Origin of the sequence: Luteibacter sp. ME-Dv--P-043b, from assembly GCF_030209605.1 — a bacterium.
Taxonomy (GTDB): domain Bacteria; phylum Pseudomonadota; class Gammaproteobacteria; order Xanthomonadales; family Rhodanobacteraceae; genus Luteibacter.
This window is the reverse complement of sequence record NZ_JARVRT010000035.1, coordinates 1-45386: the sequence shown is the minus strand read 5'-3', so window position 1 is coordinate 45386 and position 45386 is coordinate 1. Positions and strand designations below refer to the sequence as shown.

Genomic DNA, 45386 nt, shown 5'->3' with positions numbered 1-45386 from the left:
TTTCCGCTGAGCCACGGAGGGCGAATCGGAAACCCCCGTTCGAAGCCCGACCCGGGCCCGTAGGGCAATCAACAACCGGCCGCGGAGCGGCCCTTCCTTCGCGGGTCGCCGCAGGCGTGGCCCCGAGGGTGGCACCCGCCGGCTCTTGCTCCAAGACGCCAAGGCTCTCGCTCCAAGCCCCCCCCCGCCCACACAGGCTCAAGCAAACCGCCCCGCCGCCGATACGCTCCGCGACACCCCCTTTCGCAAGCCCAGGCACGACATGGCCCGCCCGCTGCTCGACACCGTCGAAACCTTTACCCGCCTGGCCGGACACAACCGCGTGGCCATGCTGCTGTTCCGCCTGGGCGACCGCCAGGCGTTCGGCATCAACGTGTTCAAGGTGCGCGAGGTACTGCGCCGCCCGCGGCTGGAGCGCATGCCCAGCATGCACGAGCTGGTCTCGGGCAGCTTCGACTACCGCGGCCAGACCATTCCGGTGGTCGACCTGGCCGCGGCCATGGGCTACCCGCCGCTGGCCGACGTCGCCAGCGCGCACCTGATCGTCACGGAGTTCAACCGTTCCGTGCAGGGCTTCCTCGTCTCCGACGTGGATCGCATCGTTCATATCGACGGCTCGAACATGGCCGCGCCGCCGCCGGCCCTGGGCTATGGGGCGCGGGTGAACGCGGTGACCCGCCTCGACGGCGACCTGCTTGCCGTGGTCGATGTGGAGCAAGTGCTGGCCAGCGTGGACCCTCGCGCCGTGGAGCTCTCGGAACGCGTCCAGCAGGCCGCCCACGTACAGCAGGTCGGCAGCCGCCGCGTGCTGGTGGTGGACGATTCCCTGGTCGCCCGCACCCAGATCGTCGACCTGTTCCGCAAGATGGACCTGGAATGCGTGGTGGCGAAGGACGGCAAGGAAGGCCTGGAGAAACTGCGCGAGCTGGCGGCCGGCCCGGCGGCCGATCGTGTCGCGCTGGTCGTGTCGGACATCGAGATGCCGCTCATGGACGGTTACGCGCTCACCCGCGCCATCCGCGAGGAGCCGGGCCTGCGCCATTACAAGGTCCTGCTGCACAGCTCGCTCAGCGGCGTATTCAACGAGGCGATGGTCGAGCGCGTGGGTGCCGACCGCTTCATCGCCAAGTTCCAGCCGGACGTGCTGGCCACGGCCGTGCTGGAACTGCTCCCGGCCTGACGTTGACCTGACACGGAGGCCATCGCGCCGCGTCGGAATTCCGACGCAGCCTAGGGTCGCTTCCCTGTACCACCCCGAAAACGGCGCTACGGCGCCGTTTTTCGTGAAGCCTGCCGCGTGGCACGCGTCTTGCTCAACCCCTCGGGCCAGGATCACCGAGGGGAAAGCCCATGATCGATTCATCCGACAAGCTGTTCGGCGTACACGCCCAGGCCCTTGGCCTGTGGCAGCGCCGTGCCGAGGTCATTTCCTCCAACCTCGCCAACGCCGATACGCCGGGCTTCCTCGCTCGCGACCTCGACTTCAAGAAGGCCATGAGCGCCGCCACGGGTGCCACCGACGGCACCACGCTGCCGATGACGGCGACCGAGTCCGGCCACATCGGCGGCAACCCGGCCGTGGCGCTGGGCGAAGCCAACAAGATGGCCTATCGCGCCGAGACGCAGCCGTCCATGGACGGCAACACCGTCGACACCCAGGTCGAGCAGGCGCAGTTCGCCGCCAACGCCATCCATTACCAGGCGTCGCTCAGCTTCATCAACGCGCAGATCCACACCATGCGCCTCGCCATCACCGGGACCGCCTCATGAGCCTGCTGAAGATCTTCGATGTGGCCGGTTCGGGCATGGCCGCCCAGTCCGCCCGGCTCAATACCACCGCCAGCAACATGGCCAACGCCGACAGCCTGTCGGGCAGCGAGGCCACCGCGTACCGCGCGAAGCAGCCCACGTTTGCCGCTGTGCAGCAGCAGGTGGACGGGCAGACGGAAAACGGCGGTGTGCGCACGCTCGGCGTCACCGAAAGCCAGGCCCCCGTGCAGTCGCGCTACGAGCCGGCCAATCCGCTCGCGGATACCAATGGCTATGTCTATTCAAGCAACGTCAACCCGGTCGACGAGCTGGTCAACATGATCTCCGCGTCGCGCTCCTACCAGAACAACGTCGAAGTCATGAACAGCGCCAAGCAGCTCATGCAGAAGACGCTGGACCTCGGCAAATAAGGCCCCCTTCCCATGGTCGATTCCGTTACCGGTACCGCCTCCACGTCGTCGTCCACGACCGCGTCCACCTCCGCCGCGTCCTCGTCCAGCCAGTTGAAGGAGCAGACCCTCAACCAGTCCGACTTCCTGAAGCTGATGGTCACCCAGATGACCAACCAGGACCCGACCAAGCCGATGGACTCCACGCAGATGGTCGCGCAGATGGCGCAGTTCTCGCAGGTGGCGGCCACGCAGCAGTTGCAGGGCTCGTTCGATTCGCTGTCCACCAACCTCACCGGCGACCAGTTCGTCCGTGCGGCGTCGCTGGTCGGCAAGGATGCGCTGGTGCCCTCCACGGCGGCCAAGCTCGAGGGAAGCGCCATGAGCGGCGCGGTCAACGTGGGCAGCTCCGGCACCTACGTGAACGTCCAGATCAAGGACGCCTCCGGCAACGTGGTGCGCAACATCCCGATGGGGCAGCCGGATGCCGGCCTGCAGACCTTCGCCTGGGACGGCAAATCCGACGACGGCACGCAGCTGGCCGACGGCGTGTACCAGATGTCCGCCACTTCCGGCGGCACCGCGATCAATACCTTCGTTCGCGGAAAGGTGGAAGGCGTCGGCGCTTCGGGCACCGACGGTACTTACGTGCAGGTGGCCGGCTACGGCGGTGCCCTGCTCAGCCAGATCGCACAAATCCTGTAACTCCAGCAAGGAATACCCACCATGCCTTTCGATATCGCCCTCAGCGGCATCAACGCGGCGTCTTCCGACCTGGAAGTCACGGCCAACAACATCGCCAACGTCAACACCGTCGGCTACAAGGGCTCGCGCGCCGAGTTCTCGCAGGTCTACTCGGTGGCCGGTGAAAACCTCTCCGCCACCGCCGCCGGCAGCGGCGTGCGCCTGACCAACATCGCCCAGCAGTTCGGCGACGGCAACGTCACCCAGACCGGCAACTCGTACGATTTCGCCCTGAGCGGCGCGGGCTTCTTCACGCTGCGCGACGCCTCCGGCTACTCGTACTCGCGCGCGGGCAACTTCCATCCGGACGACAACGGCAACATCGTCAACGCCACCGGTCAGAACCTGCAGGTCTACCCGCCCACCGCCACCGGTGGCTTCGACATCAGTGCCCTGAAGGACCTGAAGATCACCACGGGTACCAGCGCGGCCAAGGCATCCGGCACCGTGGGCCTGACCGCCAACCTGTCCTCGTCGGACACGGTCAAGACCGCTGCCTTCGATCCCACGAACGACCAGAGCTACAACTACGTGTCGACCTTCCAGTCGTACGACTCGCTGGGCGCGACGCACACCACCAACGTCTATTACGTCAAGGATGCGGCCACGCCCAACTCGTGGAACGCCTACATGACCCTGGACGGCGCCCAGGTCGGTACAGCGCAGCCGCTGACCTTCAGCTCGGGCGGTTCGCTGACCACCCCGGCCAACGGCAAGCTGAACTTCGGTGCGGCCTCGCCCAACGCCGGCGCGGCGCCGATCAACCTGTCGGTCGACATGACCAAGGTCACCCAGTTCGGCAGTTCGTATTCCACCTCGGCGATCACGAATGACGGCTTCGCCGCCGGCAAGTTCTCCAAGATCGACGTCTCCAAGGACGGTACGGTCTCGGCGGTCTACACCAACGGCGTATCCACGCCGATGGGCCAGCTGGCCATCGCCACGTTCGCCAACAACCAGGGCCTGCGCCAGCAGAACGACACCAACTGGGTGGCCTCGGTCGATTCCGGCCAGCCGATCCGCGGCGTAGCGGGTTCCGGTGACGTGGGCTCGGTGCAGGCCGGCTCGCTCGAGGCATCCAACACGGCCGACCTCACCGCCCAGCTGGTCAACATGATCAAGGCGCAGCGCAACTACCAGGCCAACGCCCAGGTCATCTCGACCGACAACACGTTGACCCAGACCATCATCAACATCCGCAACTAAGCGGGGGCCTAAGCCATGGATCGTTCCGTCTATGTCGCCATGACCGGGGCCTCGCAGATCATGCGGGCCCAGGCCGAAGTGGCGCACAACCTGGCCAATGCCAACACGGCCGGCTTCAAGGCCGAGCTGTCGGCGTTCCAGAGCATGCCCGTGAAGGGCGACGGCCTGCAGACGCGGATCAACGGCGTCGCCCAGGGCACGGGCTGGGACACCACGGCCGGCCAGCAGATGCACACCGGCAACGACCTCGACATCTCGGTGCAGGGCGATGGCTGGATCGCCGTGCAGACCCCGGACGGCACCGAAGGCTACACGCGGGCGGGCAACCTCCGCGTGGACGCCGACGGATTGTTGACGGACATGCGCGGCAATGCCGTCCTCGGCGGCGGCGGCCCGATCACCATCCCGCAGTCCACCAGCGTGAAGATCGGCTCGGATGGCACGATTTCCGTCGTGCCGCTGGGTGAAAGCCCGGCCACGGTGGCCACCACGGACCGGATCAAGCTGGTCAACCCGGGCAACGACCAGCTGACCTATGCCAGCGACGGCCTGATGCACATGAAAGACGGCTCCCAGGCGCCGGCCGACGCCAACGTCAAGGTGGTCAACGGCACCCTGGAATCCAGCAACGTCAACCCCTCCGACGTGCTGGTGAAGATGATTTCCCTGTCCCGCGAATTCGAAATGCAGGTCCGATCGATCAAGACGGCGGACGAAAACGCCCAGTCGGCATCGAAATTGCTACAGGTGGGTTAACCCCCACCAGGCGACGCAAAACCGTCGCCGGTATGTAGAGCGCCAACGCGCAGGAGTCAACGATGTTCACGTCCCTCTGGATCGCCAAGACCGGCCTCGACGCTCAGCAGACGAAGATGGACGTCGTCTCCAACAACCTGGCCAACACCAACACCACGGGCTTCAAGCGCGCCCGCGCCGAGTTCGAAGACCTGTCCTACCAGAACCGTGGACAGGCCGGCGCCCAGACCACCGAGCAGACGCAGTCGCCCACGGGCTTCATGATCGGCACTGGTGTGCGCGTGGTGGGCACCCAGAAGATGTTCGAGCAGGGCGGCGTGCAGCAGACCGACAACCCGCTGGACGTGCGCATCGACGGCCGCGGCTTCCTCCAGGTGACCTTGCCCGACGGCACGGTCGGCTACACCCGTGATGGCTCGCTCAAGCGCGACCAGGACGGCCAGATGGTCACCAACGACGGTTACCCGCTGGAGCCGTCCATCACCATTCCGGCCAACGCCTCCACCGTGACCATCGGCACCGACGGCACCGTGAGCGTCACCGTGCAGGGCTCCGCCGCCGCGCAGAACATCGGCACGATCCAGCTGGCCGACTTCGTCAACCCCGCCGGCCTCCAGCCCAAGGGCGACAACCTCTACGTGGAAACCGCGTCCAGCGGTGCGCCGCAGACCGGCACCGCCGGCCTCAATGGGCTGGGCACGCTCAACCAGAACAGTCTCGAAACCTCGAACGTCAACGTCGTCGAGGAGATGGTGAACATGATCGAGACACAGCGCGCCTACGAGATGAATTCGAAGGCGATCACCGCATCCGATCAGATGCTCCAGACCATCACGAACAAGACCTGAGACACGTCATGAATCGCACCTTCGCCCGTGTTTTCTCCGCCGCGCTGCCGCTGGCCCTCCTGGGTGGCTGCGCCATCGTGCCGCCCACGCCGCGGCCGATGTACGCCGCCACGCTGCCGGAAGACCCGACCGCGCAGCCGCGCGCCACGGGCTCGATCTATGCCGACCAGCAGTCGATGGAACTGTTCGCCGACCCGCGTGCGCATCGCATCGGCGACATCCTGACCATCACGCTGGTGGAATCCACCCAGGCCAGCAAGAAGGCCAAGACCAACACCAGCAAGAAGAACGGCAACACCATCACCTCGCCCACCCTGCTGGGCCAGGGCCTGCGCATCGGTGGCAACACGGCCGACAGTTCGCTGGCCAGCAACAACGCCTTCACCGGCGACGGCTCCAGCGAGCAGAGCAACCAGCTCACCGGCGAGATCACGGTCACCGTGGCGCAGCGCCTGTCCAACGGCGCGCTGGTGGTGCGCGGTGAGAAATGGCTGACGATCAACCAGGGCGAGGAACTGGTGCGCATCTCCGGCATCGTGCGTCCGCAGGACATCGGCAACGACAACATCGTCGCTTCCAGTCGCGTGGCCGACGCCCGCATCGAATACGTGGGCAAGGGCACGCTGGCCGACTCGAACACGCGCGGCTGGCTGTCGCGGTTCTTCGATTCCAAGTGGATGCCGTTCTGATGAAGGCCCTGCCGCGCTTCCTCACCCTCGTACGCAGCGCTGCCATCGTGCTCGCGCTGGGCGCCGTGCTGCCCGCCCACGCCGATCGCATCCGCGACCTGGTGCAGGTCGGCGGCGTGCGCAGCAACCAGCTGATCGGCTACGGCCTGGTGGTGGGCCTGGACGGCAGCGGCGACCAGACCAGCCAGGCGCCCTTTACCACGCAAAGCCTGGAAAACATGCTGCAGCAGTTCGGCGTCAACGTGCCAGCCAACGTGCGTCCGCAGCTGAAGAACGCCGCGGCGGTCACCATCACGGCCGACCTGCCGCCGTTCGCCAAGCCGGGCCAGCGCATCGACGTTACCGTGGCCTCCATCGCCAACGCCAAGAGCATCCGTGGCGGCCAGCTGCTGATGTCGCCGCTCAAGGGCGCCGACGGCCAGGTCTATGCCATCGCGCAGGGCAGTGTCATCGTTGGTGGTGTCAGCGCCCAGGGCAAGAGCGGCTCCAGCGTCCAGGTCAACATTTCCTCCAGCGGTCGCATCCCGGGCGGCGCCAGCATCGAGCGCAGCGTGGCCTCGTCGTTCGACAAGGGCGGCGACCTCATGCTCAACCTCAACACGGCCGACTTCACCACCGCGGCGCGCATCGCCCAGGCGGTCAACCAGAACTTCGGCGCCGGCACGGCCAACGCCATGGATTCCGGCTCCGTCGCCGTGCGCGCGCCGATCGATCCCTCGCAGCGCGTGGCCTGGTTGTCCACCATCCAGTCCCTGGAAGTGACCCCGGGCGACGCGCCGGCGCGGATCATCATCAACTCGCGCACCGGTACGGTGGTGATCGGTTCCGACGTGAAGGTGGGCGCCGCAGCCGTGGCCCATGGCTCCATCCAGGTGACCATCAGCGAGCAGCCGCAGGTCAGTCAGCCGGGCGCGTTCAGCCGCGGCCAGACGGCCGTGGTGCCGAGCAGCCAGGTGGCCGTCAGCGAAGACGGCGGGCACATGTTCAAGTTCGGTCCGGGCACCAGCCTCGACGCCATCGTGCGGGCCGTCAACCAGGTCGGCGCATCGCCGAGCGACCTCATTTCCATCCTGCAGGCGCTGAAAGAATCCGGCGCCCTGCACGCTGAATTGGTGGTGATCTGACATGGTAAACGCGGCCGACAACCTGAAGCTTGGCACCTACACGGATATGTCCGGGTTCGCGGGCCTGCGTTCGGCCGCGCAGAAGGACCAGGCGTCGGCGTTGCCGGTCGTCGCCAAGCAGTTCGAATCGATCTTCACCCAGATGATGCTGAAGTCCATGCGCGACGCCAGTTCGGCGATGGGCGACGACATCATGGGCTCGCAGGCGGGCAGCGCCTACCGCGACATGTTCGACAAGCAGCTGTCGGTCACCCTGTCCCAGGGCAAGGGCATCGGCATCGCCGACATGCTGATCCGTCAGCTCGGCGGCGCGCAGTCGGCCCAGGGCGGCTCCAGCGACAACACGCTTTTCGCGGGTGTCACGGGCGTGGCCAGCACGGCTGACGCCGTGTCGTCCAAGTCCGATCAGGACAGCGGGTTGATGAACTCCCTGGAGCGCATCCTGGGCAGCGCCGGCAAGGCGGTGGGTGACGGCGCCAGCGCCGTGGCCAGCGCGGTCGGCAAGCTGACCATCGGCTCGCCGGAGGAATTCGTGCAGAAGCTGGCGCCGCATGCCATCGAGGCGGCGAAGAAGCTCGGGGTGTCGGTACGCGCGCTGCTGGCCCAGGCGGCGCTGGAAACCGGCTGGGGCAAGCACATGCCCGCGCAGGGCAGCACCACCAGCTTCAACATGTTCGGTATCAAGGCCGGCAGCAGCTGGGACGGCAAGCGCGTCAACGTGCCCACCCTCGAATACGAAAACGGTGTGGCCGTGCGCAAGAAGGACAGCTTCCGCGCCTATGACTCACCGTCGGATTCGTTCAAGGACTACGCCGATATGGTCGCGAACAGCCCACGCTATGCGGACGCGGTGGGCCGGGGTGACGACGTCAAAGGGTTCGCCAAGGCGCTGGTCGACGGCGGTTACGCCACCGATCCCAGCTACGCCCAGAAGCTTGCCGCCATCGCCAACGGGCCGGTGATGAAGCAGGCACTGGCCGCCCTCGAACATATCGCCGCCGAACTGTAAGGAAGGAACGCAACGATGGCCGATCTGCTTTCCACAGGTGTTTCAGGACTGCTTGCCTCGCAAGTGGGCCTTTCCACCGTCGGACACAACATCAGCAACGTCAACACCGCGGGGTACACGCGGCAGACGACGTCGTTCAATGCGCGCACGCCGGAATACAACGGCGGCTTCTACGTCGGCCAGGGCGCCGATGCGGTCAGCGTGCAGCGCGCCTATAGCCAGTTCCTCACCCAGTCCATGTGGTCGGCCAACTCGGGCCAGTCGCGCGCGTCGCAGTACGCCACGCTCACGGCGTCGGTCAATAACGTGGTCAGCGGCTCGGCCAACCTGCAGACGGCGCTGGACGGCTTCTTCGGCGCGGTCAGTGACGTCGCCAACGCGCCGGTGGATACCGCCAGCCGGCAGGCGCTGCTGGGCAAGGCCAGCACGCTGGTGTCGACCTTCCGTTCGCTGTCCTCGCAGTTCCAGCAGCTCGATCAGCAAAGCAACACGCAGATAAGCAATGCGGTGGATTCGATCAACGCGCTGACCAAGAGCATCGCCGGCCTCAACGGGCAGATCCAGCAGGGCTATGCGGGCGGCGCGGTGCCGAACGACCTGCTCGACGCGCGTGACCAGGCGGTTTCCCAGCTGTCGCAGCTGGTCGGCGTCAGCGTCACCCAAAACGACAACCACATGGTCACCGTAACGGTGGGTAACGGGCTGTCGCTGGTCAACGGCACCGATTCCGCCCAGCTGTCCACGGCGGCCAACGTCTACGATTCTTCCCGGCTGGAAGTGACCGGCCCCGGCGGCGCGGTGATCAGCAGCCAGCTCGGCTCGGGCTCCCTGGGTGCCACGTTCGACTTCCGCACCAATGTTCTCGACCCGGCGCGCAACCAGCTCGGTCGCTCCGCCATCGCCATGACCGCCGCCTTCAACCAGCAGCACGCGCAAGGCATCGACCTCAACGGCGCAGCCGGCGGCAACTTCTTCACGATCGCCAATCCGGCTGTCTACAACAGCACGGCGAACAAGGGCACCGGTTCGATCACCGCTACCGTCGCCGATCCGTCCAAACTCGATGCCTCCGACTACGTGCTGCGCTTCGATGGCGCCCAGTGGACGGCATCGACGACGGCCGGTGCCACGGTGCCGATGACCGGCACAGGATCGGCCACCGATCCGTTCAAGATCGGTGGCCTGTCGATGGTGGTCGGCGCGGGCGCGGTGGCCGGCGATTCCTTCCAGATCCAGCCGACCCGCAATGCCGCGTCGTCCATGAGCGTGGCGATCAGCGATACCAGCAAGATCGCCGCCTCCGGCCCGCTCGCCGCCCTCAAGGGCGCGTCCAACACGGGCAAGGCGACGCTGGGCAACCTCACCGTTACCGATGTCGCCAATCCGGCGTTCAACACGCCGGCCAGCATCGTGTTCACGTCGCCCACCACCTATACCGTCAACGGCGGCGCCGCGCAGACCTACGCCTCCGGTGACACCATCACCGGCAATGGCTGGACGCTAAAGCTTTCCGGCGTGCCGGCCGCTAACGATACGTTTACCGTGAAGCCCGCCGGCACGGCCAGCGGCGACAACGGCAACGCGCTGGCGTTGGCGAACGTCGCCAACAAGGGCATCCTCGACAACGGCGTGACCACGGTGGGCAAGTCGTATAGCCAGTTGATCGCGCAGGTGGGTACGGCCGGTTCGCAGGCCAACACGGCGCTGTCCGCGCAGCAGAGCATCCTCGACCAGGCCACGGCGTCGCAACAGAGCCTGTCCGGCGTCAACATGGACGAGGAAGCCGCCAATCTCCTGCGTTTCCAGCAGGCCTACTCCGCGTCCGCCCAGGTGATCACCACGGCGAACACCATTTTCCAGTCCCTCCTGAGCGCGGTGAGAAACTGATGCGTATTTCGACGTCATGGGGTGCCCAGCAGTCCGTCAACAGCATGCTGGACCGGCAGTACCAGCTGTCGCAGACGCAGCTCGCGCTGGGCAACGGCAAGGCCATCCAGTCGCCGGCCGACAACCCGGCCGCCGCCGCGCGCTCCGTGGACATCAGTGCGGCCAGCGCGCAGAACGACCAGTACACGCGCAACATCAACTCGGCCACGACGCGACTGTCGACGGAAGAAACCGCGCTGTCGTCCGCCGGCAACATCCTCGATCGCGTGCGCACCCTCACCTTGCAGGGCGTCAACGGCACACAGACCGACCAGTCCCGGCAGTCGATCGCTACTGAACTGCGGCAGACGCTCAACCAGCTCGTGGCACTGGGCAATACCAAGGACGGGCAGGGCGAATACGTCTTCGCCGGCAGCCGCACCACCACACAGCCTTTTACGATCGACGGCTTGTCGGTCAGCTACGGCGGCGACCAGACCCAGCGCATGGTGGCCGCGGCCGCCGGCCTGCAGGTCGCCACCGGCGACAGCGGCGACGACGTCTTCATGGCGATCCGCGGCGGTAACGGCACCTTCGTGACCTCGGCCGCGGCCGCCAACACGGGCACGGCGGTGGTCGGCTCCACCTCGGTCACCGACGCCACGCAGTGGGATGGCGGCCAGTACTCGGTCAACTTCACGTCGGCCACCACGTATGAAGTGCATGACGCCACCAATCCGACCGGGCCGGCGCTGTCCACGGGCACGTATACGGGCGATGTCGGCACGATCAACTTCAAGGGCGCGCAGCTCAATGTCACGGGTACGCCCGCGACGGGCGACTCCTTCAGCGTAGGGCCGTCCTCCTCGCAGGACGTCTTTTCAACCATCGCGGGCATCATCCAGGCGTTCGAAGCGCCAGGCGGCAGCGCGGCGATGAACAACCAGGTCAACGGGCAGCTGCAGAACCTCGACCAGGCCTCCACGAATTTCATGAACACGCGTACCCGCATCGGCGCACGCATGAACACGCTGGATCAGCAGTCGGACATCGGCTCGGACGTGAAGTTGTCCTACGACAGCACGCTTTCGGACCTGAACGACCTGGACTATGCCAGCGCCGCCAGTAAGTACACGCAGCAGCAGACGGCATTGGATGCCGCCCAGCAGTCCTACGTGAAGATGCAGAACCTCTCGCTGTTCAATTACCTGAAGTAGTCGATCGCTCCATCCGTAAAACCGTGCGTATGCGTCGAGGCAGGGTGGCCTGCCGATGCCACTTACAAGGTTTCAGTCGATCAGTCCTAAACCCTTTCGGGGTGCTGCCGATAAATTGACTGAAGGGGCCTGGGCGTCACCATCCGAGCCCCTCGAAGCAAGAAAGTAGTTGACAGTTAGAAAAAGCTCTCAAGTTTCCTCCCGGCGTGCCGTAAACCTCTCTGAGGCGGAAGGCTTCCTTCACGGAACCCCGCCGGACTACGCCGCACAACCTCCGGCATTTCGGTTCCGCTTAAAAAGGATCAATCCCATGGCACTGACCATCAACACCAATATCATGTCGATGAACGCTCAGCGTAACCTGAGCATGACGCAGACCAAGCTGTCTTCGGCCATCGAGCGTCTCTCGTCGGGTAGCAAGATCAACAGCGCGAAGGACGACGCCGCCGGCCTCGCCATCTCCACCCGCATGACCACTCAGATCAACGGTCTGAACCGCGCGGTGCAGAATGCCAACGACGGTATCTCGCTGTCGCAGACGACCGAGTCGGCTCTGGACGAAGTCACGAACAACCTGCAGCGCATCCGCGAGCTGGCCGTGCAGTCCACCAACGCGTCCAACTCCTCGTCGGATCGCGCCGCGCTCGACGCCGAAGTGCAGCAGCGCCTCTCGGAAGTCACGCGTATCGCCACGCAGACCAACTTCAACGGCATGAAGGTCCTGGACGGTTCCGCCCAGAACCTCAGCTTCCAGGTCGGCGCGAACGTCGGTGAAGTCATCAACGTCAGCCTCAACCAGGGCATGAAGTCCAACCAGGTCGGCCAGCTGGCCGCCGGTTCCGCCACCCCGCCGCTCGTCGCCACGGCCGCCGTCGCCGGTACCAAGGGCACGACCGTCGCTGGCTCGGCCACGACCAACTTCGACTTCTCGACCACCGCGTCGTCGTTCTCGGTCAATGGGCAGACGGTCACGCTGAACCAGAACTATACCAACGCCGCTGGCCTCGCCACCGCGATCAACACCCAGCTTTCGGCCAACGGTTCCGGCGCGTCGGCTACCCAGACGGGTGGTACGTTCACCTTCACCAACACGGCCAACGGTGCGACGTCGCCGACCGTCGCTGGTGCAGGCGCCGCCGCGCTGTTCGGTACCACGACCTCGACGGCCGGTACGGCCGACGTCGCCGTCGGCGATGCCACGCCGATCACGCTGGCTGCGGGCGACTTGACCCTGAAGGTCGGCAGCAACGCTGCATTCAGTGTCACCGGTACCTTCAAGTCCACGCAGGACATGGCCGACGCGATCAACTCGAAGTCCGGCGAAGGTATCAATGCCTATGTCGCCACCGATGGCTCGCTGAAGTTCGCGTCCTCCTCGGCCATCACCGTCGGCGGCACCAAGGCAGCGGCCTCGGGCTTCACCGCTGGTGCTGTCGCCGTCTCGACCACCTCCACCCTGGCCGATTCCAGCGTGAAGACGGTCGATGGCGCCAACGACACGATCAACCGCATCGATGCCGCGCTGCAGTCGGTCTCCGACCTGCGCTCCACCCTCGGCGCGGTGCAGAACCGCTTCGAGTCGACCATCTCCAACCTGCAGAACATCTCGCAGAACCTGAGCTCGTCGAAGTCGGCCATCACCGACACCGACTTCGCCCAGGAAACGGCGAACATGTCCTCGGCTCAGATCCTGCAGCAGGCCGGTGTCTCCGTCCTCGCCCAGGCCAACCAGAGCCAGCAGATCGTCACCAAGCTGCTCCAGTAACAGCGGTGACACCGCCACCCCGGGTCATCCCGGGGTTGGCAGGGTAATTGCTTAGTTGTCCATGGCTGGCTCCAAAAAGGGGCCAGCCGTCGGCAAATTGGCGCCCAGGCAGTGAGGCGTCTTCACGGAGAGTCTCATGGCCACCGGTTCAACCAGCGTCTCGATCGGCTCCAGCTCTATCGACGTCACCTCGATCGTCAACAACCTCGTTGCCAACAAGCGCGCGGCCAAAGACAAACAGATCGCCGCGGCGCAGAGCAGCACCACCACCCAGATTTCGGCGATCGGCAATTTCAACTCGTCCCTGACGAGCTTGCAGTCCGCCATCAAGGCGCTGAGCGACGGCACTGCGTTCAAGGCGCAGAAGACCACGGTCGGCGACTCCACCATCCTTACGGCTACAGCCGACGCCTCGGCTAAGCCCAGCGTCTATAACGTCAACGTTACCCAGCTCGCCGCATCGCAGAAGACCACCTCGGTGGCCTTTACCGATGCGAAGACGGCGGTGGGTACGGGCACCCTCACCCTCGCGGTGGGCTCGAAGTCCATGAGCGTCGATATCACTGCGCCGGCGAACACGCTGCAGGACGTCCGCGACGCGATCAACAACTCCAAGAGCAACCCTGGCGTCAGCGCCTCCATCGTCACCGGCACCGATGGCGCCCACCTCGTGCTCACCTCGCTGACTACCGGCGCGGCGAACGCCTTCACCGTCACGTCCAGCGGTGGCGACGGCGGGCTGGCCAAGCTCAATTTCGACCCCAGCACGTCCACGCCGACGATCAAGGCTCAGGATGCCCTGTTCACCATCGACGGGACCGCGGCCAGCAGCGCCACCAATACCACGGGCGTGGCGATTGACGGGGTCACGCTTTCGCTGGCCAAGGTCGGCACCAGCAGTGTCACGATCGCGACGGACACCAGCGCCGTCAGCACGGCGATGCAGTCGCTGGTCACGTCCTATAACTCGTTCGTGTCCACGTACAGCACGCTGACCAAATACGATGCGACCAACCAGCAGGTCGGCGCCCTGATCGGCGACGCTACGATCAACTCGATCAAGAACCAGGTCTCCACGCTTCTCGGCTCACAGCTCACCGGTGCCACCGCCAGCCCGCGGTCGCTGAGCGACCTGGGCGTCCAGTTCCAGGTGGACGGCACACTGAAGTACGACGCCACCAAGCTGACCGGCGCCCTGGCGACCAATCCGGGTGGCGTCCAGGCACTGCTCAGCGGCAGCAGCGGCATCGCGCCTAAGCTCGACGCGCTGATCACCGGCTGGACGTCCTCCAGCGGCATCCTGACCCAGCGTACGACCAACCTGAACCAGAAGATCAAGGATCTGACCGCTCAGCAGACCGCCTATGACCGGACCATCAGCGACTACACGACTCGGCTGACCACGCAGTACGGCGCGCTGGACGCGATGATGACCAAGCTCAGCAACACCAGCAGCTTTCTGACGCAGCAGTTCGATTCGCTGTCCAAATCGTCCTGATAAGGACAGGAAACCGACATGGCACTTGGATACTCCCGCGGCGCTGGCGCTTACCAGCAGATCCGCACCGGTGGTGGGCTCGAGCAGGCCGATTCACATGGCCTCATCACCTTGCTTATGGATGGCGGCCTCGAGCGCATCCGGCTCGCGCAGGCCTGCATGGCCACAGGCAACGTCGCGGGCAAAGGCGAGGCCATATCGAAAACGATCGAGATCGTCGGCGGCCTGCAGTCGGGACTGAACCACGATGTCGACTCGCCGCTGGTGGGCCAGCTCGACGCCCTTTACGACTATATGAGCCGTCGTCTCCTGCACGCCAATCTGCATAGCGATCCGGACGCCCTCGACGAGGTTGCCCGGTTGCTCGGCCAGATCCGCGCGAGCTGGGTCGCCATCCCCGTCGAGGCGCGGCAGATGGCCGGGGCCGGCGCATGACCGACGCCACGTGGTGCGATCTGCCCCGTGTGCTGGACCTCACCGAGTCCATGCATGCCGCCGCCAGCGAGGGACGCTGGGACGAACTGACCGCCCTCGAGGCCCAGCGCGAGCCCGTGCTCATGCAGGGCAGCATGCGTCCGGCGCCGGAAACCCTCGAATCGCTGAAATCCATCATGTTGCTCGATGGCCTCATCAAGGACCTAGTGGCGGCCGCGCGCGACGAGACCGCCGCGCAGTGGGACGAATCGCGCCGCGTGCGCCGCGCCGTTGCCGCGTATAGTTCGTTCTGACCTACTCATGGCATGGCGGGCGGTCGGATGACTGACGAATCATGGAAGGCTTTTGCCGACCGGGTGGCCTGGGACTCGCGCTTCCATGCCGTCTGCCTGGCCGCCGAACGGCCGGACACCACCGAACTGGCCCTGATCAACGACCGTAATGCCAGTGTGCTGGTGGCGGTGTCGGCCCTGATGGACCGGCGTAGCGACACCGGCGAGGACGACAGCCCGCTGACCCAGGAAGTGGCTCGCCTGGACGCCAAGCTCAACGTCCTCATGGAAATCGTCAACCGCCTTCTGCTGCCGCAGGCCGGGCTTCCACCGCGCATTCCCGTCCGCGTGAATGCCGCCGGTGCCGCGCTGCCCTGGGACGGATTGCCGCCGGTTGGCACGCCCGTCATGCTCAAGCTCCACTTCGATGCCTGCCGGGCGTTGCCCCTGGAATTGCCCGGCCTGCGGATGGCCGGTCCCACAGACGGCAAGGGCTTTGTCGCCTTCGACGGCCTCACCGAGCCCGTGCGCGATGGCATCGAGCGCCTGGTCTTCCGCCAGCACCGCCGGCAGGTGGCCGAGGCCAGGGCCCACGCACGGCCCCAGGACGGCTCAGGGGAGTGAAGTGACCTTTTACGTCACGTGACGTTGGAACGTCGCGTGGCGTCCTGCGTCACATTCGTGACGCGTGTTGTCACGGCTGACGTTGGTGCGTCGCTTCACGGGCTCCTCACGCGACATGAAGGGTTTCCTCACGTCGTCTGGCGCCGCTTCCGGACATGGATTGAGGCCCGATAGCGCCGGAATTCCGACGTTGGCACGCTCCTTGATTGATACCTTGCAACGAAGGCGACGGGATTCCATCGCGAACCCGGTCAGGGGCCTTCGATCACATGCAACGTGAGGTATCCCAGGTGAAGTCTTCCAACTTTCTCGTCGTCGAATCCGACGCTTCCCGCGCGGAAGCCGCTGCCTCCGCGCTGGCCTTCCTGGGCTACCGTCCGGTGCTTGCCAGCCGCATGCAGGCCGCCGATGCCGCCGACGGCTGGCGCGGCGCCTATGTCGGCACGGTGGATGACGAAGCCCAACTGGAAGGCTACCTCGCTGCCCTGGGTCGTCACGGCCGCAACCTGCCGCTGCTGGTGTCCGCCGATTCCCCGGTGGCCAGCGCGCTGATCGCTGGCGACGAAGCGCAGACCCAGCATATCGAGCTGATCGAGCTGCCGCTGCGCTACGAGCGCCTGTCCGAAGCCCTGCGTACCCTGCAGGCGCGCATGCAGCCGGTAAATAACAACCTGCGTTTCGTCGGTCAGTCGGGCCCGATGCAGCGCGTCAACGCGCTGATCCGCCAGGTGGCGCCGTTCGATTCGAGCGTGCTGGTGCTGGGCGAGTCGGGTAGCGGCAAGGAACTGGTCGCCCGCACCATCCACGAATGCTCGCCGCGCCGCGACAAGCCGTTTGTCGCCATCAACTGCGGTGCGATTCCCGCCGAGCTGCTGGAAAGCGAGCTGTTCGGCCACGAGAAGGGCGCCTTCACCGGCGCGATCAGCACCCGCAAGGGCCGCTTCGAGATGGCCGAGGGCGGCACGCTGTTCCTCGACGAGATCGGCGACATGAGCCTGCCGATGCAGGTGAAGCTGCTGCGCGTCCTGCAGGAGCGCGTGTTCGAGCGCGTCGGCGGCAACCGCCCGCAGCGCTGCGACGTGCGCATCATCGCCGCGACCCATCGGGACCTCGAAGGCGCGATCGAGCGTGGCGGCTTCCGTGAAGACCTGTTCTACCGTCTCAGCGTGTTCCCGCTGGAAATGCCGCCGTTGCGCCAGCGCCTGGAAGACCTGCCGGCCCTCATCACCGAGTTCAACCAGCGGCTGGTGCAGCGTGGCCTCACCTCCGTACGCTTCGCGCCCAGCGCCATGGCGGCACTCTGCCGCCATCCGTGGCCCGGCAACGTCCGCGAGCTGTCCAACCTGGTGGAGCGCATGGCCATCCTGATGCCCCAGGGCGAGGTGCGCGGCGCCGACCTGCCGGAGAAATACCGCGGCGCGCTGCCCATCGAGGAAGTGTCCGGTGCCGCGCTGATCGCCATGATGGAAGCCGAGCCCGAGGTGGTGGCCGAAGCCTTCGGCTTCGCGGGTGAGATGGATCCGGCGGTGCTGCCGCAGGGTGGCCTCGACCTCAAGGATCACCTCGCCGGTATCGAGATCGGCCTGATCCGCCAGGCGCTCAACTCGGCCAACGGCGTCGTGGCGCATGCGGCCAAGCTGCTCCGCGTCCAGCGCACCACCCTGGTCGAGAAACTGCGCAAGTACGGCCTTTCCGAGACCGTGCAGGTCGGCTGAGTTCCACCGTCTTGGCACACCTCGTGCATCGGGTGTCGGTAAGCCGATAACGCGTTGGAAAACCGTCATGACCACGATCGATGTGAACAGCCTGCTGCTCCAGATGCGCCGCATCAGCGCGCAGACCGAGATGCCCGCGATCCGCGGCGTCGGCGAGACGGGGCCGGCGGCGAAGGGTTCGTTCGGCGATGTCCTCAAGCAGTCTATCGAGGGCGTGTCGCAGACGCAGGCCAAGGCGGCGCAGATGTCCTCCGCGTTCGAACGTGGCGATCCGGGTATCGATCTGGCGCAGGTGATGATCCAGGGCCAGAAGGCCGATCTCTCGTTCCGCGCCATGACCGAAGTGCGCAACAAGATGGTCGATGCGTACAAAGAAATCATGAACATGTCGGTCTGATCGTCCTGATCACACACGGCACGCGTCACCTCACAGGATTCCGGTTCCCCCATGGCAGATAACGGCGTAGCCAACACGGATAGCAACGCGTCACGGCGTATGGACTCATTGAAGTCCCTGTCGCAGACGCCCGCGGCCCGGCAGCTCTTCATGCTCGCGGGTATCGCCGGCGCGGTGGCCATCGGCATCGCCGCCGTCATGTGGTCGCGCGCACCGAACTACGGGCTGCTTTACGGCGGCCTGGAACAGAAGGATGCCGCCGCGGTCACGCAGGCGCTGCAGGCGGGCAACACGCCCTACACGCTGAGCACCGACGGCAGCTCGATCTTCGTGCCCGCCGCCGATGTCGCCGGCGTGCGTCTCAAGCTGGCCGGCCAGGGCCTGCCGCAGGGCAGCGCCGCCGCGGCCCTGCCACAGGCCGATTCGCCGTTCGGCATGAGCGACATGGCCGAGCGCTCGCGTTACCAGTCCATGCTGGAAACCGACCTCTCCAACACCATCGCCGGTCTGCAGTCGGTGCGCGGCGCGCGTGTCCACCTCGCGCTGCCCAAGCCGTCCGCCTTCGTGCGCGACAACAAGCCGGCGTCAGCCTCGGTGGTGGTGTCGCTGTATCCGGGACGCCAGCTCGACCAGGGCCAGGTGGCCGCGATCGTTCACCTGATCGCCGCCAGCGTGCCGGAACTGGACACGCGCCAGGTCTCGGTCATCGACCAGACCGGCAACCTGCTCACCGTCAGCGATCCGGACAGCGCCTCCGCCATCGGCGACAGCCGCCTGCGCCTGTCCAACCGCATCGAGTCCACATACACGCAGCGCGTCGAAGACCTGCTCACGCCGCTGGTGGGTGCGGGCAAGGTTCGCGCCCAGGTGTTCGCCGACCTGGATTTCTCCCAGACGGAGAAGGCCAGCGAAACGTTCAACCACGACAACCCGGCTCTGCGCAGCGAGCAGACCAGCAGCGACACGCGCACCGAGCCGAACGCCAACGCGGGCGTACCGGGCGCGCTCAGCAACCAGCCGCCCAACACCGGCGGCAACCCGACGGCGGCCAACCCGGCGGCGGGCGGCGGCAAGCCGGCCGGGCAGAACGCCAGCACGCAGACGGCCGCCACGCCGACGCAGCAGACGCAGAACGCCACGCGCAACTACGAACTCGACCGCACGGTCAGCCATGTCACCGATCCCGCCGGCAAGGTGGCGCGTCTTTCCGTGGCCGTGGTGGTCGACAACAAGCAGGTGGTGGGTAAGGACGGCAAGTCCACCAGCGTGCCGTTCACCCCGGAAGAACTGACCCGGCTGACCGAACTCACCAAGAACGCCGTCGGTTTCAATGCGACGCGCGGCGACAGCGTCAGCGTCATCAACGAAGCCTTCCGCGGCGCGGTGGCGGAAGAAGAACCGCAGGGCACGCCGTTCTACGAGCGCCCCGGTATGCTCGACCTGATCAAGCAGGGCCTGGGCGTGATGATCGCGCTGATCGTCGGCTTCTTCGTCCTCCGGCCGATCCTCAAGGGCCTGCTGAAGCCCGCGCCGATCACGATGAACAACGTCGCGCTGGCCGGTCCGATGCCCACGGTGTCGGTCATGGTGGACGACGACGACATGACGCCCGATCGCGTCAGCACGTCGCCGCAGCTGGGCTCGCCCGCGCTGCTGGCCTACGAACAGAAGATCGGCCTGGCCAAGCGCATGGCCGCCGAAAACCCCAAACAAGTGGCGCAGGTCGTGAAGAGCTGGGTATCCGACGATGGCAGCTGATCCGAAAGAACCCCTGACCGGTGCGCAGAAGGCCGCGATCCTCCTGCTCACGCTCGGTGAGGAAGACGCCGCCTCCATCCTCAAGCATTTGGGTGCCCGTGAAGTGCAGGCCGTCGGCTCGGCCATGGCCGCCCTGAAAAACGTCAGCAAGGAGCAGGTCGAGCTGGTGCTGACCAAGCTGCAGGACGATGTCGGCCAGCACACCTCCATCGGCGTGGGCACCGAGGAATACATCCGCCGCATCCTGGTCAATGCGCTGGGCGAGAACAAGGCCGGTGGCCTGATCGATCGCATCCTGCTGGGTCGCAGCAGCAAGGGGCTGGAATCCCTCAAGTGGATGGAAAGCCGGGCCATCGCCGAAATGATCGGCCAGGAACATCCGCAGATCATCGCGCTGGTCATGGCCCACCTGGAATCCGACCAGGCCGCCGAGGTGATCGGCTACCTGCCGGCGCGCACGCGCAGCGACGTGGTGATGCGTATCGCCACGCTGGATGGCGTGCAGCCGCATGCGCTGAACGAACTCGACGAAATCATGGAGCGCCAGTTCTCCGGCAACTCCAACAAGCTGAAGTCGTCCACGGTCGGTGGCCTCAAGGCCGCGGCCGACATCCTCAATGCGATGGAAACCGCGCGCGAGGCCGAACTCATGGCCTCCATTCGCGGTATCGACTCCGGCCTGGGCGAGCGCATCGAGGAGCTGATGTTCGTGTTCGACGACCTGGCCGACCTGGACGACCGCAGCATGCAGACGCTGCTGCGCGAAGTGCCCTCGGCCCGTCTCATCACGGCGCTCAAGGGTGCCGAGGTTGCCATCCGCGAGAAGATTTTCGCCAACATGTCCAAGCGCGCCGCCGACATGCTACGCGACGACCTGGAGGTCAAGGGTCCGGTCCGTCTTTCCGAGGTGGATGCGGCGCAGAAGGAAGTGCTGGCCACCGCGCGTCGTCTCGCTGACGCGGGTCAGATCAATCTCGCCGGTGGCGGGGAAGAGTTCGTCTGATGAGCCTCACCTCGATCCTCGCCCGCGAACGCGTCGACCAGTTCGAGCGCTGGGAGCTGCCCCTGGTGGGTGGCGCCGTGCCGCACGAGGTGGTGGAACCCGAAGACGAAGGCCCGCACCGTCCCACGGTCGCCGAAATCGAATCGATCGAGCGCCAGGCGCGCGAGGAAGGCTTCAATGCCGGCCTCAACGAAGGGCGCGCGATGGCCCGGCGCGAACTGGAAGCCCAGGTTGCCCGCCTCGATGCTCTCTTCGCCGCGGTGGAGCGTCCCTTCGCGGACCTGGACGCCGATGTGGCCGGCGACCTCGCCATGCTGGCCACGATCATCGCCGAGCGCGTGCTCGGCCACGACATCGCCACGCGTCCGGAAACCATCCTGGAGGTGGTCCGCCAGGCGGTGGATGTGTTGCCGGCTGGCAGCCGCCAATTGAAGATTCACCTGAACCCCGCGGACGCCGCCATCGTGCGCGAGCACCGCGCGTCGGCCGACCACGAGGGCACGGTGGTGGACGACGCCACGCTCCAGCGCGGCGACGTACGCCTGGAAAGCGAACATTCGCGTCTGGATGCACGGGTGCGTACGCGCCTGGCCGCCGTGATCGACAGCGTGCTCGACGGTCGGGCTCCGTCCGACGAGTCGCAGGACGAACCGCAGGACGAGCCGACATGAGCGCCGAGTCGCATAACGCATCCCGTATCGCGCACTGGCGTGAATCGCTGGCTGCCCAGTGTGCCAGCGCCGAGGGCGTCCGCCCGATGCAGGCCGAAGGCAAGCTGCGCCGGGTGGTCGGCCTGACACTCGAGGCCGTGGGTTGCGAGGCGCCCGTCGGAGCGCGCTGCATGGTCTCGTCGGCCGACGGCAAGCAACTGGAAACCGAAGTCGTCGGTTTCTCCGATGGTCGCCTGCTGCTGATGCCCACGGGCGAAATGCACGGCGTGCTGCCGAATGCGCGAGTAACCCCGGTGGCCGCCATCTCCGGCATTCCGGTGGGCGATTCGCTGCTGGGCCGCGTCATCGGCCCGGATGGCGTCCCGCTGGACGGGCAGGGGCCCCTGCTGGCCCGTGAACGCGCGCCGCTGCGCCGTGCGCCCATCAACCCCATGCTGCGCCGGCCGATCGACACGCCGCTCGACGTCGGCGTACGCGCCATCAACGCCCTGCTCACCGTGGGCCGCGGGCAGCGCATCGGCCTGTTCGCCGGCTCCGGCGTGGGCAAGTCCACCCTCATGGGCATGATGACGCGCTTCACCGATGCCGACGTTGTCGTGGTCGGCCTGATCGGCGAGCGCGGTCGCGAAGTCAAGGAATTCGTCGACCACACGCTGGGCGAGGAAGGCCGCCGTCGCGCCGTGGTGGTCGCCGCCCCGGCGGATGCGCCGCCGCTGAGCCGGCTGCGCGGTGCCCAGGTGGCCACCGCCGTGGCCGAGCATTTCCGCGACCAGGGCAAGCGCGTGCTGTTGCTGATGGACTCGCTGACCCGTTACGCCCAGGCGCAGCGCGAGATCGCCCTGGCCATCGGCGAACCGCCAGCGACCAAGGGCTACCCACCGTCGGTGTTCGCCATGCTTCCCGCGCTGGTGGAACGCGCGGGCAACGATGCCGAAGGCATCGGCTCGATCACGGCGTTCTATACCGTGCTCACCGAGGGCGACGACTATCGCCACGATCCCATCGCCGACTCCGCCCGCGCCATCCTCGATGGTCATATCGTGCTGTCGCGCGACATGGCCGAGGCGGGCCACTATCCGGCCATCGACATCGAGGCCTCGATCAGCCGCGTCATGCCGGCGGTGGTCAGCAAGGAGCACATGCGCTCGGCGCAACGGTTTCGCCAGGTGTATTCCGCGTATCGCCAGCAGCGCGACCTGATCGCCGTGGGCGCGTACCAGAAGGGCAGCGATCCGCGTACGGACGAGGCCATCGCCCTGTATCCGCGTCTTTCTGCGTTCCTCCAGCAGGAAACCGACATGCCGGTGAACCTCGCCGAAGCCGAGGCGGAACTGGTCGACGCCGCGAGTGCCGGCTGATGGCATCACGCGCCGACCGCCTGCAGCCCGTCGTCGACCTGGCCGCCGAGAAGGCGGAGGAAGCGACACGGATACTCGCGTCGCACCAGCGCGCGCTGGCCGAGAGCGAGCATCAACTGGTCGAGTTGCGTCGCTATCGCAACGAATACGCCTCCATGCCCGACGGCATCGGCGTCAGCGCGCTGCTCAACCGCCAGCAGTTCCTGCAGAAGATCGACATGGCCATCGTGCAGCAGCTGGGCGAGGTGCAACGGCGCGAGCAGGCGCTGGAGCATGCCCGCCAGGGCTGGTCCGATGCACGCGGACGGGCCAAGGCGCTGGATTCGGTCACCGTCAAATACCGCGAGCAGGAGCGCAAGTCGCAGGACCGGCGCGAGCAGGAACAGGCCGACGAGCGCTCGCAATACCGAAAGAACCCCACCGGAAGAAACGCATGAACAACGCCAACGTCGCCCTCAACATCGCTCGCCCGGTCAGCCAGGCGCCGTCGTCCGCTTCGGCGAAGGCGACGGACGATACGACGCCGTCGAAGCGCTTCGATGCGGTGTTCGGCGATGCCCGTGCGCAGGTACATGCGCAGGCGCATGCGAGTGTGCACGCCACGCCGCGCGCGGATGCCGGCCGCGCGGCAGCGCGTGCGGACCACAAGAACGATGCGCGCACGGCAAAGCAGGACGACGGCGACGACAAGGACGCCGACACCAGCGCCACGTCCCATGCCGCCGCGGCGGACGACAAGTCGGCCGCCGCGAAGCAGGACGCCACGGCCGCGAAGGACGAGTCGAACAAGGATGACGCCTCCGACGACGACCATTCCATCGCCACGACGATGCTTGCGCTGATCGGTGTGCCGCCCAAGGTCACGGAACTGGCAACGAAGACGCTCGGCGCTCTCAAGGATGCCGGCGGCAAGACCGGCGACCTGACCGCCGGTGCGCTGGCCATGGCCCTGCCGCTGGCCCATGGCGTGCCGGCCCCGGCGGGCGGCGATGCCGCCAAGGCGCTGCTCACCTCGACCGATACCGTGGCCTCGTCCGGCGTGCTTGCGGCCACGGCATCGCCTGTCGCGGTATCGCCGCTGGCCACGCTGCTCGCCGCCCGCGCGGCGGTGACCACGGGTGCCAAGGACGATGCGGCATCCGATCCGACCACGAGTCCCATGCCCCTGGTGCATACGCCGGGACTGGCCCCCGTGGATGGCGCCATGGTCCAGGTGCAGGCCACCCAGGCCGCCACCGCGCCGCAGTTCGCGCAGGAACTGGGCGAACAGATCGCGTGGATGGGTAGCGGCCAGATCAAGGAGGCCCGGATCAAGCTGCACCCGGAAGAACTCGGCAGCATGGACGTGCGCGTGAGCATGGATGGCGGCAAGGTCAACGTGGCCATCCTCGCCCAGCATCCGGCCGCCGTGCACGCCGTGCAGCAGACGCTGTCGCAGCTGGACAGCATGCTCGCCCACCATGGCCTGTCCCTGGGCCAGGCCGATGTCGGCCAGCAGCAGGCCGGGCAGGGCCGTCAGGGCACGAGCGACGGCGGTAACGGGCAGGGCGGAACGGACGAGCCGGCCGTCGCTACGGTGCTCGCCACCTCCCGCGTGTCGCGGGGCCTGGTCGACGAGCGCGCCTGAGGGCGCTTCGGCGGCATTGCATTGGCGCGCGTCAAGCTTTCGACGCGCCACGGCGAACCGCCCGAACGCCCGTGCCGCGTCGCAGGGCGGTTTCCGCTAGCCGCATCGCCTGACCCCGGCTGGCACGTCGTTTGCAATAAGCCCCTCGGGCCCATCGGGCAACGATTCCACCGCATTCGCACCACAGAGGTTTTTCAGGCATGGCCGACGTAGAACAGGACGCCCCCGAGGGCACCCCGAAGAAAAAGAAGGGCAAGGGCAAGTTGCTGGTCATTGCCGCGATCGTCGTGCTGGCGGCCGGTGGTGCCGGCGGCTGGTTCATGATGAAGGGCGGCCACGGCAAGCCCGGCGCCGCGGCGGCCGCGGAAGCGGCCAAGGCCAAGCCGGCCGTGTACCTGCAGATGGATCCGGCCTTCGTGGTCAACTTCCAGGACGAGAACGCGCTGCGCTTCCTGCAGATCGGCGTCAACGTCATGTCCCACGATCCGGAAGCGATCGCCGCCGCGAAGGAAGCCGATCCGGAGATCCGTAACGCGCTGCTGATGCTGTTCTCGGCGCAGGACGTTAAGAGCCTTTCCGACGTGAAGGGCAAGCAGAAGCTGCAGGCGGCCGCACTGGCCGAAATCCAGCGCGTGCTGAAGGAAAAGATCGGCCGTTCGGGTGTGGATGCCGTCTACTTCACCAGCTTCATCATGCAGTGACGGGAAGCCAACGGCGATGAGCGACATTCTCACCCAGGAAGAAATCGACGCGCTGCTGGCCGGTGTGGAAGGCGGGGCCGTCGATACCGAGGTCGAGCTTCCGCCGCCCGGTGGTATCCACGATTACGATTTCACCCAGCAGGACCGCATCGTCCGCGGTCGCCTGCCCACGTTGGAAATGGTCAACGATCGCTTCGCCCGTTATTTCCGCGCCAACCTGTTCAACGTGCTGCGCAAGTCGTGCGAAGTCTCGGTGCTGGGCGTGAAGATGACCAAGTTCAACGAGTACGTGCATTCGCTGGCGGTGCCCAGCAACCTCAACCTCATCCGTATCAAGCCCCTGCGCGGCACCGCCCTGATGGTGTTCGAGCCGCGCATGGTCTTCACCGTGATCGACAACTTCTTCGGCGGGGACGGCCGCTACCACGCGCGCATCGAGGGTCGCGACTTCACGCCCACCGAGAACCGCGTGATCCAGATCGTGCTGGCCGAGGCCTTCACGGCCATGGCGGAAGCCTGGGCACCCGTGCTGAAGATGCAGTTCGAGTTCCTCAACTCCGAGATCAACCCGCAGTTCGCCAATATCGTCAGCCCCACCGAGACGGTGGTGGTGTCGCGCTTCCATATCGAACTGGATGGCGGTGGCGGCGAAGTGCACCTGACCTTGCCCTACTCGATGGTCGAGCCGATCCGCGAGCTGCTGGATGCAGGCGTGCAGAGCGACCGGGCGGAGCGCGACGAGCGCTGGATCCAGAACCTGCACGAGGAAATCCTCGACGCCGAGGTGGAGATCACCTCCATGCTGGCCGAGGCACGCCTCACCATCGGCGACTTCCTGCACCTGCGCAAGGGCGACATCATTCCGATCTCGTTGCCCGAAACGGCCACCGTGTTCGCCGAGGACGTGCCGATCTTCCGCGGCCGCATGGCCAACTCCGGGGGCAACAAGGCGGTGCAGTTCGAGTCGCTGATGCGCAAGCGCGGCGAGGGCAGGGCGATGCCCGTCACTACCACCGAGCCGATGCCCGTACTGGCGTGATACGCCGTCAATGGACCGGCATGGTGTCTTAGTGCCGTCGAGCGTCAGGTTTCCGGCGAGCGTCACTTTCCGGTCGTGGTCCACGACCGGCGAGGGATGGGCAAGGCACTGAGTGCACACGGGAAATTCACGCTTTCTTTCGCTTTCAAGGCATGGCACGGCGTTTGCTTTCTACGTTCCGTATCCCGGTAAATCACTTCTGGAACGGACATGAACGAACCCACCCCGCACGACCCCATCGAAGGCGCCTCGGACGCCTCCCTCGCCCGCACCATGGGACTGGGCAACGAGGTGAATCTCGACGTCATCCTCGACGTGCCGGTGACCATGGCCATGGAAGTGGGCCGCACCAAGATCAGCATCCGCAACCTGCTCCAGCTCAACCAGGGCTCGGTGGTGGAACTGGACCGCGCCGCGGGCGAGCCGCTGGACGTGTTCGTCAACGGCACTCTGGTCGCCCACGGCGAAGTGGTCGTCATCAACGAAAAATTCGGCATCCGGCTGACCGACGTGATCAGCCCGGCCGAGCGCGTCCGCAAACTGCGGTGACCGCCATGCGCCGCATCTTCGTCGCCTTCGCGGGTGGCTTCCTTCCCTGCGCCCTGATGGCAGCCCCGGTCGCTCCCGCGCCAGTGGATACGGGCGCCGACGTGATCCGCGTCCTCGTCAGCCTGCTCGGCGTCGTGGCGCTCATTTTCTTCGTCGGCTGGATGGCCCGTCGTGCCCAGGCGCGCGTGAGCCCGGGCGGCCGGAAGATCCGCGTCATCGAATCGATGCCGGTGGGCATCAAGGAAAAGGTCATGCTGATTGAAGTGGGCGGCACACAGCTGCTGGTCGGGGCCTCGCCCACCGGCGGCCTGCGCACGCTGCACGTGCTGGCCACCCCGGTGCAGGACGATCCGGGCGCCGCCACGCCGCCGGCGCTGCGCGGCTTCCGCGACGTGCTTGCCCAGTGGAAACGGCCATGACCGCCCGCCGCTGTCACCCGCTGCTGCGCTGGAGCGCTTTCGTGCTGCTCCTGCTGCTGCCCCTGGCCGCGTTCGCCGCGGACCCGCCGCCCGGCATCCAGCTGCTGAACGTGCAGCCGGGCGCCAACGGTGGCCAGACCTGGTCGCTGTCGATCCAGATGCTGGCGTTGATGACCGCGCTGACCGCGCTGCCGGCGCTGTTGCTGATGATGACCTCGTTTACCCGGATCATCATCGTGCTGGGCTTCCTGCGCCAGGCGCTGGGCACCAACAGTACGCCGCCCAACCAGGTGATCCTGGGGCTGTCGCTGTTCCTGACGCTGTTCGTGATGTCGCCGGTGATCAACAAGGCCTATGACAGCGGCATCAAGCCCTACATGGACGGCCAGATGAGCGTGCAGGACGCCCTGCCGCTGGCCGGTGCGCCGTTCCGCCACTTCATGCTGGAGCAGACCCGCGAGCCCGACCTGCAGCTCTTCACCCGCCTGGCCGGCGAGCAGCCCTATGCCGACAAGGACGCCGTGCCCTACCGCGTCGCGCTGCCCGCGTTCGTCACCAGTGAGCTGAAGACTGCCTTCCAGATGGGCTTCCTGCTGTTCATCCCGTTCCTCATCATCGACCTGGTGGTGGCCTCGGTGCTGATGTCCATGGGCATGATGATGGTGTCGCCGATGATCATCTCGCTACCGTTCAAGATCATGCTGTTCGTGCTGGTCGACGGGTGGACCCTGTTGCTGGGGACCCTGGCGGGGAGCTTCTACCAGTGACACCGGAATCCGTCATCGCCTTCGGCCAGCAGGCGCTGCACATCGCCATGCTGATCGGCGCGCCGCTGTTGCTCACCGCGCTGGCGGTGGGCCTGCTGGTGGGCATGATCCAGGCCGCGACGCAGATCAACGAACAGACCCTCAGCTTCATCCCGAAGCTGATCTGCATGGCGCTGGTGATGATCGTCACCGGCCCGTGGATGCTGCGCACGCTGGTGCAGTTCACCCGTACCCTGATCGAAAGCCTGCCCCAGGCGGTGCGTTGATGCCGATCGACCTCAGCCAGCTGGAAGGGTGGGTGGGTGGCGCCCTCTGGGCGCTGGCGCGTATCTCCGGCCTCATGCTCATGGCGCCCGTGCTGGGCTCCAACATGATCCCGATGCGCATCCGGATCGGCCTGACCATCCTGCTGACCGTGACGCTGGCGCCCCTGGCGCCGCTGGATATTCGCCCGCTGTCGGCCGCCGGCGTCGCCGTGCTGGCCCAGCAGGTGCTGATCGGCGCCGCGCTCGGCTTCATCCTCAAGCTGGTGTTCGAGGCGGTAGCCTTCGGCGGGCAGTTCGTCTCTCAGGCCATGAGCCTGGGCTTCGCCGAAACCGTGAATCCGGGCGTGGGCGGCACCACGCCGGTGATCAGCCAGTTCTACACCATGCTGGTGACCCTGCTGTTCCTGGTGATGAACGGCCACCTGCAGCTGATCTCGCTGCTGGCCGACAGCTTCCGCACGCTGCCCGTGGGCACGCAGGGGATCGGTGCGGAAGGCCTGTGGGGTGTGCTGACGTTCGCTACGCACCTGTTTGCGGGTGCGGTGCGTGTGGCCCTGCCGGCGCTCACCGCGGTGCTGGTGGTCAACCTCGGCTTCGGTGCGATCAGCCGCTCGGCCCCGTCGATGAACCTGTTCGCCGTCGGCTTTCCCATCACCATCTGCCTGGGCGTGCTGGCCGTGTGGCTGTCGCTGCGGGCGCTGCCCGGCGCGTTCGAGTCCCTGCAGGTCACCGCATGGACCGCCATGCGCCAGTTGATCGGGAGGTAGCCGGCCATGAGCGAGGGCGCCGACAACGAGGACAAAACCGAATCACCCAGTGACAAACGACTGCGCGAAGCGCGCGAAAAGGGCGACCTGCCGCGCTCGCGCGACCTGTCCACCGCCATCGTGGTGCTGGCGGGCGTGTCCACGCTGATCGCCTCGCGCGAACAGATGGCCGTGCACGCGGCCAACATCATGCACGTCGGCCTGCGCTACGGGCGCGACGACCTGTTCGCCGCCAACGGCCTGTACCACGCGCTGATGACCGCGGTGATGGAAGGCTTCTGGATGCTGGCGCCCGTGTTCATCGCCACGATGATCGCCGCGATCGCCGCGCCCACGGTGATGGGCGGGCTCAATTTCTCCTTCGAGGCGCTGGTGCCCAAGTTCGACCGCATGGACCCGATCAAGGGCTTCGGCCGGCTGGTGTCCATGAACGGCCTGGTGGAGCTGGGCAAGTCGCTGCTGAAGCTGGCCCTGATCGGCGGCACGCTGGTCTGGTTCTTGAATCGCAGCACCCGCGAGATGTACGCGGGCGGTACGGGGCCCGTCGCCGAGGGCATCGCCCATGCCTTCGGCCTGTTCGGCCATGCGTCGCTGGTGTTCGCCGTGGCGCTGGGGGCGGTGGCGCTGGTCGACGCGCCCTGGCAGAAGTACAGCTTCACCAAGAAGATGAAGATGACCAAGCAGGAGGTGAAGGACGAGCACAAGGAAAGCGAGGGCAGTCCCGAGCTGAAGTCAAAAGTCCGGCAGATGCAGCAGCAGATGTCCCGCCGCCGGATGATGGAAGACGTGCCCACGGCCGACGTCATCGTAACCAACCCGACCCACTTCGCCGTGGCCCTCAAATACGACGAGAACCGCATGGGAGCGCCCCGCGTGGTCGCCAAGGGCGTCGACCTGATCGCCCAGCAGATCCGCGACGTGGCGGGCGGGGCGAAGGTTCCGGTCGTCGAGGCACCGCCGTTGGCACGAGCCTTGTATGCCACCACGGACATCGGGCGCGAAATCCCCTCGGCGCTGTATGTCGCCGTGGCCCAGATCCTGGCCTACGTGTTCCGGCTCAAGCAGGCGATCGCCATGGGCGACCTCCCGCCCGAGCTGCCCACGCAGGACATCGATCCGGACCTGCTCGGCCCCTACCGCATGGATAACTGACGAATGGCTGCTTCCTCCAACCTGATGGGCACCTTCCGGCAGATCGGCCGCCGCGGCGTCGCGGCGCCGGTCGCCATGCTGATCATGCTCGGCATGATGATGCTGCCGCTGCCGCCCTTCATGCTGGACCTGCTGTTCACCTTCAACATCGCGTTGTCGCTGGTGATCCTGCTGGCCACGATGTACGTCATGCGCCCGCTGGAGCTGGCCTCGTTCCCCACGGTGGTGCTGTTCGCCACCTTGCTGCGCCTGGCGCTGAACATCGCCTCCACCCGCGTGGTGCTGCTGCACGGCCATAATGGCCCCGGTGCGGCGGGCAAGGTGATCGAGGCCTTCGCCGAATTCGTCATCGGCGGGAACTTCGCCGTCGGTTTCGTCGTCTTCGCCATCCTCACCATCATCAACTTCGTGGTGGTGACCAAGGGCGCCACGCGCGTGTCCGAAGTCACCGCGCGCTTCACCCTCGACGCCATGCCCGGCAAGCAGATGGCGATCGACGCCGACCTCAACGCCGGCCTGCTGACGCAGGAACAGGCCCGCGAGCGCCGCCAGGAAGTGCGCGAGGAAGCGGATTTCTATGGCTCCATGGACGGCGCGTCCAAGTTCGTGCGTGGCGACGCGACGGCGGGCATGCTGATCCTGGCCATCAACATGCTGGGCGGTTTCTTCATCGGCATGTTCCAGCACGGCCTGTCGGCCGCCGAGGCGGCGCGCACCTACACGCTGCTGACCATCGGTGACGGCCTGGTCGCCCAGGTGCCGGGCCTGATGCTGTCGATCGCCACGGCGGTGATCGTCACCCGCGTGTCCAAGTCCCAGGAAATGGGCAAGCACGTGATGGGCCAGCTGTTCGGCCAGCCCAAGGCGCTGGGCGTGGCGGCCGCGGTGCTGGGCACCATGGGCCTGATCCCCGGCATGCCGAACATTCCCTTCCTGCTGCTGGCCGCCGGCGCGGGGTTTGGCGCCTGGAAGCTGCAGCAGCGCAAGGACCTGGCCGGTGCTGCCGGCACGGCCGGCGCCGCGGGCGCTCCGGGTACCGACCTGGCGCTGGAATCGACGCCGCCGGCCGAGCGCCTGGAGCTGTCCTGGGAAGACGTGGCCCAGGTGGACACCATCGGCCTGGAAGTGGGTTACCGGCTCATTCCGCTGGTGGACAAGGCCCAGGGCGGCGAGCTGATGGCGCGGATCAAGTCGGTGCGCCGCAAGCTGTCGCAGGAACTCGGGTTCCTGGTGCCCTCGGTGCACATCCGCGACAACCTCGACCTGGCCCCACACGGCTACCGCATCTCGCTGATGGGCGTGCCGATGGGCGAGGCCGAGATCCATACCGAGCGCATGCTGGCGATCGATCCGGGCCGCGTGCACGGCACCATCAACGGCATCGCCACCCGCGACCCGGCATTCGGCCTGGACGCGGTATGGATCGAACCGGGCATGCGCGAACATGCGCAGACGCTGGGCTACACCGTGGTCGATCCGGCCACGGTGATCGCCACGCACCTCTCGCACATCCTGCAGAACCACGCCCACGAACTGATCGGCCACCAGGACGTGCAGCAGTTGCTCGACCGCCTGGCCCAGCAGACGCCCAAGCTGGTGGAAGACCTGGTGCCCAAGCGCCTGTCGCTGGGCGCGGTGGTCAAGGTGCTGCAGAACCTGCTGGCCGAGCGCGTGCCCATCCGCAACTTCCGCGGCATCGTGGAATCGCTGGCCGAGCATGCCGGCCAGAGCCAGGACCCCGGCGTGCTTGCCGCGGCCGTGCGCGTCACCCTGGGCCGTCAGATCGTGCAGGAAATCGCCGGCCTGGGTTCCGAGGTTCCCGTCATTACTTTGGCGCCGGAACTGGAGCAGATCCTGCTGCAGTCCCTGCAGGGTGGCGGCCCCACCGGCGCCGCCGTGGAGCCGGGCCTGGCCGATCGCCTGCAGCAGAGCGTGGCCGATGCCGCGCGTCGGCAGGAAGCGGCGGGCGAACCGGCGGTATTGCTCGTTTCCCCGGCCTTGCGTCCATGGCTTTCGCGCTTTACCCGTCATGTGGCCCAAAACCTGCATGTACTTGCCTACAACGAGGTCCCGGACAACCGGCGCGTCAAGCTGGTGACGGCCCTCGGCAGGTAAGACTTGGACGGACACAGGATCGAACGCATGAAAATCAAACGCTTCGTAGCTCCCGACATGCGCCAGGCCATGCGCCAGGTGCGCGACGAGCAGGGTCCGGACGCCGTGATCCTGTCGACGCGTCGCCTCGACGACGGCATCGAGATCATCGCCGCGCTGGACTACGACGAAGCGCTGGTGCGTGAAGCGGGCTTCGGTGGCGAAACGCCGGCGGCGCGCGAGACGGCACGCGAGGAAACCCCGGTGCGGGCGCGTCGCGAACACGACTTCGCCGCCCGCATCGATCAGGCCAAGGCCGCGACCGCCGCCGCCGTCGAGCGCGTCGTGCGCGGCGGTCCGGCACCGGCCTCCACGATGGCGCCGCAGGGCCTGCATCCGAATGCGCCGCAGCGCCAGTCCAGCGCCGCGCTGGCCGCCAGCGTCGCCGACGTGGTGCGCGCCGCCACGACCGGTCCGCACGCCGCGAACAACGACGCCGCCGTCAACGGCGTGCGCGCCGAGATCAACAACCTGCGCGAGATGCTGGAAGTGCAGCTGTCGACGCTGGCCTGGAACCAGATGGACCGCGAGCAGCCGCTGCGTGCCCGCGTGCTGCGCGAGATGACCCGTCTTGGTATCGACGGCGACGTGGCCCGCGCGCTGTGTGCCGAACTGCCGCCGGGCATGACCCCGGAGCAGGCCCGTTACCTGCCGCTGGGCATCCTCTCGCGCAACATCCGCACCAGCGGGCGCAACGCCGACACGGCCGGCAGCGCGGTCACCGCACTGGTCGGCACCACCGGCGTGGGCAAGACCACCACCATCGCCAAGCTGGCCGCCCGTGCGGTGCTGCGTCACGGCGCATCCAACGTCGCCCTGATCAGCGCCGACCAGTACCGCATCGGTGCCGGCGCGCAGCTTGAACATTACGGCCGCCTGCTGGGCGTGCGTGTCTACAACGCCCACGACGCGCAGAGCCTGCGCAACGTGCTGCTGCAGTTGCGCGGCAAGCACACGGTGCTGATCGACACCGCCGGCCTGGCCGGCAATGACCCCAAGCTGCAGCAGCAGTTCGAAACGCTGCGCGCGATGACCGAAGTACGCGTGTGCCTGGTGCTCGCGGCGAACGCCCAGGCGCAGGCGATCGACAACGCCGTGCGCGCCTACGCGCCGCTGTCCCCGCAGGCCGCGATCCTGACCAAGCTCGACGAGGCGCCGCTGATCGGTGGCGCCCTCTCGGCCGTCATCCGGCACGGCATGCCGCTGGACTACACCACCGACGGCCAGCGCGTGCCGGAAGACATCGCCTCGGCGGACGCGCGCAAGCTCGTCTGCCTTGCGGCCCAACTGGTCAGGCAGCGCAACGACGTACCGGACGACGCGATCCTCGCCGACCGTTTCGGCTTCGCCGCCACGCCCGCCCTCGCCTGACCCCGGAACTGAAGTAACGTGACTACGGCATCCGCATCCGCACACCCTTTCACGGCAGTGAATTCCTTCATGAGCACACACGTCGATTCCACCCAGGCCGCCGGACTCAACTGGCTTGCCGACCGTCGCCCGACCCGCAGCATCGCGATCGCGGGCGGCAAGGGCGGCGTGGGCAAGACCACGGTGGCGGTCAACCTGGGCATGGCGCTGTCCATGGGCGGGCGCGACGTGGTCCTGCTGGACGCGGACCTGGCCATGGCCAACATCGACGTGCTCCTCGGCCTGCAGCCCACGCGCCACCTGGGTCACATGCTCGAGGGCGAGTGCCGCATCGAGGACCTGATCCTCCATGCCAACCACGGCTTGAAGGTGATCCCCGCCACCTCGGGCGCGCGCCGCATGGCGCAGCTGCCGAACATCGAGCACGCCGCGGTGATCCGCGCGTTCGACGAATACCCCGTGGCCCCCGAATACCTGATCGTCGACACCGCGGCCGGCATCTCCGACAGCGTCTCGATGTTCGCCGCCGCGTCGGACGAGGTGGTGGTGGTGGTCTGCGACGAGCCGGCCTCGCTGACCGACGCCTACGCGCTGATCAAGGTGATGAGCCGCGAATTCGACGTCAACCGCTTCCGCATCGTGGCCAACATGGTCCGCCACGCCCAGGAAGGCCGCCAGCTGTTCGAGAAGCTGGCCCGCGTGACCAATCGCTTCCTGGACGTGTCCCTGGACTTCATGGGCATGGTGCCGCACGACGAGTACCTGCGACAGGCCATCCGCCGCCAGTCGGCCGTGGTCGACGCCTGGCCGAGCAGCCGTTCGGCCGTGGGATTCAAGAATCTTGCCCGGTCGGTCGATACATGGGGTGAACCCGAACCCCGGGTGCAGGGCCGCATCGGCTTTTTCGCCGAACGGAACCACATGGGGGGAGGGCTGCCACTGTGAGTGTTGCAAGCGAATACCTTGAAGTAACAAAGGTTTCGGCCGACCAGCTGGTCAGGACGCATGCCCCGCTGGTGCGCCGGATCGCCTATCACCTGATGGGTCGCCTGCCGCCGAGCGTGGATGCGAACGACCTGATGCAGGCCGGGATGATCGGGCTGCTGGAGGCGGCGAGGAATTACTCGCCGACTCGCGCGGCCAGCTTCGAGACCTATGCGGGAATCCGCATTCGTGGCGCCATGCTGGACGAACTGCGCAAGACGGACTGGACCCCGCGCTCCGTCCATCGGAAGCTGCGCGAGGTGGCGGAGGTAACGAGACAGATCGAGAACGAGACGGGTGGCGACGCCGAAGACGCGGAAGTGATGAAGCGGCTGGGCATCGACGCCATGGAGTACAACCAGATCCTGGCCGACGCGGCGAGCGCGCGGTTGCTCAGCCTGACGGCGCCGGAAGGCGACGAAGGCGCGGCGATCGACGTGGCGGACCCGGACGCCGCCGGTCCGGAAGGCAACTTCGAGAAGAACGGCCTGCGCGACGCGTTGGCCCATTCGATCGACGGGTTGCCGGAACGCGAGAAGCTGGTCATGTCCCTGTACTACGATGAAGAGCTCAACCTGAAGGAAATCGGTGCGGTGCTGGGTGTGAGCGAGTCGCGGGTGTGCCAGATCCATGGCCAGGCCCTGATTCGCCTCCGCGCACGCATGTCGGGTTGGAAAGACAAGCAGTGACGGCATCGCGGTGCCGTCGCCGGTAAAGAAAAAAGCGTACGAGGCGGAGAGCAGTTTTGGACAAGAACATGAAGATCCTCGTGGTGGACGATTTTTCCACCATGCGGCGCATCGTCAGGAACCTCCTGGTCGAGTTGGGTTTCACCAACACGCTCATCCAGGAGGCCGAAGACGGCAACGCGGCGCTCGCGCTGCTGCGCGCGCAGCCCATCGACCTGGTCGTTACCGACTGGAACATGCCCAACATGACGGGCATCGACCTGCTTCGCGCCATTCGCGCGGATGCGGCGTTGAAGTCCATGCCCGTGTTGATGGTCACCGCGGAAAACAACCGCGACCAGATCATCGCCGCCGCGCAGAGCGGCGTGAACGGTTACGTGGTCAAGCCCTTCACGGCGGTGACGCTGAAGGAAAAGCTCGACAAGATATTCGAACGACTTGCCGCGGCAGCGGGCTGAGGGAATGACGATGAACACGATGCTTTCCCCCGGCCAGGACGTGGCCCCCCAGTTGCGTGAACTGCTCGATGCCGACGACTCGGCGGCGTTCGAGAAAGCGCTCGACGACCTGATCCGCAGCCGCGAGCAGCACCTGTTCCTGGCGCTGGGCCACCTCGCACGCGACCTGCACGAATCCGCGCGTCGCCTGGCCTCCGACATCTCCACCGATGGCGTGCCGGGCAACATGAGCGATGCGCGCAAGCATCTGCGTGATGTGCTGGAAATGAGCTCCACGGCGGCCCATCGCACGCTGGACTTCAGCGAGAAGCTGCGTCCGCAGGCTCAGGCGCTGGCCAAGCAGGCCGATGAGATTCTGGTGCTGGATCACGCCGATCCGGCGTTCGGCACCCACGCCACGGCACTGGCCGTGCGTGTCGGCGACTTCGCGCAAAGCTGCGATATCGGGCTGGGCGAGATGGTCGAGGCGCAGTCCTGGCAGGATCTTTCCGGTCAGCGTGTGGCCCAGGTCGAGGCCTTCATGGCCAAGGTCGAATCCTCGCTCGTCGAGCTGGTCCGACTCACCGGTTCGCTCGCGGGCGGTAATGCGCCGGCCGCCGAGAAGGTCAGCCAGGACGAAGTGGACCGGCTCCTCAGCGAATTCGGTTTCTGAGTACCCTATGAGCGTGGAGCTGGACAACGAGCTGCTCAATGTCTTCCTGATCGAAGCGCGCGAATTGCTCGAGAGCCTGGGCGAACAGCTCGTGGATCTCGAAGCCTCTCCGCACGACGTGGAGCTGCTTAACGCGGTGTTCCGTGCCTTCCACACGGTGAAAGGCGGGGCGGGCTTCCTTGGCCTCAACGCCATGGTCGAGCTGTGCCATCGTGGCGAGGATCTGCTCAACGAGGCCCGCAACGGGGTGATCGTGCTGCACGCCGCCTATATGGACGCGCTGCTCGAATCGCTCGACCTGCTCAACGACATGATGCGTGCCGCCGACGGCGGCGTGCCGATCGAGCCCGCACCGCGTTCGCTGCTCGATCGCCTGCTGATCCCCGGTCGCGCCGTGTCTGCGCCGCCGGTGGCGCTTGCCGTGCCGATCTCGGCGGCCGCCACGTCGACGGCGACCGCGGCAGCCCCCGGCCCGCAGAAGCCGTACGACCCGATCGAGGACGAGTTCGAGGCGATGCTCGACGCCGCCCGCACCGATCGCACGCCGGCGGCACCGTCGGGCACGATCAACGACGACGAATTCGAAGCCCTGCTCGACTCGCTCTACGGCACCGGTGCGCCCGGCGCCGAGGGTGCGTCCGCTCCGCCGCCGCCCGCCCCGGTCGTTGCCGTGGCCCCGGCGCCCGTGGCGAACAACGACGCCATCAGCGACGACGAGTTCGAGGCGCTGCTGGATTCCCTGCACGGTGCGGCCGCACCGGGCGCGATCGTGCCGCCGACGGCTCCCGTCGCCGTTGCGGTTCCCTCCGTTGCGGTGCCGGTTGCCGCTGCGCCTGCCGCAGCTTCACCCGTCGCGTCTGCCCCGGCTCCTGCCCCGGCCGCCAGCGCGGAGAAGCGCGCTTCTTCCACCGCCGACACCACCGTGCGTGTGGACACCCACCGCCTGGACAGCCTGGTCGACGCGGCGGGCGAACTGGTGCTGGTGCGCAACCGCCTCACCAGCCTGGCGCCGCGCGGCGGCAACGATCCGATGGAGCGCGCCATCGGCGAGCTGGAGCGCGTCGCCGAAGACCTGCAGAACGCCGTGCTGCGCATGCGCATGCAACCGGTCGGCAAGCTGTTTTCCCGTTTTCCGCGCATCGTTCGCGACCTTGCCCGCCAGCTCGGCAAGGAAATCGAGCTGGTCACGGAAGGCGAGGACACCGACATCGACCGCACCGTGGTCGAGGCCCTGGCCGATCCCCTGGTCCACCTGCTGCGCAATGCGGTGGACCACGGCGTGGAGATGCCCGATGCGCGTGCGGCCGAAGGCAAGCCGCGCCTGGGCACCGTGCGCCTGGCGGCCGGCCAGTATGGCGACCGCATCGTCATCACCGTCACCGACGACGGCAAGGGCATGGATCCCGAAGTGCTCCGGCGCAAGGCGGTCGAGAAGGGCCTGATGGATGCCGAGCAGGCCGCACGCCTGGACGAGCGCGAGTGCTACGAGATCGTTTTCCGGCCCGGTTTCTCCACGGCCAGCCAGGTATCGGACATCTCCGGCCGCGGCGTCGGCATGGACGTGGTCAAGACCAAGATCGTCGAACTGGGCGGCACGCTGTCCATCGATTCGCGCGTGGGCCACGGCAGCACCGTGCGCCTCTCCGTGCCGCTCACGCTGGCGATCATGCGTGTACTGATGGTACGCGTGGGGCATCGGTTGCTGTCGCTGCCGCTGTCCAACGTCAGCGAGGTATTCGAGCTGGTGCCCGGGCAGATCCAGGAACTGGACGGCCGCATCGTCGCGGCACACCGCCAGCGCGCGCTGCCGCTGGCCGACCTCGGCCACTGGGCCGGCACCGGCGGCAAGGGCGGCCACGTGGTCGTCGTGCAGATCGGTCACCAGACCCTGGGTTGCCTGGTCGACGAAGTGCTCGGCCGCGAGGACGTCATGGCCAAGCCGCTCGGCCCGTTCCTCAAGGACGTACCCGGCGTGGCGGGTGCCACCATCACGGGCGACGGGCGGATTTCGCTGGTACTCGACCTGTCCGGCCTGGCCGACGACAGCGGGCAGGTCTTGCCGTCGCTGCGCATGGCGGTCTGATGGATATCGTCAGCGTCGTCGGCACGATCCTGGCCTTCGTGGTCATCATCGTGGGGACCATCCTCAAGGGCTCCAGCCTCGACGCCCTGTGGAACCCGGCGGCCTTCGTCATCGTCTTCCTCGGCACGCTGGCCGCGCTGCTGGTGCAGACACCGGGGCCCGTGCTCAAGCGTGCCTGGAGCATGCTGCCCTGGGTCTACCGTCCGCCCGACATCGAGTCGGAGGACCTCGTCGGCCGCATCGTCGGTTGGAGCGAGATATCCCGGCGCACCGGCCTGCTCGGGCTGGAACCCTCGATCGAGCGCGAGTCGGACCCCTTCATCCGTAAGGGGCTTCAGCTGCTGGTGGACGGCACCGAGCCCGACGCCATGCGTTCGGTCCTGGAAGTGGAAGTGCTCGCGCGCGAGCACAACGACATCGAGGCAGCCAAGGTCTACGAGAACGCCGGCGCCTATTCCCCGACGATGGGCATCATCGGCGCCGTCATGGGCCTGATGTCGGTCATGCAGAACCTGGCCGACCCCAGCAAGCTCGGGCACGGCATCGCCGCGGCCTTCGTTGCCACCATCTACGGCATCGGGCTGGCCAACCTGCTGGCCCTGCCGATGGCCTCGCGACTGAAGGGCCTGGCGCGTCGCCGTTCGCAGATGCGCGAGATCCTCGTCGAAGGCCTGGTCTCGATCGCCCAGGGTGACAACCCGCGGCACATCGAGAGCAAGTTGCAGGGGTTCCTGACGTGAAGCGTCGCCACCACGAAGAGCACATCAATCACGAGCGCTGGGCTATCCCCTACGGCGATCTGATCACGTTGCTGCTCGCCCTGTTCGTGGTGATGTACGCCGTGTCGGCGGTCAACGAGACCAAGTTCAAGGTGATGGCCCAGTCCATCAACGAGGCTTTCAACGGTACCGGCAAGGTGATCGAGCCGATCCGCGAGGCCACGCCGGCGCAGGTGCCGCTGCCCAACCAGTCACGCGCGCCGGCCGCCGCGCCCATCGCGCGCATCGACGTGCCCGTGCCGCCGCGAAACCTGCCGTTGCCGGGCCACGAAGGTGCTGCCGCGCAGCGCCAGGACGGCACGAAGGCCAACATCGCCCCGGCAGCCTCCGTCGCCTCCGTGTCCTCCGTCGCGGTGCCGGCTGCGGCCGACACGGCCAGCGTCGGCAAGACGAACGACGCCAGCCTCAGTCAGATATCCGACGAGGTGAAGCGGGCCATGAAGCCCCTGATCGACAAGAGCCTGGTCAATGTGCGGCAGACGCCGGACTGGCTCGAGATCGAGGTCAAGACGGACATGCTTTTTCCCGTGGGCGTGGCGAAGCTGCAACCGCCCGCCGACGAAGTCCTGCGCAAGCTGGCCGGCATCCTCGCGCCGTTTCCCAATGCCATGCGCATCGAGGGCTACACCGACAACACCCCCATCGCCACGCCCACGTTCCCGTCCAACTGGGAACTGTCGGCGGCGCGCGCCGCCACCGTGGCGCGGCTGTTGACCACCATGGGTGTCGATCCGCATCGCGTGGGCATCATCGGCTGGGGCGAGTTCCGTCCCATCGTGGCCAACGACACCGACGACGGCCGCAACCGCAACCGGCGCGTGCTGATCGTGGTGATGAGCGACAAGGCCGCGCCCGCCCGTTTCTACAGCGATACCGCGCACCTGGCCCCGAGCGAGGCCAATCGCTGATGCAGACCTGGGCGATCGCCAACCAGAAGGGCGGGGTGGGCAAGACCACCACGACGGTGGCGCTGGGCAGCCTGCTGGCGGCGGCTGGCGAGCGCACCTTGTTGATCGACATGGACCCGCACGCCTCGCTCTCCGGCTACATCGGGGTCGAAGGTGGCACGCATGGCAGCGTCTACGACCTGTTCGGCACCAGCGGCAACGCCATCCCCCTGCCGGTGCGCACGCTGGTGCATGCCACCCAGTGGCATCGACTGAGCGTACTGCCGGCCTCGGCCGCCATGATCACGCTGGATCGCCAGCTGGGCACGCGTGCCGGGCAGGGCCTGGTGTTGTCGCAGGCGCTCGCGGAACTGGCACCCGATTTCGACCATGTATTGCTCGACTGCCCGCCGACCCTGGGCGTGCTGATGGTCAACGCCCTGGCGGCGAGCGATCGCCTGGTGGTGCCTACGCAGACCGAGGCCCTGGCGCTTGCCGGCCTCGAGCGCATGCTGCGCAGCCTGTCGATGATCGAACGCTCGCGCGGCCGGCCGCTGCCGCGCACCATCGTGCCCACTCTCTACGACGCGCGCACCCACGCCTCGCGTGCCTGCCTCGCGCAGTTGCGCGAACAGTACGGCGACAGCGTGAGCGAAGCCGTGATCCCTACCGACACGCAGATTCGCGAGGCCAGCGCGGCGGGTATTCCGCTGGCGTCGTGGCCGGCCGCGAAACGCGGCGGCCTGGCGTATCGGCAGTTACTCGACGAGTTGCGCCTGCCCGCGCGCGAGGCACCCGTCGCCACCAGCACCACCGGCGCGGCAGCGTGATGCGTGCCAAGCAGGACGCCGAACAGGTGGTGGCCGACTACCTGGCCGAACTGCTGACACCGGCCGTCGCGCCGCCGGCCGTTCCCGAAACGCGCGGCGCGGTGGTGGCCATCGAAACCTGGCGCAATGCACCCTCGCAGCCCGTCGGCCCACGTGTGGACGCCCGCTATCTGCTGTGCATCGCGGCTGGCGTGAAGCTGGCCGTGCCGATGGCCGAGGTCAGCCACGTGCTGCCCATTCCGCCGTTGTCGCCGCCGAACACGCCCAATCCGATCTGCCTGGGCCGGTGGCGTCATCCTGGCGGTGAAGCACGGGTGGCCGATCTTGCGGCCATCCTTTCCCCGGACATGGCCGGCGCGCTGGCATCCACCCTGGTGCTGCTCGGCGAGCGCGGCTGGGCGCTGGCCTGCATCGTCGTGGACGAACCGGTGGAACTCCATACGGACGTCATCCAATGGCGCCATGGTGCGACCACCCGGCCGTGGCTGGCCGGCATGTCGCAAGATCCCAAATGCGGCGTGGTGGATACCATCGCGCTGATCGAATGGCTGGAAAAGGAGCTGGATCCGTGACCGACTCACAAGGCAACGGCCAGGGCACCTGGCTGGGTTTCTCGCTCAAGGGCCAACGTTATGCGGTGCCCCTGGCCAGCGTGCGCGAAGTGATCCGCCCGGGCGACATCACGCCGGTGCCCGGCGGGCCGGCGGACGTGCTGGGCATCGTCAACCTGCGTGGCCAGATCGTCCCCGTGCTGGACGGCCGGCGCCGTTTCGGCCTGGACGGCCACGTGGAGCCCGGCGCGGAGGATACCCACCGCGTCATCGTGTTCGACGATAGCGGCAGCATCGTCGGCATGCTCATCGACGTGATCGGCGACATGCTGCAGTTCGATGCCGTCGACGTGGACGTGCCGCCGCCTGGCCGTGCCGACCGGCGCGACGATCCGGTCACCGGCGTCATCACCCGCGACGACGGGTTCATCGCGCTGATCGACGTGGCGCGGCTCTGCCGCAGCTGACGCGAGCGGCGTCAGCTGCGGCGTCGGTAGGCAGCGCCGCCGCGTTGCGCTAACGTGTCCGCGCTCATACCGGGAGCCTTACCGCATGAACCCCATCGTCGGATACGTCCTCGTCGGACTGGCCCTCGTCAACCTGCTGGGCCTGTTGCTGGTGTTTCGCCGGCTGGGTAGGGCGGCCATGACCCCGGCAGCGACGCCCGTGGCCGAGCCGGTGCCGCCACCCACGGCGCCCGCGGACCCCGTGATCGCCCCCGATACGCTCAATACGATGCTGCGGCGGCTGGAAAACCGCCTGGGGGATATCGAAGAGCAGGTGCGCCATGCACCCACGGTCACGCTGGCCTCCGAACCGGGCAGCACCAGCGACCGTTCGCTGGCCCTGGCCCAGCGCCTGGCGCGGCAGGGCGCCACGCCGAAGGACATTGCCGAAACCTGCGGCATCTCCCTTACCGAGGCCGAGCTGCTGCATCGCCTGCACGCGGCGCGCTGACACCCGGCAACGCGGGACGCGGCCCGGTCGGCGCGCGTCCCGACGACCAGGCCGACTATCAGGCGGTAACGTGCCCGGCCGGCGTGGCGGCGAGAATACGCACCGGTACGCCTTTCGCCGCGGGCGTCTTCGACGCCACGTCGTGGTACCACAGCGGCATCAGCGGATTCATCTCGGGGTAGTAACCGCCGACGCAACCGGACGGCAGGTTGAACGGCGTGACCGTCAGCCCGGCCACGGCGCGCGATGCCGCGTCGCCGGCATCTCCGACGAGCGATACGACCTGTCCCGCGTGCAATCCATCGCGGTCGATATCCGCGGGATTCATGAGCAACACCGCGCGTGATCCTTCCAGCCCACGCAAGCGATCGCTGTGCCCGTAGATGGTCGTGTTGAACTGGTCGTTGGAGCGCATCGTGATCAGGTGATAGCGTCCCGGCGCATCGCCGACGCCCACGGCCGACAGCACGGATGGCGTGGTGAAGCGCGCCTTGCCCGTTTCCGTTTTCCAGTCGCGCTCGCGCGCGGGGTTGCCGCGATAGAAGCCGCCAGCGTCGAACATGCGCGCGTTGTAATCCTTGAACTGTTCCGGGTACGTCTGTTCGATCAGGTCGCGGATGAGACCGTAATCTGCCGTCCATGCGTCCCACCGCCACGCGGGGTTCGAGGGCAATGTGGCCTTGGCGATGCCGGCCACGATGGCCACCTCGGAGAGCAGGTGCTCGCTGGCCGGCGTGCGCTTGCCGATGGAGCCGTGGATGTGACTGAAGCTGTCCTCCATCGATACCGACTGGCTTCCGCTGGCCTGCACGTCGTCCTCGGAGCGCGCAAGGCATGGCAACAGGTAAGACGCCTTGCCGTGGACGAGATGGCTGCGATTGAGCTTGGTCGCGATGTAGACCGTGAGCGCTTGGGCGGTCCACGCCGCCTCGACCACGTCGCGATCCGGCACGGCGCGAACGAAGTTGCCACCGAGGCTGATGAAACCGCTCACCGTGCCCGCGATGATGCCCTCGCACGCCTCGACGGTGCCCATGCCCTTGTCGCGTGGCGGTTCGAAGTCGAACTGTTTCGCCAGTACGTCCAGTGGCACCAGCTCGGGCTTCTCCGAGATGCCCACGGTGCGCTGTCCCTGCACGTTGGAATGACCACGTACGGGGCAGATGCCGGCGCCTTCGCGGCCGATGTGTCCGCCCAGCAACAGGAGATTGACCAGCACGCCGATCGACTGCGAACCGTGGACATGCTGGGTCAGCCCCATGCCGTAGACGGCGATCACGCGCTTCGCCGTGGCGTAGACCTCTGCGGCCGCCTCGAGGTCATAGCGTGCCAGGCCCGATTCCCGCTCGATGTCATCCCACGCGGTGGCATGCACCTTGGCGGCGAAGTCGTCGAATTCGCTGGTGTGCTGCGCGATGAAAGCGCGATCGACGATGCCCTCGTCGCCAGCGGCACGCCGCGCCTCGTCGAGCGCGAAGACATGTTTGCATACGCCCATGAGCGCGGCGATGTCACCGCCCGGCCTTACCTGCAGGTACATGTGCGACAACTCGGTCGCATGACCGGTCAGCATCTGCAACGGGTTCTGTGGATTGACGAAACGCACCAGCCCCTGTTCGCGGACGGGGTTGAACGTCACGATCCGGCAACCGCGCTTCACCGCTTCCTGTAACGGATGCAGGAAGCGCGGGCTGTTGGTTCCCGGGTTCTGCCCGAAGTAGAAGATGGCGTCGCAGGTGTCGAAGTCTTCCAGCACGCACGTACCGACCGGCGAGCCGACGACCTGCTTCAGCGAGACCGAGGTGGTCTCGTGGCACATGTTGGAGCTGTCGGGAAGGTTGTTGTTGCCGTAGAAGCGCGCGGTCAGTCCGTACAGGTAGGACTGCTCCAGCGCCGACTTGCCCGAGGCGTAGAAGACGACGGACTTTGGGTCGAGCGTTTTCAACGTGGCGCCGATGCCTTCGAACGCTTCGTTCCACGAGCATGCGACATAGCGATCGGTGTCAGCGTCGTAACGCATCGGCTCGGTCAGGCGCCCCTGCATTTCCAGGTCGAAGTCGGCCCAGTCGAGCAGTTCGGTGACGGTGTGTTCGGCGAAGAAGGCCGGCGTGCAGCGATCGGACGTCAGCTCCCACAGCGTGGACTTGGCGCCGTTCTCGCAAAACTCGAACCGATGGGGTTTCTTCGGCTTGCCCCACGCGCATGAGGTGCACATGAAGCCGTGTGGCTTGTTCTGGTGGAGCAGGGTGTCCATCGACGCGGGCGTGGGCTTTTCGCGCAACAGCACCTGGCTCATGCCCGATACCGATCCCCAGCCGCCGGCAGCGCCTTCGTGCTGGATGCCCTGTTCTTTATCGGATGCCATCGTGGGTCTCCCATGCGGTTACCTGGTCGAGGTAATCACGTGGGCTGTGAGGGGGGTGGGAAGCTATTGGTAAGGATGTTTTGCCTCGGCGTAGGGCTCGCCTTCGGCATCGCGTTTGGCTTTGGAGCCTTGGCGTTTTGGGGCAAGAGCCGGCGGGTAGCCCCCTCGGTGCCACGCCTGCGGCGACCCGGAGGAAAGGCCGCTAGCGCGGCCGTGTATCTGGTT

47 protein-coding genes are annotated in these 45386 nt (G+C 66.8%); 46 read left to right on the top strand and 1 reads right to left on the bottom strand.

What is annotated here, in order from left to right; translation table 11 throughout:
- The first annotated feature begins 262 nt into the window (after positions 1–262).
- From QRN34_RS16715 to QRN34_RS16490, 46 genes are all read left to right on the top strand, one after another.
- Positions 263–1180, top strand: coding sequence for a chemotaxis protein (locus QRN34_RS16715; RefSeq protein ID WP_285406208.1), 918 nt, complete (start codon positions 263–265; stop codon positions 1178–1180).
- Between the two features lie 170 nt (positions 1181–1350).
- A complete protein-coding gene (gene flgB, locus QRN34_RS16710; RefSeq protein ID WP_285406206.1) occupies positions 1351–1770 on the top strand; it encodes a flagellar basal body rod protein FlgB in 420 nt (139 codons plus the stop codon).
- Positions 1767–2180: a flagellar basal body rod protein FlgC gene (gene flgC, locus QRN34_RS16705; protein ID WP_285406203.1), complete on the top strand. Its 414-nt coding sequence runs from the start codon at positions 1767–1769 to the stop codon at positions 2178–2180. Before flgB ends, flgC begins: the two co-directional genes overlap by 4 nt.
- Positions 2181–2192: 12 nt before the next feature.
- Entirely contained in the window at positions 2193–2864 is a 672-nt protein-coding gene (locus tag QRN34_RS16700; protein ID WP_285406201.1) for a flagellar hook capping FlgD N-terminal domain-containing protein, read from the top strand.
- A 21-nt stretch (positions 2865–2885) separates the two neighbouring features.
- Positions 2886–4109: a flagellar hook protein FlgE gene (flgE, locus tag QRN34_RS16695; protein WP_285406199.1), complete on the top strand. Its 1224-nt coding sequence runs from the start codon at positions 2886–2888 to the stop codon at positions 4107–4109.
- A gap of 15 nt (positions 4110–4124) precedes the next feature.
- The gene (flgF, locus tag QRN34_RS16690) at positions 4125–4865 is read left to right on the top strand and encodes a flagellar basal-body rod protein FlgF (RefSeq protein ID WP_036137034.1); all 741 of its coding nucleotides are present in this window, start codon (positions 4125–4127) and stop codon (positions 4863–4865) included.
- Between the two features lie 62 nt (positions 4866–4927).
- On the top strand, positions 4928–5713 hold the full coding sequence (gene flgG, locus QRN34_RS16685) for a flagellar basal-body rod protein FlgG (RefSeq protein WP_036137032.1): 786 nt from the start codon (positions 4928–4930) through the stop codon (positions 5711–5713).
- Between the two features lie 8 nt (positions 5714–5721).
- Positions 5722–6402, top strand: a complete 681-nt coding sequence (flgH, locus tag QRN34_RS16680) for a flagellar basal body L-ring protein FlgH (RefSeq protein ID WP_285406196.1) — start codon at positions 5722–5724, stop codon at positions 6400–6402.
- Entirely contained in the window at positions 6402–7526 is a 1125-nt protein-coding gene (locus QRN34_RS16675) for a flagellar basal body P-ring protein FlgI (protein ID WP_285406193.1), read from the top strand. Before flgH ends, QRN34_RS16675 begins: the two co-directional genes overlap by 1 nt.
- A 1-nt stretch (position 7527) precedes the next feature.
- Positions 7528–8535, top strand: a complete 1008-nt coding sequence (gene flgJ / locus QRN34_RS16670) for a flagellar assembly peptidoglycan hydrolase FlgJ (RefSeq protein ID WP_036137030.1) — start codon at positions 7528–7530, stop codon at positions 8533–8535.
- A gap of 15 nt (positions 8536–8550) precedes the next feature.
- On the top strand, positions 8551–10422 hold the full coding sequence (gene flgK, locus QRN34_RS16665) for a flagellar hook-associated protein FlgK (RefSeq protein WP_285406189.1): 1872 nt from the start codon (positions 8551–8553) through the stop codon (positions 10420–10422).
- Positions 10422–11618 carry a flagellar hook-associated protein FlgL gene (gene flgL / locus QRN34_RS16660; protein ID WP_036137027.1) on the top strand — a complete coding sequence of 399 codons (1197 nt, stop codon included), beginning with the start codon at positions 10422–10424 and terminating at the stop codon, positions 11616–11618. The genes flgK and flgL overlap by 1 nt, the downstream gene beginning before the upstream one ends.
- A gap of 310 nt (positions 11619–11928) precedes the next feature.
- Positions 11929–13383 (top strand): flagellin, encoded by a 1455-nt coding sequence (locus tag QRN34_RS16655; protein ID WP_285406185.1) that lies wholly within the window; start codon positions 11929–11931, stop codon positions 13381–13383.
- A gap of 136 nt (positions 13384–13519) precedes the next feature.
- Entirely contained in the window at positions 13520–14881 is a 1362-nt protein-coding gene (gene fliD / locus QRN34_RS16650) for a flagellar filament capping protein FliD (protein ID WP_036137021.1), read from the top strand.
- 18 nt (positions 14882–14899) lie between these two features.
- A complete protein-coding gene (fliS, locus tag QRN34_RS16645) occupies positions 14900–15316 on the top strand; it encodes a flagellar export chaperone FliS (RefSeq protein ID WP_285406182.1) in 417 nt (138 codons plus the stop codon).
- Entirely contained in the window at positions 15313–15609 is a 297-nt protein-coding gene (locus QRN34_RS16640; protein ID WP_285406181.1) for a flagellar protein FliT, read from the top strand. Before fliS ends, QRN34_RS16640 begins: the two co-directional genes overlap by 4 nt.
- Positions 15610–15636: 27 nt before the next feature.
- Positions 15637–16212, top strand: a complete 576-nt coding sequence (locus QRN34_RS16635; RefSeq protein WP_285406179.1) for a PilZ domain-containing protein — start codon at positions 15637–15639, stop codon at positions 16210–16212.
- A gap of 290 nt (positions 16213–16502) precedes the next feature.
- A complete protein-coding gene (locus QRN34_RS16630) occupies positions 16503–17927 on the top strand; it encodes a sigma-54 dependent transcriptional regulator (protein ID WP_285406176.1) in 1425 nt (474 codons plus the stop codon).
- A 67-nt stretch (positions 17928–17994) separates the two neighbouring features.
- Positions 17995–18324, top strand: coding sequence for a flagellar hook-basal body complex protein FliE (fliE, locus tag QRN34_RS16625; protein WP_285406174.1), 330 nt, complete (start codon positions 17995–17997; stop codon positions 18322–18324).
- 99 nt (positions 18325–18423) lie between these two features.
- Positions 18424–20082 (top strand): flagellar basal-body MS-ring/collar protein FliF, encoded by a 1659-nt coding sequence (gene fliF / locus QRN34_RS16620; RefSeq protein WP_345782913.1) that lies wholly within the window; start codon positions 18424–18426, stop codon positions 20080–20082.
- Positions 20083–20095: 13 nt separating this feature from the next.
- Positions 20096–21085: a flagellar motor switch protein FliG gene (gene fliG, locus QRN34_RS16615; RefSeq protein WP_285406213.1), complete on the top strand. Its 990-nt coding sequence runs from the start codon at positions 20096–20098 to the stop codon at positions 21083–21085.
- Positions 21085–21756 (top strand): flagellar assembly protein FliH, encoded by a 672-nt coding sequence (locus QRN34_RS16610; RefSeq protein ID WP_285406168.1) that lies wholly within the window; start codon positions 21085–21087, stop codon positions 21754–21756. Before fliG ends, QRN34_RS16610 begins: the two co-directional genes overlap by 1 nt.
- Complete coding sequence (fliI, locus tag QRN34_RS16605) at positions 21753–23114, top strand: flagellar protein export ATPase FliI (protein ID WP_285406166.1); 1362 nt, start codon at positions 21753–21755, stop codon at positions 23112–23114. Before QRN34_RS16610 ends, fliI begins: the two co-directional genes overlap by 4 nt.
- A complete protein-coding gene (gene fliJ / locus QRN34_RS16600) occupies positions 23114–23551 on the top strand; it encodes a flagellar export protein FliJ (RefSeq protein ID WP_285406164.1) in 438 nt (145 codons plus the stop codon). Before fliI ends, fliJ begins: the two co-directional genes overlap by 1 nt.
- Positions 23548–24741: a flagellar hook-length control protein FliK gene (locus QRN34_RS16595; RefSeq protein ID WP_285406162.1), complete on the top strand. Its 1194-nt coding sequence runs from the start codon at positions 23548–23550 to the stop codon at positions 24739–24741. Before fliJ ends, QRN34_RS16595 begins: the two co-directional genes overlap by 4 nt.
- 200 nt (positions 24742–24941) lie before the next feature.
- On the top strand, positions 24942–25442 hold the full coding sequence (locus tag QRN34_RS16590) for a flagellar basal body-associated FliL family protein (protein WP_285406160.1): 501 nt from the start codon (positions 24942–24944) through the stop codon (positions 25440–25442).
- A 16-nt stretch (positions 25443–25458) separates the two neighbouring features.
- Positions 25459–26481, top strand: a complete 1023-nt coding sequence (gene fliM / locus QRN34_RS16585) for a flagellar motor switch protein FliM (protein WP_285406157.1) — start codon at positions 25459–25461, stop codon at positions 26479–26481.
- Between the two features lie 273 nt (positions 26482–26754).
- On the top strand, positions 26755–27030 hold the full coding sequence (fliN, locus tag QRN34_RS16580; protein ID WP_240003940.1) for a flagellar motor switch protein FliN: 276 nt from the start codon (positions 26755–26757) through the stop codon (positions 27028–27030).
- 5 nt (positions 27031–27035) lie between these two features.
- Complete coding sequence (gene fliO, locus QRN34_RS16575; RefSeq protein ID WP_285406155.1) at positions 27036–27449, top strand: flagellar biosynthetic protein FliO; 414 nt, start codon at positions 27036–27038, stop codon at positions 27447–27449.
- Positions 27446–28216, top strand: a complete 771-nt coding sequence (gene fliP / locus QRN34_RS16570) for a flagellar type III secretion system pore protein FliP (protein WP_285406153.1) — start codon at positions 27446–27448, stop codon at positions 28214–28216. The genes fliO and fliP overlap by 4 nt, the downstream gene beginning before the upstream one ends.
- Positions 28213–28482, top strand: coding sequence for a flagellar biosynthesis protein FliQ (gene fliQ / locus QRN34_RS16565; RefSeq protein WP_036136992.1), 270 nt, complete (start codon positions 28213–28215; stop codon positions 28480–28482). Before fliP ends, fliQ begins: the two co-directional genes overlap by 4 nt.
- The gene (fliR, locus tag QRN34_RS16560; RefSeq protein WP_051938421.1) at positions 28482–29249 is read left to right on the top strand and encodes a flagellar biosynthetic protein FliR; all 768 of its coding nucleotides are present in this window, start codon (positions 28482–28484) and stop codon (positions 29247–29249) included. Before fliQ ends, fliR begins: the two co-directional genes overlap by 1 nt.
- Before the next feature lie 6 nt (positions 29250–29255).
- Entirely contained in the window at positions 29256–30401 is a 1146-nt protein-coding gene (flhB, locus tag QRN34_RS16555; protein ID WP_285406149.1) for a flagellar biosynthesis protein FlhB, read from the top strand.
- A gap of 3 nt (positions 30402–30404) precedes the next feature.
- The gene (flhA, locus tag QRN34_RS16550) at positions 30405–32516 is read left to right on the top strand and encodes a flagellar biosynthesis protein FlhA (protein WP_285406147.1); all 2112 of its coding nucleotides are present in this window, start codon (positions 30405–30407) and stop codon (positions 32514–32516) included.
- 27 nt (positions 32517–32543) lie between these two features.
- Positions 32544–33926 carry a flagellar biosynthesis protein FlhF gene (gene flhF, locus QRN34_RS16545; RefSeq protein ID WP_285406145.1) on the top strand — a complete coding sequence of 461 codons (1383 nt, stop codon included), beginning with the start codon at positions 32544–32546 and terminating at the stop codon, positions 33924–33926.
- Between the two features lie 69 nt (positions 33927–33995).
- Positions 33996–34871: a P-loop NTPase gene (locus QRN34_RS16540; RefSeq protein WP_036136977.1), complete on the top strand. Its 876-nt coding sequence runs from the start codon at positions 33996–33998 to the stop codon at positions 34869–34871.
- Complete coding sequence (locus QRN34_RS16535) at positions 34868–35599, top strand: RNA polymerase sigma factor FliA (protein ID WP_036136975.1); 732 nt, start codon at positions 34868–34870, stop codon at positions 35597–35599. The genes QRN34_RS16540 and QRN34_RS16535 overlap by 4 nt, the downstream gene beginning before the upstream one ends.
- Before the next feature lie 56 nt (positions 35600–35655).
- Positions 35656–36057, top strand: coding sequence for a chemotaxis response regulator CheY (gene cheY, locus QRN34_RS16530; RefSeq protein ID WP_036136973.1), 402 nt, complete (start codon positions 35656–35658; stop codon positions 36055–36057).
- 10 nt (positions 36058–36067) lie between these two features.
- Positions 36068–36709, top strand: coding sequence for a protein phosphatase CheZ (locus tag QRN34_RS16525; RefSeq protein WP_285406140.1), 642 nt, complete (start codon positions 36068–36070; stop codon positions 36707–36709).
- Between the two features lie 7 nt (positions 36710–36716).
- Positions 36717–38792, top strand: a complete 2076-nt coding sequence (locus QRN34_RS16520; protein ID WP_285406138.1) for a chemotaxis protein CheA — start codon at positions 36717–36719, stop codon at positions 38790–38792.
- A complete protein-coding gene (locus QRN34_RS16515) occupies positions 38792–39532 on the top strand; it encodes a flagellar motor protein (protein WP_285406136.1) in 741 nt (246 codons plus the stop codon). The genes QRN34_RS16520 and QRN34_RS16515 overlap by 1 nt, the downstream gene beginning before the upstream one ends.
- Positions 39529–40479 (top strand): flagellar motor protein MotD, encoded by a 951-nt coding sequence (motD, locus tag QRN34_RS16510; RefSeq protein ID WP_285406133.1) that lies wholly within the window; start codon positions 39529–39531, stop codon positions 40477–40479. The genes QRN34_RS16515 and motD overlap by 4 nt, the downstream gene beginning before the upstream one ends.
- Entirely contained in the window at positions 40479–41288 is an 810-nt protein-coding gene (locus QRN34_RS16505) for a ParA family protein (RefSeq protein WP_285406130.1), read from the top strand. The genes motD and QRN34_RS16505 overlap by 1 nt, the downstream gene beginning before the upstream one ends.
- Positions 41288–41860 (top strand): chemotaxis protein CheW, encoded by a 573-nt coding sequence (locus tag QRN34_RS16500; protein WP_285406127.1) that lies wholly within the window; start codon positions 41288–41290, stop codon positions 41858–41860. The genes QRN34_RS16505 and QRN34_RS16500 overlap by 1 nt, the downstream gene beginning before the upstream one ends.
- The gene (locus QRN34_RS16495) at positions 41857–42306 is read left to right on the top strand and encodes a chemotaxis protein CheW (protein ID WP_285406125.1); all 450 of its coding nucleotides are present in this window, start codon (positions 41857–41859) and stop codon (positions 42304–42306) included. Before QRN34_RS16500 ends, QRN34_RS16495 begins: the two co-directional genes overlap by 4 nt.
- An 85-nt stretch (positions 42307–42391) precedes the next feature.
- On the top strand, positions 42392–42796 hold the full coding sequence (locus QRN34_RS16490) for a DUF2802 domain-containing protein (RefSeq protein ID WP_285406122.1): 405 nt from the start codon (positions 42392–42394) through the stop codon (positions 42794–42796).
- Positions 42797–42854: 58 nt separating this feature from the next.
- Here QRN34_RS16490 and QRN34_RS16485 read toward each other — a convergent pair whose 3' ends face one another.
- The gene (locus QRN34_RS16485; RefSeq protein ID WP_285406119.1) at positions 42855–45161 is read right to left on the bottom strand and encodes an FdhF/YdeP family oxidoreductase; all 2307 of its coding nucleotides are present in this window, start codon (positions 45159–45161) and stop codon (positions 42855–42857) included.
- Positions 45162–45386 lie beyond the last annotated feature (225 nt).

Coding starts and splice junctions, on each gene's coding strand:
- fliR (WP_051938421.1), top strand. CDS start 28,482: ATGCCGATCGACCTCAGCCAGCTGGAAGGGTGGGTGGGTGGCGCCCTC.
- QRN34_RS16595 (WP_285406162.1), top strand. CDS start 23,548: ATGAACAACGCCAACGTCGCCCTCAACATCGCTCGCCCGGTCAGCCAG.
- QRN34_RS16640 (WP_285406181.1), top strand. CDS start 15,313: ATGACCGACGCCACGTGGTGCGATCTGCCCCGTGTGCTGGACCTCACC.
- flgJ (WP_036137030.1), top strand. CDS start 7,528: ATGGTAAACGCGGCCGACAACCTGAAGCTTGGCACCTACACGGATATG.
- flgL (WP_036137027.1), top strand. CDS start 10,422: ATGCGTATTTCGACGTCATGGGGTGCCCAGCAGTCCGTCAACAGCATG.
- fliI (WP_285406166.1), top strand. CDS start 21,753: ATGAGCGCCGAGTCGCATAACGCATCCCGTATCGCGCACTGGCGTGAA.
- QRN34_RS16485 (WP_285406119.1), bottom strand. CDS start 45,161: ATGGCATCCGATAAAGAACAGGGCATCCAGCACGAAGGCGCTGCCGGC.
- flhF (WP_285406145.1), top strand. CDS start 32,544: ATGAAAATCAAACGCTTCGTAGCTCCCGACATGCGCCAGGCCATGCGC.
- QRN34_RS16675 (WP_285406193.1), top strand. CDS start 6,402: ATGAAGGCCCTGCCGCGCTTCCTCACCCTCGTACGCAGCGCTGCCATC.
- flgK (WP_285406189.1), top strand. CDS start 8,551: ATGGCCGATCTGCTTTCCACAGGTGTTTCAGGACTGCTTGCCTCGCAA.
- QRN34_RS16590 (WP_285406160.1), top strand. CDS start 24,942: ATGGCCGACGTAGAACAGGACGCCCCCGAGGGCACCCCGAAGAAAAAG.
- QRN34_RS16540 (WP_036136977.1), top strand. CDS start 33,996: ATGAGCACACACGTCGATTCCACCCAGGCCGCCGGACTCAACTGGCTT.
- fliJ (WP_285406164.1), top strand. CDS start 23,114: ATGGCATCACGCGCCGACCGCCTGCAGCCCGTCGTCGACCTGGCCGCC.
- QRN34_RS16525 (WP_285406140.1), top strand. CDS start 36,068: ATGAACACGATGCTTTCCCCCGGCCAGGACGTGGCCCCCCAGTTGCGT.
- flgB (WP_285406206.1), top strand. CDS start 1,351: ATGATCGATTCATCCGACAAGCTGTTCGGCGTACACGCCCAGGCCCTT.
- QRN34_RS16490 (WP_285406122.1), top strand. CDS start 42,392: ATGAACCCCATCGTCGGATACGTCCTCGTCGGACTGGCCCTCGTCAAC.
- flgC (WP_285406203.1), top strand. CDS start 1,767: ATGAGCCTGCTGAAGATCTTCGATGTGGCCGGTTCGGGCATGGCCGCC.
- QRN34_RS16505 (WP_285406130.1), top strand. CDS start 40,479: ATGCAGACCTGGGCGATCGCCAACCAGAAGGGCGGGGTGGGCAAGACC.
- fliF (WP_345782913.1), top strand. CDS start 18,424: ATGGACTCATTGAAGTCCCTGTCGCAGACGCCCGCGGCCCGGCAGCTC.
- fliP (WP_285406153.1), top strand. CDS start 27,446: ATGACCGCCCGCCGCTGTCACCCGCTGCTGCGCTGGAGCGCTTTCGTG.
- fliO (WP_285406155.1), top strand. CDS start 27,036: ATGCGCCGCATCTTCGTCGCCTTCGCGGGTGGCTTCCTTCCCTGCGCC.
- QRN34_RS16520 (WP_285406138.1), top strand. CDS start 36,717: ATGAGCGTGGAGCTGGACAACGAGCTGCTCAATGTCTTCCTGATCGAA.
- fliS (WP_285406182.1), top strand. CDS start 14,900: ATGGCACTTGGATACTCCCGCGGCGCTGGCGCTTACCAGCAGATCCGC.
- fliE (WP_285406174.1), top strand. CDS start 17,995: ATGACCACGATCGATGTGAACAGCCTGCTGCTCCAGATGCGCCGCATC.
- flgF (WP_036137034.1), top strand. CDS start 4,125: ATGGATCGTTCCGTCTATGTCGCCATGACCGGGGCCTCGCAGATCATG.
- fliN (WP_240003940.1), top strand. CDS start 26,755: ATGGGACTGGGCAACGAGGTGAATCTCGACGTCATCCTCGACGTGCCG.
- QRN34_RS16635 (WP_285406179.1), top strand. CDS start 15,637: ATGACTGACGAATCATGGAAGGCTTTTGCCGACCGGGTGGCCTGGGAC.
- fliD (WP_036137021.1), top strand. CDS start 13,520: ATGGCCACCGGTTCAACCAGCGTCTCGATCGGCTCCAGCTCTATCGAC.
- flgG (WP_036137032.1), top strand. CDS start 4,928: ATGTTCACGTCCCTCTGGATCGCCAAGACCGGCCTCGACGCTCAGCAG.
- fliM (WP_285406157.1), top strand. CDS start 25,459: ATGAGCGACATTCTCACCCAGGAAGAAATCGACGCGCTGCTGGCCGGT.
- QRN34_RS16700 (WP_285406201.1), top strand. CDS start 2,193: ATGGTCGATTCCGTTACCGGTACCGCCTCCACGTCGTCGTCCACGACC.
- QRN34_RS16715 (WP_285406208.1), top strand. CDS start 263: ATGGCCCGCCCGCTGCTCGACACCGTCGAAACCTTTACCCGCCTGGCC.
- flhA (WP_285406147.1), top strand. CDS start 30,405: ATGGCTGCTTCCTCCAACCTGATGGGCACCTTCCGGCAGATCGGCCGC.
- QRN34_RS16655 (WP_285406185.1), top strand. CDS start 11,929: ATGGCACTGACCATCAACACCAATATCATGTCGATGAACGCTCAGCGT.
- QRN34_RS16500 (WP_285406127.1), top strand. CDS start 41,288: ATGCGTGCCAAGCAGGACGCCGAACAGGTGGTGGCCGACTACCTGGCC.
- flhB (WP_285406149.1), top strand. CDS start 29,256: ATGAGCGAGGGCGCCGACAACGAGGACAAAACCGAATCACCCAGTGAC.
- flgH (WP_285406196.1), top strand. CDS start 5,722: ATGAATCGCACCTTCGCCCGTGTTTTCTCCGCCGCGCTGCCGCTGGCC.
- flgE (WP_285406199.1), top strand. CDS start 2,886: ATGCCTTTCGATATCGCCCTCAGCGGCATCAACGCGGCGTCTTCCGAC.
- QRN34_RS16515 (WP_285406136.1), top strand. CDS start 38,792: ATGGATATCGTCAGCGTCGTCGGCACGATCCTGGCCTTCGTGGTCATC.
- QRN34_RS16610 (WP_285406168.1), top strand. CDS start 21,085: ATGAGCCTCACCTCGATCCTCGCCCGCGAACGCGTCGACCAGTTCGAG.